At 60.9% G+C, this 53,218-nt stretch carries 42 protein-coding genes, 3 tRNA genes and 1 riboswitch; of the genes, 39 read left to right on the forward strand and 6 right to left on the reverse strand.

Going from position 1 to position 53,218, the window contains the following annotated elements; all coding sequences use genetic code 11:
* Positions 1 to 103: 103 nt before the first annotated feature.
* Positions 104 to 805, forward strand: a complete 702-nt coding sequence (locus ABG996_RS08040) for a DUF4013 domain-containing protein (protein WP_347479550.1) — start codon at positions 104 to 106, stop codon at positions 803 to 805.
* A 131-nt stretch (positions 806 to 936) separates the two neighbouring features.
* On the opposite strand, the gene ABG996_RS08045 is transcribed toward ABG996_RS08040, so the two are convergent.
* Positions 937 to 2,400: a M20 family metallopeptidase gene (locus ABG996_RS08045; RefSeq protein WP_117640272.1), complete on the reverse strand. Its 1,464-nt coding sequence runs from the start codon at positions 2,398 to 2,400 to the stop codon at positions 937 to 939.
* Positions 2,401 to 2,562: 162 nt separating this feature from the next.
* Between ABG996_RS08045 and ABG996_RS08050 the strand changes: the two genes are divergently transcribed.
* From ABG996_RS08050 to ABG996_RS08105, 12 genes are all read left to right on the forward strand, one after another.
* Positions 2,563 to 4,206, forward strand: a complete 1,644-nt coding sequence (locus ABG996_RS08050) for an amidohydrolase (protein ID WP_347479499.1) — start codon at positions 2,563 to 2,565, stop codon at positions 4,204 to 4,206.
* Positions 4,207 to 5,124: 918 nt separating this feature from the next.
* On the forward strand, positions 5,125 to 5,418 hold the full coding sequence (gene groES / locus ABG996_RS08055; RefSeq protein WP_022094351.1) for a co-chaperone GroES: 294 nt from the start codon (positions 5,125 to 5,127) through the stop codon (positions 5,416 to 5,418).
* A gap of 96 nt (positions 5,419 to 5,514) precedes the next feature.
* On the forward strand, positions 5,515 to 7,152 hold the full coding sequence (groL, locus tag ABG996_RS08060) for a chaperonin GroEL (RefSeq protein ID WP_347479502.1): 1,638 nt from the start codon (positions 5,515 to 5,517) through the stop codon (positions 7,150 to 7,152).
* Between the two features lie 369 nt (positions 7,153 to 7,521).
* Positions 7,522 to 7,714, forward strand: a riboswitch (FMN riboswitch).
* A gap of 6 nt (positions 7,715 to 7,720) precedes the next feature.
* Positions 7,721 to 8,311, forward strand: a complete 591-nt coding sequence (locus tag ABG996_RS08065; protein WP_347479504.1) for an ECF transporter S component — start codon at positions 7,721 to 7,723, stop codon at positions 8,309 to 8,311.
* Positions 8,308 to 10,212: an energy-coupling factor transporter ATPase gene (locus ABG996_RS08070; protein WP_347479505.1), complete on the forward strand. Its 1,905-nt coding sequence runs from the start codon at positions 8,308 to 8,310 to the stop codon at positions 10,210 to 10,212. The genes ABG996_RS08065 and ABG996_RS08070 overlap by 4 nt, the downstream gene beginning before the upstream one ends.
* Positions 10,212 to 11,012, forward strand: coding sequence for an energy-coupling factor transporter transmembrane component T family protein (locus tag ABG996_RS08075; RefSeq protein WP_347479507.1), 801 nt, complete (start codon positions 10,212 to 10,214; stop codon positions 11,010 to 11,012). The genes ABG996_RS08070 and ABG996_RS08075 overlap by 1 nt, the downstream gene beginning before the upstream one ends.
* A 30-nt stretch (positions 11,013 to 11,042) precedes the next feature.
* Positions 11,043 to 11,489 (forward strand): pyridoxamine 5'-phosphate oxidase family protein, encoded by a 447-nt coding sequence (locus ABG996_RS08080; RefSeq protein WP_347479509.1) that lies wholly within the window; start codon positions 11,043 to 11,045, stop codon positions 11,487 to 11,489.
* A gap of 44 nt (positions 11,490 to 11,533) precedes the next feature.
* Positions 11,534 to 11,944 carry a pyridoxamine 5'-phosphate oxidase family protein gene (locus ABG996_RS08085; RefSeq protein ID WP_347479511.1) on the forward strand — a complete coding sequence of 137 codons (411 nt, stop codon included), beginning with the start codon at positions 11,534 to 11,536 and terminating at the stop codon, positions 11,942 to 11,944.
* A 266-nt stretch (positions 11,945 to 12,210) separates the two neighbouring features.
* The gene (gene argC, locus ABG996_RS08090) at positions 12,211 to 13,281 is read left to right on the forward strand and encodes an N-acetyl-gamma-glutamyl-phosphate reductase (RefSeq protein ID WP_347479513.1); all 1,071 of its coding nucleotides are present in this window, start codon (positions 12,211 to 12,213) and stop codon (positions 13,279 to 13,281) included.
* A gap of 135 nt (positions 13,282 to 13,416) precedes the next feature.
* Positions 13,417 to 14,685 (forward strand): bifunctional glutamate N-acetyltransferase/amino-acid acetyltransferase ArgJ, encoded by a 1,269-nt coding sequence (gene argJ, locus ABG996_RS08095; RefSeq protein ID WP_347479515.1) that lies wholly within the window; start codon positions 13,417 to 13,419, stop codon positions 14,683 to 14,685.
* Positions 14,686 to 14,766: 81 nt separating this feature from the next.
* The gene (gene argB / locus ABG996_RS08100) at positions 14,767 to 15,747 is read left to right on the forward strand and encodes an acetylglutamate kinase (RefSeq protein ID WP_055252306.1); all 981 of its coding nucleotides are present in this window, start codon (positions 14,767 to 14,769) and stop codon (positions 15,745 to 15,747) included.
* A 69-nt stretch (positions 15,748 to 15,816) separates the two neighbouring features.
* A complete protein-coding gene (locus ABG996_RS08105) occupies positions 15,817 to 17,100 on the forward strand; it encodes an aminotransferase class III-fold pyridoxal phosphate-dependent enzyme (RefSeq protein WP_347479516.1) in 1,284 nt (427 codons plus the stop codon).
* A gap of 613 nt (positions 17,101 to 17,713) precedes the next feature.
* Here the strand turns inward: ABG996_RS08105 and ABG996_RS08110 are convergent.
* Positions 17,714 to 17,789, reverse strand: a tRNA-Val gene (locus ABG996_RS08110).
* Positions 17,790 to 17,976: 187 nt separating this feature from the next.
* Here ABG996_RS08110 and asnB point away from each other — a divergent pair.
* The 19 genes from asnB to ABG996_RS08205 all read left to right on the forward strand — a co-directional run bounded on the left by asnB (position 17,977) and on the right by ABG996_RS08205 (position 42,774).
* On the forward strand, positions 17,977 to 19,857 hold the full coding sequence (gene asnB, locus ABG996_RS08115; RefSeq protein WP_347479518.1) for an asparagine synthase (glutamine-hydrolyzing): 1,881 nt from the start codon (positions 17,977 to 17,979) through the stop codon (positions 19,855 to 19,857).
* A gap of 111 nt (positions 19,858 to 19,968) precedes the next feature.
* Entirely contained in the window at positions 19,969 to 21,531 is a 1,563-nt protein-coding gene (locus ABG996_RS08120) for a Mur ligase family protein (RefSeq protein WP_347479520.1), read from the forward strand.
* Between the two features lie 107 nt (positions 21,532 to 21,638).
* Positions 21,639 to 22,550: an HAD family hydrolase gene (locus ABG996_RS08125; RefSeq protein ID WP_346976717.1), complete on the forward strand. Its 912-nt coding sequence runs from the start codon at positions 21,639 to 21,641 to the stop codon at positions 22,548 to 22,550.
* A gap of 51 nt (positions 22,551 to 22,601) precedes the next feature.
* Entirely contained in the window at positions 22,602 to 23,486 is an 885-nt protein-coding gene (gene murI, locus ABG996_RS08130) for a glutamate racemase (protein ID WP_195920122.1), read from the forward strand.
* Positions 23,487 to 23,539: 53 nt separating this feature from the next.
* Positions 23,540 to 24,265, forward strand: a complete 726-nt coding sequence (rph, locus tag ABG996_RS08135; RefSeq protein ID WP_347479523.1) for a ribonuclease PH — start codon at positions 23,540 to 23,542, stop codon at positions 24,263 to 24,265.
* A gap of 140 nt (positions 24,266 to 24,405) precedes the next feature.
* Entirely contained in the window at positions 24,406 to 25,047 is a 642-nt protein-coding gene (rdgB, locus tag ABG996_RS08140) for an RdgB/HAM1 family non-canonical purine NTP pyrophosphatase (protein ID WP_347479525.1), read from the forward strand.
* 3 nt (positions 25,048 to 25,050) lie between these two features.
* Positions 25,051 to 25,497: a D-aminoacyl-tRNA deacylase gene (gene dtd, locus ABG996_RS08145; RefSeq protein WP_347479527.1), complete on the forward strand. Its 447-nt coding sequence runs from the start codon at positions 25,051 to 25,053 to the stop codon at positions 25,495 to 25,497.
* A gap of 183 nt (positions 25,498 to 25,680) precedes the next feature.
* The gene (locus ABG996_RS08150) at positions 25,681 to 25,977 is read left to right on the forward strand and encodes a Veg family protein (protein ID WP_006234957.1); all 297 of its coding nucleotides are present in this window, start codon (positions 25,681 to 25,683) and stop codon (positions 25,975 to 25,977) included.
* Between the two features lie 2 nt (positions 25,978 to 25,979).
* Complete coding sequence (ispE, locus tag ABG996_RS08155; protein ID WP_347479529.1) at positions 25,980 to 26,888, forward strand: 4-(cytidine 5'-diphospho)-2-C-methyl-D-erythritol kinase; 909 nt, start codon at positions 25,980 to 25,982, stop codon at positions 26,886 to 26,888.
* A gap of 37 nt (positions 26,889 to 26,925) precedes the next feature.
* A tRNA-Pro gene (locus ABG996_RS08160) sits at positions 26,926 to 27,002 on the forward strand.
* 112 nt (positions 27,003 to 27,114) lie between these two features.
* Positions 27,115 to 27,390: a twin-arginine translocase TatA/TatE family subunit gene (tatA, locus tag ABG996_RS08165; protein WP_022094895.1), complete on the forward strand. Its 276-nt coding sequence runs from the start codon at positions 27,115 to 27,117 to the stop codon at positions 27,388 to 27,390.
* Positions 27,391 to 27,498: 108 nt separating this feature from the next.
* A complete protein-coding gene (gene greA / locus ABG996_RS08170) occupies positions 27,499 to 27,969 on the forward strand; it encodes a transcription elongation factor GreA (protein WP_006234960.1) in 471 nt (156 codons plus the stop codon).
* Between the two features lie 79 nt (positions 27,970 to 28,048).
* Positions 28,049 to 30,013, forward strand: coding sequence for a lysine--tRNA ligase (gene lysS / locus ABG996_RS08175; RefSeq protein ID WP_347500978.1), 1,965 nt, complete (start codon positions 28,049 to 28,051; stop codon positions 30,011 to 30,013).
* Between the two features lie 429 nt (positions 30,014 to 30,442).
* Positions 30,443 to 32,011 carry a threonine/serine exporter family protein gene (locus tag ABG996_RS08180; RefSeq protein ID WP_238057639.1) on the forward strand — a complete coding sequence of 523 codons (1,569 nt, stop codon included), beginning with the start codon at positions 30,443 to 30,445 and terminating at the stop codon, positions 32,009 to 32,011.
* A gap of 313 nt (positions 32,012 to 32,324) precedes the next feature.
* Positions 32,325 to 32,873, forward strand: coding sequence for a DUF2798 domain-containing protein (locus ABG996_RS08185; RefSeq protein ID WP_347479534.1), 549 nt, complete (start codon positions 32,325 to 32,327; stop codon positions 32,871 to 32,873).
* 281 nt (positions 32,874 to 33,154) lie between these two features.
* Positions 33,155 to 37,594 carry an acyl-CoA dehydratase activase gene (locus ABG996_RS08190; RefSeq protein WP_347479536.1) on the forward strand — a complete coding sequence of 1,480 codons (4,440 nt, stop codon included), beginning with the start codon at positions 33,155 to 33,157 and terminating at the stop codon, positions 37,592 to 37,594.
* On the forward strand, positions 37,578 to 38,267 hold the full coding sequence (locus tag ABG996_RS08195) for a TetR/AcrR family transcriptional regulator (protein WP_347479538.1): 690 nt from the start codon (positions 37,578 to 37,580) through the stop codon (positions 38,265 to 38,267). Before ABG996_RS08190 ends, ABG996_RS08195 begins: the two co-directional genes overlap by 17 nt.
* Positions 38,268 to 38,459: 192 nt before the next feature.
* Positions 38,460 to 41,102 carry an ATP-dependent Clp protease ATP-binding subunit gene (locus tag ABG996_RS08200; protein WP_117745782.1) on the forward strand — a complete coding sequence of 881 codons (2,643 nt, stop codon included), beginning with the start codon at positions 38,460 to 38,462 and terminating at the stop codon, positions 41,100 to 41,102.
* 214 nt (positions 41,103 to 41,316) lie between these two features.
* Positions 41,317 to 42,774 carry an aminoacyl-histidine dipeptidase gene (locus tag ABG996_RS08205; RefSeq protein WP_347479540.1) on the forward strand — a complete coding sequence of 486 codons (1,458 nt, stop codon included), beginning with the start codon at positions 41,317 to 41,319 and terminating at the stop codon, positions 42,772 to 42,774.
* A gap of 127 nt (positions 42,775 to 42,901) precedes the next feature.
* Here ABG996_RS08205 and ABG996_RS08210 read toward each other — a convergent pair whose 3' ends face one another.
* From ABG996_RS08210 to ABG996_RS08220, 3 genes are all read right to left on the reverse strand, one after another.
* Positions 42,902 to 44,206: a type II toxin-antitoxin system HipA family toxin gene (locus tag ABG996_RS08210; RefSeq protein ID WP_347479542.1), complete on the reverse strand. Its 1,305-nt coding sequence runs from the start codon at positions 44,204 to 44,206 to the stop codon at positions 42,902 to 42,904.
* Positions 44,207 to 44,638, reverse strand: a complete 432-nt coding sequence (locus ABG996_RS08215; protein WP_347479544.1) for a helix-turn-helix domain-containing protein — start codon at positions 44,636 to 44,638, stop codon at positions 44,207 to 44,209. It abuts the gene before it with no gap.
* Positions 44,639 to 44,766: 128 nt separating this feature from the next.
* Positions 44,767 to 45,345 carry a manganese efflux pump MntP gene (locus tag ABG996_RS08220; RefSeq protein WP_347479546.1) on the reverse strand — a complete coding sequence of 193 codons (579 nt, stop codon included), beginning with the start codon at positions 45,343 to 45,345 and terminating at the stop codon, positions 44,767 to 44,769.
* 373 nt (positions 45,346 to 45,718) lie between these two features.
* Between ABG996_RS08220 and disA the strand changes: the two genes are divergently transcribed.
* From disA to ABG996_RS08250, 6 genes are all read left to right on the forward strand, one after another.
* Positions 45,719 to 46,759, forward strand: coding sequence for a DNA integrity scanning diadenylate cyclase DisA (gene disA, locus ABG996_RS08225; RefSeq protein WP_006234973.1), 1,041 nt, complete (start codon positions 45,719 to 45,721; stop codon positions 46,757 to 46,759).
* Positions 46,759 to 47,487, forward strand: a complete 729-nt coding sequence (ispD, locus tag ABG996_RS08230) for a 2-C-methyl-D-erythritol 4-phosphate cytidylyltransferase (RefSeq protein ID WP_138339592.1) — start codon at positions 46,759 to 46,761, stop codon at positions 47,485 to 47,487. Before disA ends, ispD begins: the two co-directional genes overlap by 1 nt.
* Positions 47,477 to 47,971 (forward strand): 2-C-methyl-D-erythritol 2,4-cyclodiphosphate synthase, encoded by a 495-nt coding sequence (gene ispF / locus ABG996_RS08235; RefSeq protein ID WP_006234975.1) that lies wholly within the window; start codon positions 47,477 to 47,479, stop codon positions 47,969 to 47,971. The genes ispD and ispF overlap by 11 nt, the downstream gene beginning before the upstream one ends.
* A 3-nt stretch (positions 47,972 to 47,974) precedes the next feature.
* Complete coding sequence (cysS, locus tag ABG996_RS08240; RefSeq protein WP_138339593.1) at positions 47,975 to 49,441, forward strand: cysteine--tRNA ligase; 1,467 nt, start codon at positions 47,975 to 47,977, stop codon at positions 49,439 to 49,441.
* 186 nt (positions 49,442 to 49,627) lie between these two features.
* Positions 49,628 to 50,542, forward strand: coding sequence for a 23S rRNA (guanosine(2251)-2'-O)-methyltransferase RlmB (gene rlmB, locus ABG996_RS08245; RefSeq protein WP_138339594.1), 915 nt, complete (start codon positions 49,628 to 49,630; stop codon positions 50,540 to 50,542).
* Between the two features lie 3 nt (positions 50,543 to 50,545).
* Positions 50,546 to 51,223, forward strand: a complete 678-nt coding sequence (locus ABG996_RS08250) for an NYN domain-containing protein (RefSeq protein ID WP_055285223.1) — start codon at positions 50,546 to 50,548, stop codon at positions 51,221 to 51,223.
* 27 nt (positions 51,224 to 51,250) lie between these two features.
* On the opposite strand, the gene ABG996_RS08255 is transcribed toward ABG996_RS08250, so the two are convergent.
* Positions 51,251 to 52,591 (reverse strand): DNA-binding protein, encoded by a 1,341-nt coding sequence (locus ABG996_RS08255; RefSeq protein WP_138339595.1) that lies wholly within the window; start codon positions 52,589 to 52,591, stop codon positions 51,251 to 51,253.
* 223 nt (positions 52,592 to 52,814) lie between these two features.
* Between ABG996_RS08255 and ABG996_RS08260 the strand changes: the two genes are divergently transcribed.
* A tRNA-Thr gene (locus ABG996_RS08260) sits at positions 52,815 to 52,889 on the forward strand.
* Positions 52,890 to 53,218: the final 329 nt, after the last annotated feature.

A 53,218-nucleotide genomic window follows, 5' to 3' on the forward strand; every position in this document is an offset into this window, starting at 1 on the left:
GCGCCTTTAGACGCGAGCCCGGGGCCCGTGGGTTATACCCTAAGAGCAAACCACCCTTTTTAAGGGTGGTTCTGATTACGGCTCTTATGCGCTCGAGGCTGCGCTGTTTGGCTCGCTTGGCCTGCTTGTCCTGGCGCTAATTGCCTCGGCGATTCTGGGTGTCTTCTTTAAGATGTTCGCCGACATCGCCGTGATGCACTTTGCGGTGACCGGGCGTGTCGAGAGCGCGTTTTCGCTCGATAAGGTCTGGGCGGCGTTTAAGCACAACAAGACCAAGCTGTTCTGTGCTTCGTTCCTTCCCGAGTTTTTGACGGGCCTGGTCGCCAACGTTGTCACATGGATCTTGACGGTCGTCTTTGGCGCCATTGCCTCTGTCGGTATGTATAGCTACTACTATCGTCCTACGGGTATTGAGGCAATCGTTACCGGCGGTGGCGTCACGCTCGCGCTGTTCTTGGTGCTGGTCGCTTTCGTCACCGTATTTCTTACGGTCTTTGGCAAGATGCTCAAGCACCGTGCCGTTGGCTATTGGGCCGCACGCTATGCAAGCGAGTGGGCCGATGAGGATAAGGACGACGTCCTGACTTTTGTGTTGCCCTTCGAGAAGAAGTCCACCCCTTCGGGTTACGGTGCTCCGGATGCTTCGCCGGCACCTGCACCCGCTCCCGCGACCGAGCCTGAGCCGGCGCCCGAGCCTGAGACGGCATCTGAGTCCGAGCCTGCACCTGAGCCTGCGCCTGAGCCGGCACCTGCACCTGAGCCGGCGTCCGAGCCAAGCTCCGACGAGGAGCCTCAGGACGAGTAGCCACGCCGCCTGCTATTTGGGGACGGGGTAGAAATGGTAGAAATAGCGCTTGAAGAATGAGCGGGGGCGGACGTTTCGATACGTCCGCCCCCGCTCTGCTTTAGCCAGGCTGTTATGGATGGGTGTGACGACTACTCGTCGTGCTTCTCCTCGCGGCGTGCAGCAGCGCGTGCGTCGTGGATGCCCTTGATCGCGGCATGGCGAGCCGTGCGGGCATCATGGATGGCGTCGCGAGCCTCGGCGCTCGTCGCCTTGGCAGAGCGCAACTTGGCGGCCAGATCGGGGTTGGTTTCGGCGACCGCGGTAATCGCGGGGCCGTCGAGCTCCTCTTGCGTGGGCTCGGCCAAAAAGTCGATAGCATACTGGGCGGCCACCATGGAGCCCTTTGCCAGCACGGTCTCGTCGATCTTGTAGAAGCAGGAATGTTGGGCGTACGTGGCGCCAATCTTGGGGTTGCGCGTACCTACAAAGGCGAGCACGCCCGGTACGCGACGCAGGTACTCCGAAAAATCCTCGCCCGAAAGCGTGCCGCGATAATGGCCTTGGCCGGTGGGGCCCAGGCACTTGATTACAGCCTGACGGCAGCGCTCGCTCGAGGCGGCGTCGTTTTCGACCTTGTAGTTGGCGATGGTGTAGTCGGTGAGCTCTGCCTCGGCGCCCAAGGCGGCCGCGGTATGCTCCACGATGCGGCGCATAAGCTCCGGCATTTCCTCGTGGGTCGAATCGCCGTAGGTGCGCACCGTGCCGGCGAGGTAGGCCGTGCCGGCGATAACGTTGCGCGCGGTGCCGCCGTGCAGCTCGCCGACGGTGATGACGGCCGGCTCGTAGGGGCTGATTTCGCGCGAGACGATGGTCTGCAGGGCGTTGACGATCTCTGCGGCCACCATGACGGCGTCGTGACCGCGCTGGGGCATGGCGCCGTGGCACGAGGTGCCGCGTACATCGATACGGAACCAGTCGGTATTGGCCATGCGCGGTCCGGGCTCGCAGCTCACGGTGCCGGCGTCGACCTCACTCCAGATGTGCGCGGCGTAGGCGCCATCGACGCCGTCGAGCACACCCGTGCCGATCATGAGCTTAGCGCCCTGGCCGTTTTCCTCGCTGGGCTGGAATACGATGCGGACTTCGCCGTGGATGTCGTCGGTCATATGGCGCAGGATTTGCAGCGTTCCGAGCATCATGGCGATATGGCAGTCGTGGCCGCAGGCGTGCATGCAGCCCTCGTTGACGCTGGCGAACTCCTCGCCGGTCTGCTCGGTGACGGGCAGGGCATCGATGTCGGCGCGCAGCAGGATGCGGCGGCGTGGCGTGCCGTCCTCGCGGTAGGCATCCGGCGCGGTGCCGCGAAGGGTCGCCACAAGGCCCGTCTTAAGGGGACGCTCGTAGGGGATATTCATGGCGTCAAGCTGGTTGGCGATGTCGGAGGTCGTGCGCTCCTCGGCGAGGCTCAGCTCCGGGTGCTTATGGAAGTGGCGGCGCTGCTTGATGATATAGGGCTCAAACTCGGTAGCGATATCTTTGATGGCTGCGGTGACGTCGTCAGCCGCGCGAGCCTCGGTCGCCGCCATAATCTGCTGTGCCTTGGTCTTCGTCATGGTCGATTTGCTCCTTGCTGGGTTGATCGCAAAATCGTACAGGCTCTCTCCAGTATGCCACCTGCCGCTAGGGCTGGTAAAGTTGCCGTTTGCCGCTTGGGGTTTTGTTACAAGGGCGGGGGAGTACACTCGGGGGTGTTGAATTTCCTGCCAGAGATGGGGATGCCCATGCAACATATCGATCGGATTATCCGCTCCAAGAACGTCTTTACCGCGCAAGACGGCATCGATACCGCCCGCGAGCTGGCGATTGCCATCGCAGGCGACCGTATCGTCGCAGTCGGTGCGCCCGATGACGTGATCGCCGCCGCTCCCGCCGCCACGTCGGTTATCGACTACGGCGAGCAGTTTGTCTGCCCCGGTTTCCATGACGCTCATCTGCACTTCTTCCATACCTCGGTCGGTTCCTCGCCGTACATGCTTATGGATATGGGCACGTCCGAGGCGGCGCTGGTGCAACATGCGCTCGAGTTTTCCCAGGACCTGCCCGACGACGCTTGGGTTGTGACGCAGGGCTGGCGCGACTACCGTTGGGACCCGCCCGAGCATCCTACCAAGGCGTCGCTCGATGCGGCATTCCCCGATCGTCCCTGTGTTATGTATTCGGGCGACGGGCACACGCTTTGGCTCAACAGCCGCGCACTCGAGGCGCTCGGCGTCACACGCGACAGCGAGCCGCCAGCGGGCGGCAGCTACGACAAGGATGCAAACGGCGAGCTCACGGGCATTGCTCACGAGGCGGCTGCCATGCAGCTGCTACCGCGCTGCCTTGAGTGGCTGGGCGAGGATCGCATCGCAAGCGCTTACGCCGATCAAATGAGGCGGATGGCCGAGCAGGGCATCACCTCGATATGCGATATGTCGCTCATGCCCATGCCGGGCTGCGATTTTATCCGCGACGACGTCTACGACAAACTGCAGGCAGCCGGCAAGCTGGGCATCCGAGCCCATCTGTTCCCCACGCTGCTGGATGACCAGTCGCGCTTGGAAGAGCTGCAGGCCCGCTACGCGAACAACGCGCTGCTCTCGGCACCGGGCTTTAAGCAGTTCTTCGATGGCGTGTCGAGCGAACACACGGCCTATCTCACCGAGCCCTATACCAATCCGCGCTTCCCGGGCGACCAGGGCCGTCTGACAGTTCCTGCCGAGCGCATGCGTAAGCTGGTTCTGGCGGCTGCGGAGCGTGGCCACACTGTGCGTATTCACGTCATCGGCGACGGTGCCATCCATGCTGCGCTCGATATCTTTGAGGAGGCCGCCGAATTGTACGGCCTGCCCCAGCACGGCCATAATACGCTCGAGCATCTGGAGAACCTCTTGCCCGAGGACATCGATCGTCTACGCAAGCTTAACGTCGTTGCCTCGAGCCAGCCCTGCCACATTACACTCGACCCGGGCGGCCCCGAGCGCGATCTGGGCCTGGAACGCAGCCGCATCATGTGGCCGTTTGCGACCTATAAGCAGCGCGGCATCCGCCAAGCCTTCGGTACCGACAGCCCTATCACGCCCGTTACCAGCATGAACGTGCTCTACACGGCTATTACGCGCCAGGACCCCAAAAGCCACTGGCCCGAGGACGGCTGGTTACCGAGCGAGCGCATCGATGCAGCAACAGCCCTGCGCAACTACACCCTGGGCAGCGCCTATGCAGCGGGCGACGAGCAAAACCTCGGCAGCTTGGAGCCCGGCAAGTATGCCGACCTGGTAGTCCTGGACCAAAACCCGCTCACCATCGACCCCCAAGAGCTCCAGGCTACCAAGGTTCAGACCACCTACCTGGCAGGTAACTTGATTTACGAGCGCTAAGTATTCATGCCGTACCGTTAAGCGCGGCTCGGGCAGCCTTTTTGGGATAGCGCTCGAGCCGCGTTTGCGTTTTGGTGGGGATCCGCCATGAGCGTCCCTGCTCTGTTGGATTTGGGTGCGGGGCGGAGGTGCTGCTGCCCCGCGCTCAATTTGGACACCAGCAATGCTATCTCTTGGTGTTTTGCATACTTCCCATTACAGATTGCATAAAAAGGCTGGGATGTCCTTCCTGATCCTGATGTACCCCCGCCCGTGCCGTGCAAAAAACGGAGTATTCAGCACCGCGAGCTCTGCCGGTGCCGCTGCGGCTGAGTAACGTTGCGGAGATTGACGTCATTTTGGGCTCCGGTACGGCGCGAAGCATGCCTTTTTGTCCTGGCGGGGTTTGCCTGCCGACTCAAATCGCCGGTCGAAGGCGTCCTTGGGACCAATATGGTGTGTCCGGCGTGTATGCAGCCGTCCTGGCTTGCTGAATACTCCCAAAAATGCACGGTGCTCCCCAGGGGACCCGTGCGCGCAACGAAAACCATGCCCATGTCGCTATCCGCATCGCCATTTTGCTGCACTGACTTTTCTGAATGCCGGGCTCGAATTAGTTAACCTGCCTCCCGTGTGGCTCCGGAGGGGCGGGGCATAAGGTTTATCGCGAGTTCCGCACGAGCCGAAGGCCACTTAATGTGGCCTTCGTGCGAGCAGGACTGCCCGAGCAGGAAACCTTACGCCCCGCCCCTCCGGAGCCACACGGGAGGCATCGCTAAGTTATCCCCCGGCATTCAGAAAATCTAAGTGCCAAAAAATAAGATTTTTTGACTCCGTGTTGTATAACCCGCCATTCGTGGGTACCATTCAACGCGTACGCAAACAAAAAGGGTTAATTCGCGTGGTATAACCGCGCGGCCCAAAAAGGAGGAGACAAGCATGTCGTCTTTGAAGCCGCTTGCAGATCGTGTTCTGGTCAAGCCCGACGAGGCCGAGCAGAAGACCGCTTCTGGTCTGTACATCGCCAGCAACGCCCAGGAGAAGCCGCAGCGCGGCACCATCGTTGCCGTGGGCGCCGGCAAGGTCAACGACAAGGGTGAGCGCATCCCCATGGACGTCAAGGTCGGTGACGTTGTCATCTACGGTAAGTTCGGTGGCAACGAGGTCAAGGTCGACGGCGAGAAGTATCTGCTGATGCGCGCCGACGACATCTACGCTGTCGTCGAGGCCTAGTCTCGTCAGAATCTCTGATTCGTCTTTGAACGCGCCCGCCGCATAGGACTCGGAAGCGGCGACGCGAGTCACATTTCTTTTGGAGGATTACCTACCATGGCAAAGAACATTACGTTCAACACCGATGCCCGCGCTAAGCTTGCCAAGGGCGTCAACACTCTGGCCGACGCCGTTACCGTCACCATGGGCCCCAAGGGCCGCTACGTTGCGCTGCAGCGCACGTTCGGTGCTCCGACCATCACCAACGACGGCGTTTCCGTCGCCAAGGAGATCGAGCTCGAGGACAACATCGAGAACATGGGCGCTCAGCTGGTGAAGGAGGTCGCCACCAAGACCAACGACACCGTGGGTGACGGCACCACCACCGCAACCCTGCTCGCTCAGGCCATCGTCAACGACGGTCTGCGCAACGTCGCCGCTGGCGCCAACCCGCTGGCCATCCGTCGCGGCATCGATAAGGCCGTCAACGCCGCCGTCGCCGAGATGAAGAAGCAGGCCAAGCCGGTCGAGACCAAGGAGCAGATCGCTTCCGTCGGTACCATCTCCGCCGGTGACCCCGAGGTCGGCGAGAAGATCGCCGAGGCTATGGAGGTCGTGGGCAAGGACGGCGTCATCACCGTCGAGGATTCCCAGACGTTCGACATCACCATCGACACCGTCGAGGGCATGCAGTTTGATAAGGGCTATGTCTCCGCTTACTTCGTCACGGACAACGACCGCATGGAGGCCGTGATGAAGGATCCGTACATCCTCATCACCGACCAGAAGATCTCCAGCGTTCAGGACATCATGCCCGTTCTCGAGGCTGTCCAGCGCGCTGGCCGTGGCCTGCTCATCATCGCTGAGGACATCGACGGCGAGGCTCTGCCGACCCTGGTCCTCAACAAGATCCGTGGCGCCCTCAACGTCTGCGCCGTCAAGGCCCCGGGCTACGGCGATCGCCGCAAGCGCATCCTCGAGGACATCGCCGTCCTCACCGGTGGCCAGGCTGCCCTGGACGAGCTGGGCGTGAAGGTCGCTGACATCACCGCCGATATGCTCGGTACCGCTAAGTCCGTCACCATCTCCAAGGACAACACCGTCATCGTCGGCGGCGCTGGCTCCAAGGAGGCCATCGACGCTCGTATCGCTCAGATCAAGGGTGAGATGGAGAACACCACCTCTGACTTCGACCGCGAGAAGCTCCAGGAGCGCCTGGCCAAGCTCTCCGGTGGCGTTGCCGTCATCAAGGTCGGCGCTGCTACCGAGTCTGAGCTCAAGGAGATCAAGCATCGCGTCGAGGACGCCCTGCAGGCTACCCGCGCTGCTGTCGAGGAGGGCATTGTCGCTGGCGGCGGCGTCGCCTTCATGGACGCTGCTCCTGCGCTCGACGCTGTTGAGATCGACGACCCCGAGGAGAAGATTGGCGTCGATATCGTCAAGAAGGCTCTGACCGCTCCGGTCGCTACCATCGCCAAGAACGCTGGCTTTGAGGGCGCTGTCGTGGTCGACAAGGTTGCCGAGCTGCCCGCCGGCCAGGGTCTCAACTCTGCCAACGGCGAGTGGGGCGATATGATCGAGATGGGCGTCCTCGACCCCGTCAAGGTCAGCCGCGTCACCCTGCAGAACGCTGCTTCTGTCGCCAGCCTGATTCTCATCACCGAGGCTACCGTCTCCGATGTCCCCAAGAACACTCAGCTTGAGGACGCAATCGCTGCTGCTACCGCTGGTCAGCAGGGCGGCGGTATGTACTAAGGCCGACAAGGTCTAGAACTCCCACCGGGAATCCGGGGGCGGGACGGGGGCTTCTCTCCGGAACGTCCTCGGACATGCAAAGAGGCTCCGCATCGCGCTTCGCGCTGCGGAGCCTCTTTGCGTCCTGCGGAATATTCCGGAGAGAAGCCCCCGTCCCGCCCCCGGATTCCCTGCGTTTACGGCCTTGAGGTCGGCGGGCGTAGAAGGACGTGGTCGATAGGAGTACGTGTCCCTTCGCTGTTTCGCGCTTTGCGCGAAAGGCGCGCTACTTTGGGATGGGTGGGGAACGTGGTTGTTGCGGCAACTGATCCCCGCCACAAATTACCCTCGGCATACTTGCGCGAGCGATTGCTCGTGCTACACTTGCAATTGCTGTTTCAGGGCGGGGTGGAATTCCCCACTGGCGGTAAATCGGGCGGTGTCAAAGGGACGCCGTGGCGCAGGTGAGATGCCTGCGACCGAGCCGATGAGTCCGCGACCCGTGTGTGCGTTGGTTCGCATGCCGGCTGAACTGGTGAGATCCCAGTACCAACGGTTAGAGTCCGGATGAAAGAGGCAGGTGATCTTAATGTCTGAACAGTCGCAGCATATCCATTTTGAGAACACGAATAGGTGGAGCACCAAACAGCTCGTTACCATGGCGTTGATGTGCGCCTTGGGCGCCCTGTTTATGTACGTGCAGCTGCCCATCCTTCCTTCGGCGCCGTTTTTGACCTATGATCCGTCGCTGGTGCCGGCGATGGTGTGTGGGTTTGCGTATGGCCCTGGTGCCGGCACAGCTGTTGCCGCCATGGCTATCGTTATCCATGCGCTTACCACGGGCGATTGGGTCGGTGCGCTTATGAACTTGGTTGCCACGCTGGGCTACATTCTGCCCGCGGCTATCGTCTACCAGAAGATGCACACCTATAAGGGTGCCGTGATTGGTCTGGTGCTCGGCGTCATTGCCGCTACGGCGCTGTCTATGGTCGCAAACCTTACCATTGGCGTATGGTTCTGGTATGGCTCGGTCGATGTGATCGCACCGCTCATGATTCCTGCCGTGCTGCCGTTCAACCTTATCAAGACCGTGCTTAATTCGGTATTGACGCTTGCGGTGTACAAGGCGGTCTCCAACCTCATCACGCCTAAAAAGGGCCAGGTCAAAGGCCGCGCATGATTGAGTGTCGGGGCATCTCATTTAGCTACGACGGCGTTGCGAAAGCACTCGACGGTGTCGATCTGAACATCGAGGACGGTGAGTTTTTCTGCATCCTCGGTGGCAATGGGTCGGGCAAGTCGACGTTTGCCAAGCACCTGAATGCGCTGCTGCAGCCCGATGCGGGCACGGTACGTATCAACGGCATGGATACGTCCGACCCCGAGCTGGTCTACGACATTCGCTCGACCGCGGGCATGGTGTTCCAGAATCCCGACGACCAGCTGGTGGCAACGCTTGTCGAAGATGACGTTGCGTTCGGTCCCGAAAACCTTGGCGTGCCATCGGCGCAAATTGCGCAGCGCGTACGCGAGGCGCTGAAGGGCGTGGGCCTGGTGGGCTTTGAGCGCCACGAGACCCATGCGCTCTCGGGCGGACAAAAGCAGCGCGTGGCGCTTGCCGGCGTACTTGCCATGGAACCGCGCGTGCTCATCTTGGATGAGGCTTCCTCGATGCTCGATCCGCGTGGGCGCAAGGGCCTCATGAAGGCTTGCCGTGCGCTCCACGATCGTGGCATGACCATCGTGATGATTACGCACTTTATGGAAGAGGCTGCCGAGGCCGATCGCGTTGCTGTCTTCCAAGCGGGCCGCGTTGCCATGTTGGGCACGCCCGAGGAGATCTTGACGCAGGCGGACGAACTCGCGCAGCTCAACCTTGATATGCCGGAGTCGTGCCGTTTGGGCGTGGCGCTTCGTGCGAAGGGCGTGCCCGTTTATGCGCAGGTGCGCGAGGCGGATATGGTCGCCGGTATAGCGCAGGCTTATGCCGAGCGGAGTAGGACAGGCATCGCCGGGCGGCCTTTCGCATTCGATCCTCGTATTCCCGACAACGTTTCCTCTGCGCTCGATGGCGCAGACGCGCTGGAGCCCGTTATCGAGATTTCGCACCTTTCGTTTAGCTATTCGCTCAGTCCGCGCGAGCGCCGCCGCTGGCATAAGCGCTCGGCCACTGCGGGCAAATCGAGCAAACAGGCTCTCTGGGGAAACGACCCAAGCAGCCCGTGGGCGCTGCGCGATGTATCGCTGACGGTGCGTCGCGGCGAGTTCCTGGGCTTGGCAGGTCATACCGGTTCGGGTAAGTCGACGCTGGTCCAGCATCTCAACGGTTTGATTCGCCCCCAGGAGGGATCCGTTCGCGCGCTGGGGCTCGATCTGTCAAACAAGAAAGACGCCGCCGCGGTTAAGGCCAAGGTCGGCGTGGTGTTTCAATATCCTGAGCGTCAGCTGTTTGCCGAAACCGTGGCGCAGGACGTGGCGTTTGGTCCGCATAACCTTGGCTTGCCGCAAGATGAAGTCGACCGTCGTGTCGAGTCATCGCTCTTGCGCGTGGGCCTCGACCTTTCCACGGTCGGCGACAAGAGTCCCTTTGAGCTTTCGGGCGGTCAGCAACGGCGCGTGGCATTCGCCGGCGTGCTCGCCATGGAGCCCGAAGTCCTGGTGCTCGATGAACCCATGGCGGGGCTCGATCCGGCTGCGCGCAGGGATTTCCTAGGGCTCATCGATCGACTTCACCGCGATGGCCTGACCGTTGTCATGGTTTCGCACAGCATGGATGACCTGGCCAATTGCTGCGACCGTATTGTCGTGATGAACGAGGGCGCGGTGTTTGCCGAGGGCACGCCCACTCAGGTTTTTGCGCATGCGGATGAGCTTAAATCAATCGGCTTGGGTGTTCCCGCTGCCCAGCGCATGGCGCTGACGCTTGCGAAGGCAGGCGTGCCGCTGCGCTTTGACGGCCTCTATACGGTTGAGTCGCTGGCAGATGAGTTGGTGGACCTGCTAATCGGTCGCTCGGGCGGTCCTTCTAACGTCGCGGACATTGCTAAATCCAAGACGGTCGCGCGAGAGGAGGGCTGCTGATGGAGGCGTTTTCGTTTGGTAGTTACTATCCCAGCGATAGTGCAATTCACCGCCTGGACCCGCGAACCAAGTTGCTCTTGGGCTTTGTGTTTCTGATCACGACGCTCACAGTCAGCAGCTTCCGCGGACTGGCCCCTGTCACAATTTTCGTCGTGCTGATCTATGCCGTGTCTCGGGTGCCGGTTCGTCGCGTTCTGTCGTCGATGGCGCCGCTGCTGGCAATCGTCGTCGTGGTCGCGGTGCTCAACTTGTTTACCGATCAGAATGGGCGCATCCTGTGGCAGCTCGGATTTTTGCAGATAAGCGAGGGCTCGCTGCGTTCTGCCGTCTTTATGGCGTGCCGCCTGACGTTGATGATGGCCGGCATGAGCGCCATTACACTCACCACGCCGACGCTCGATCTCACCGCGGGCTTTGAGCGCCTGCTCGCGCCGTTTGCGCGTGTGGGACTTCCTGCGCACGAGCTCGGCATGATCATGGGTATCGCGCTACGCTTTATGCCGCAGTTTGCCACTGAGATGAAGCAGACGGCCGATGCACAAGCAAGCCGCGGCGCGCGCGTGACGGGCGGTCCGCTCGGTGGCGTACGCATGCTCGGCAGTGTGGCGATTCCGCTGTTCACCGGCGTGTTCCGCCATGCCGAGACGCTGTCTGCTGCCATGGATGCACGCTGCTATCATGGCGAGCAGGGCCGCACGCGCCTGCATGCGCTTGCATTTGGCCGCGGCGATGCGTTCGCGGCGGTGGTGACGGCGTTGCTGCTCATCTGCGTCATCGTCATCAATCTTCAACTTGTTTAGGCGCGATTCGAGCGCAAGAAAGAGGTCCCTATGACCGACAACGACCGCACGGCTCAGCTTGAGCGCGCCTGTTCGTATCTCAGGCGCATTCCGGCGTGGTATCTGGCCACGACCGATGTGGCCGATGGACATCAGCCCCGCGTGAGACCGTTTTCGTTTGCCATGGTCGATGACGGTAAACTGTGGTTTTGCACGTCGCGCGACAAGGATGTGTGGGCCGAGCTCAGCGCGAATTCCAAGTTTGAGCTCTCGGGCTGGAAGCCGGGGGAATGTTGGATCGTGTTGACCGGCGAGGCCGCACTTGAGGACGACGCAGTTGCGAGCGACAAGGTGCGTCAAGCGGGTTTTAAGCACATGGTGGGCATCGGCGAGGAACACGAGAGCGCCAACGACGGCCGCCTTGCTTTCTTTTCGGTCCGCAACATTGCCGCCCGCTTCTGTGATATCGACGGCAGCGAGGAGCGCCTGGAGCTCTAGCTCACACAAACCAGGCTCTCAAACTGGCTAATACAGGAGGACACATGGACGGATTGAATACGGTGTTGGAGTATCTGACGTCGGTGCCGGCGTGGTACTTGGCGACGAGCGTGGACGGGCAGCCGCATGTGCGTCCGTTTTCGTTTGCGCAGATCCAGGACGGCAAGCTGTGGTTTGTGACGGCGCGCACCAAGGATGTGTGGCAGGAGCTGCTGCAAAACCAACGCTTTGAGGCCACGAGTTGGTGGCCGGGCCATGGCTGGCTTATCTTGCGCGGGCATGCGGGTCTGGATGACCAGGCCGCTCCCGATATGCGCGAGGCAGGCTGGAGGCACCTGGAGCGCCTAGGCGAGCACTACGAGGGCGCAGGCGATCCCACGCTCGTCTTCTTTAGCGTCGAGGATCCCGAGGCTTTTATCTGCAACCATGACGAATGGGTGCCGGTCAAGCTCTAAACGAGTCTCCCAGCAAGCTTCGACAATTCAAATTCTCGCATGTAGCGGGTCCCACATTGCAACGTCACCGTAAGGCGCACTGGGTAATATGGGGCCCGCATTTATTTGTCAATTCTTTCAAGCGAATGTGTCGGGATTGTTTCAATGCATGAATATGCAAGCCATTTACGTGTTCATGCATCTTTTGGTGCTAAAGTTTCAACCCACTTCATAACGACCACTGCGAAATGCGCATCGGTGCATAAATCGCAGACAAGGAGTCTGATATGTCATTGAAGGTTGGAATCGTCGGCGCGGCTGGATATGCCGGAGCCGAGCTCATTCGCCTCGTGCTCGGCCATCCCGAGTTTGAACTTGTTGCCATTACGTCCAACGCCGATGCCGGCCAGCCGCTGTCCGCGGTGTATCCGAGCTTTGCTGGCGTGAGCGATCTGGTTTTCACCACGCATGACGCCCCCGAGCTTAAGAGCTGCGATGCGGTTTTTCTTGCCGTGCCGCACACGGCTGCCATGGCACAGGTGCCCGCGCTGCTTGCCGCAGGCGTTTCCTGCTTCGATTTGTCTGCCGACTACCGTCTGAGCGATCCGGCCGTGTTCGAGGCGTGGTATGCCGCCGCGCATACGAGCCCCGAGCTGCTCAAGACGCGTGCTTTCGGCCTCCCCGAGCTGTTCTGCCAGGACTTAGAGACCGCTGCTTCCAGCCATGCCGACGGCAAACCCGTGCTGGTCGCCTGCGCCGGTTGCTATCCCACCGCAACGAGCCTTGCTGCCGCTCCTGCCGTGCGTGCGGGCTGGGTGGCCGAGAACGGTCCCGTGATTGTCGATGCCATCAGCGGTGTAACGGGTGCCGGCAAGTCCTGCAACGCTCGTACGCATTTTTGCAGCGCCGACGAGAACTTGGAGGCCTATGGCGTAGGCAAGCATCGTCATACGCCCGAGATTGAGCAAATCCTTGGCCTGACCGATCGCATCGTCTTTACCCCGCATCTGGCACCGCTCAAGCGTGGCCTGCTCTCCACGGTGACGCTGCCGCTCACGCCGCAGGCCATCGACTCCCTGGCTCTTGAGGACGTTGTCGACTATTACAAGCAGTTCTATGCCGGTCGCACCTTTGTGCGCGTGCTCGACGCCGACCAGCAGCCCAAGACGGCTTCGGTCGTCGGCACCAACGCCGCCCAGATTGGCCTCGCGCTCAACAAGCGCGCAGGCGTGCTGGTGGCGACGGGCGCCATCGACAATTTGTGCAAGGGTGCTGCGGGCCAGGCGGTCCAGTGCGCCAACATCGTTTTTGGCTTTGACGAGCGACGAGGCTTGCTCACAGTGGCGTGCCCGGTGTAGCACATTCGATTGTTAGCGATTTGGTAGTCGGGTATCGAGTTGGGCGCCACTTTTAAGCTGGTCTAGTAGTTGCGACCGGTATGGCGTGCCAGCCGATGCCCGCTTTTTTGTTTGATATAAGGAGTCGTAGGGACGATGAACACCGACCTGATTGATATCAAGATTCGCGCCGTCGAGGGCGGCGTTACGGCTGCGGCTGGTTTTAAGGCTGCAGGCATCCACGCTGGGTTCCGCAAGAACCCCGAGCGTCTGGATTACGCGCTCGTCGTGCCTGATAAACCCTGTCCCGGCGCCGGCGTGTTTACGACCAACCGCTTTTGTGCGGCGCCCGTGCAGGTGAGCCGTGCCAACCTGGGCGGTGCGGACAAGGGCTATGGCATTATCGCCGGTGTTTCAATCAACTCTGGCAATGCCAACGCCGCCACGGGTGAGACCGGCCTTGCATGCGCGCGCGAGACATGCAACATCGCATCGCAGGTCATCGGCTGCGAGCCCCAGCAGATTCTGGTTGCCTCCACGGGTGTGATTGGCCAGATTCTGCCGATCGACACGTTTGAGACCGCCATTCCTGCTGCCTACGAGGTACTTTCCGCCCACGGTGGCGCCGATGCCGCTCGCGCCATCATGACGACCGACACGCACTCCAAGGAGTACGCCGTGTCCTACGTCAGCGAGGCTGCGGGACACACAGGCAATGCCTATACGGTGGGCGGTATGTGCAAGGGCTCGGGCATGATCATGCCCAACATGGCCACCATGATCGCGGTCATCACTACCGATGCCCCCGTCGAGCCGGCGGCGCTCCACGCCCTGCTGCTCTCGACCGTCAAGCAGACCTTTAACAAGGTAACGGTCGATTCCGACACCTCGACCAACGACACCTGCATCATGCTTGCCTCCGGCGCCGCTGCCGCAGATGCCGAGCCTATCGTCGAGGGCTCCGATGCCTTCGACGAGTTGGCATTTGCCGTGCACGAGGTGTGCGAGAGCCTGGCGCGCAATATCGCCGCCGATGGTGAGGGCGCATCCAAGCTTGTTACGGTCAACGTTACCGGCGCCGTGAACGACGAGGAGGCCGATATCGCCGCCCGTGCCGTTGCCAACTCGCCGCTCGTTAAGACCTGCATCGCCGGCCACGACTGCAACTGGGGCCGTGTTGCTATGGCACTCGGTAAGTGCGGCGTGAAGTTTAATCAGGAAGACGTTTCCATTGACATGATGGGCATGCCTGTCTGTCACGACGGTCTGACTGTTCCCTTTGACGAGGACGAGGCTCTGCGACGTTTCGAGGCGCCCGAGATCGTGATCTCGGCCGACCTGGGCGCAGGCGACGCGGCAACGACTGTGTGGACCTGCGACCTCACGCATGAGTACATCTCCATCAACGGCGACTACCGTTCCTAGATTCCGGGCACGCTGCGCATCTTGCCGCGATTGCGGACAGCGGAGCACGGCGCGATAACGATACGAAAGACGAGGCAGATTATGAAATTCGCACGCGATTGTCGTTCGAGCGAATCCAACGAAGCAACCGCGCAGCTGCTGTTCGAAGCGCTGCCGTGGATTAAGAACCTGACCGGCAAGACGGTTGTTATCAAATATGGCGGAGCCGCCATGGTTGATGAGCAGCTGCGCCGCGACGTGATGAGCGACATCGTTTTGCTCAAGATCATCGGCATGCGCCCCGTTATCGTGCACGGCGGCGGCAAGGCTATCAACGAGGCGCTGAGCCATTACGATATTCCCGTCGAGTTTAAGAACGGCCAGCGCGTGACCACGCCGGCGACTATGGATATCGTGCGCGAGGTGCTGGGCGGCAAGGTTAACCAGGAGCTGGTTGCTGCCATCAACCACCACGGCAACCTGGCCGTGGGCGTGTCGGGCAGCGATGCCGGCACGCTCATCGCCGAGCCGCTCGACCCCGAGCTCGGTCGCGTGGGCAAAGTGACGCACGTCAACACCGACTATATCGAGCGCTTACTCGATAGCGAGTACATCCCCGTCATCGCTACCGTCGCGGCGGGGGAGGACGGCGGTTTCTTCAACATCAACGCCGATACCGCCGCCGGTGCCGTTGCCGCGGCGCTCCACGCGCATAAGGCAATCTTTTTGACCGATGTCGATGGTCTGTACAAGGACTTTAGCGACAAGGACTCGCTTATCTCCAACCTAACGCTCGACGAGGTTAACGAAATGCTCTACGGCGGCGAGGTCGATAAGGGCATGATTCCCAAGCTGCGTGCGGCCGTCGATGCGCTTACTGGCGGCGTATTTCGTGCCCACATCATCAATGGCACGACGCCGCATTCGCTGCTCCTGGAGCTGCTGACCGATGCCGGCGTCGGCACCGTGATCCATTCCACCGAGACGGCTTACGAGTTCGATACGCATCCGCATCCGCTTTCGACGTTTGCTGCGCGTCTGACCGAGAACCTTGACGAGGTCGAGAAGCTTCAGACGGTCTAGCTGACCCGCAGCCGCCCCATTCCTGCACCCATAGCCCCGCGCCGTCTGGCGCCCAACGAAAGGCATCCCATGTCACTTGCAGCTCAGCAATCGCTTGAATCCCATTACGTTATGCATACCTTTGGCCGCTCTCCGGTCGAGTTTGTCGAGGGTCACGGCATGAAGCTCACCGGCGACGATGGCCGTGAGTACCTCGACTTTCTTGCCGGCATCGGCGTGTGCAGCCTAGGTCATGGCAACCTGGCTGTGCTCTCGGCGCTCGAGGCACAGACCAAAAAGCTCATGCATGTCTCCAATTACTTCTACATCGAGCAGCGCGGACAGGTCGCGGCGCTGCTGTCCAAGCTTGCTAACGACGACGTAGATGGTGCGCGCGTGCTTGCCGATGCCATTGTCGCCGGCGATGAGACCACGGCAGCTGCTCTTGGTGCCCCGGCTGCGGATGAGCAGGTTTGGGAGACCTTCTTTGCCAACTCTGGCGCCGAGGCCAACGAAGGCTCGATGAAGCTCGCGCGCCTGTACGCCAAGCGTGCCGGTAATGGCGGCAACACCATCGTGTGCATGCGCGGCGGGTTCCACGGCCGTACGCTCGAGACCATTGCCGCCACCATGCAGGATTGGCTGCAGGACAGCTTCCGCCCACTGCCGGGTGGCTTTGTGGCCTGCACGCCCAACGATGTTGATGAACTGCGTGCGATCTTTAAGCAGCTGGGCAGTGAAATTTGCGCCGTGATGCTCGAGCCGATCCAGGGTGAGAGTGGCGTGCACCCCATGACCGAGGAGTTTATGGCGGCGGCGCGCGACCTGGCACACGAAGTGGGCGCCGTGCTTATCGCCGACGAGGTCCAGTGCGGCATCTTCCGCACGGGTAAGCCGTTTGCATTCCAAACCTATGGCGTGGAGCCTGACATCATGAGCCTTGCCAAGGGCATTGCCGACGGCGTGCCCATGGGTGCCGTGGTGGCAAAGAAGGAAATCGCCGACGTCTTTAAGCCCGGCGATCATGGTTCGACCTTTGGCGGTAGCTGCCTGGCCATCACGGCGTGTGCCGCGACGCTCTCCGCGCTCGTGCGCGGCGATTATGCCGACCATGCTGCCAAGGTAGGCGCCTATATGGAGGCAAAGCTCGCTAAGCTGCCGCACGTGACCGAGGTGCGTGGCCGCGGCTTGATGCTCGGCTGTGATTTGGATGATGCTGCGGGCGATGCGCATGATATTGTTGCCCGCGCGCTGGCCGCCGGTGCCGTGATTAACGCTACGGGTGCCCATACGCTGCGTTTCCTGCCGCCGCTCGTCTGCGAGGAAGCCGACGTGGATAGTCTGATTGAGATCCTGTCGGGTGTCTTGGGCTAACGCGGTGCAATAACTCAATTTGGACCGGGTTCCGGACTGCTGACGTGCCCTATGCGGCATGATTCAGCGGTCTGGAGCCCGTTTTGCCTTAGATTTGCTAAGGCAGGGGGACCTGCTGACCAAAAAACAGTAAATATGAGTACTGCTACCGATTTGGTAGCAGCAGTTTTGGACTAATAAGGCCAGATATCAAGTCGAAATGGCGATGAATACACGATTTTGATCTAACTGTTAGTCCTTATAATGGACATATGTTGCGTAACTTAAGCAAATACTGTCTTTTTATATGTTGCAAACAAAGTAGCAGTACTCATTTTTGCCATTTTTTGACCACGGCCTTTGTGACAGACGTGCTGGCGGGTTCGAATCCCATGCGCTGGGCATGAAAAAGGAAAGGCCTCCATCGCTGGAGGCCTATCAAATCAGTGGTGGGCGATGAGGGATGTCCGCGTGCGGCTCCGCCGCCCGCTCTCGCTTCGGGCCTACGGCCCTCGCGTGCTGCGCTGGAAAACGCTTGCGCGTTTTCTCAGCTCCGCACCCTGTCGGGTTCGAATCCCTCTGCGATGGGCCCAAAAAAAGAAAGGCTCCCATTGCTGGGAGCCTATCAAATCAGTGGTGGGCGATGAGGGATTCGAACCCCCAGCCTTGTGCGTGTAAAGCACCTGCGCTAACCGTTGCGCCAATCGCCCGTGCGGAGAGAGTATAGCAAAACAATCGCCCCATTCACCTCATATCCATTAAAGGTAACCGGCGCGTGTCACAGCGGAGCTGATTCAGTTGAGATTGCCTGAACATTCCGCCCCTCTTTACGCCCTCGGGTATACTCAAAAGCTACTGATTCGATTTGATGCCCAGCAACAGCAGAGGGGATAGTATATGTGCGGTTTTGTCGGTTTTGTCGGTGGGACGGATAACCAATCCGAGGTGCTCACCAAGATGATGGACCGCATCGTCCATCGCGGTCCCGACATGGGCGGTCAGTTTATCGACGGCCGCGTTGCCCTCGGCTTCCGCCGCCTGTCGATCCTCGACCTGACCGAGGCTGGCGCCCAACCCATGGCCAACGAGGACGGTAGCGTCGTCATTGTCTTCAACGGCGAGATCTACAACTTCCAAGAACTCCGTTCTGAGCTCGAGGCCAAGGGCTACAAGTTCCACTGCGGCGCCGACACCGAGAGCCTCCTGCACGGCTACGAGGAGTGGGGCGAGGCCGTTCTCGATCGCCTGCGCGGTATGTACGCCTTCGTCATCTGGGACAAAAAGAAGAACAAGCTTTTTGGCGCCCGCGACATCTTTGGCATCAAGCCGCTCTACTACTATCCCATGGCCGATGCGGGCGACGGCGCTCCGGGCGTGCTCTTTGGTTCCGAGATCAAGAGCTTCCTGGACTACCCGCACTTCCACAAGGCGGTCAACAAAAAGGCTCTGCGTCCGTACATGACGCTGCAGTATTCGGCAACCGAGGAGACCTTCTTCGAGGGTGTCTACAAGCTGCCGCCGGCGCACTACTTTACCGTCGATATCCCGACCGGCAAGATGAACATCGAGCGCTACTGGGATTGCGATTACTCTGCCGTCGAGAAGCCGTTCGAAGAGTATGTCGATGAGCTGGACGAGGTCGTGCACGAGAGCGTCGAGGCCCATCGCATCGCCGACGTCAAGGTCGCGTCGTTCCTCTCCGGTGGCGTCGACTCTAGCTACATCGCCGCTTGCCTCATGCCCGACAAGACCTTCTCGGTGGGCTTTGACTACAAGAACTTTAACGAGACCAACTACGCCAAGGAGCTTTCCGATAAGCTCGGCGTCGAGAACGTTCGCAAGATGATTACCGCCGACGAGTTCTTCGGTGCGCTCGAGGACATCCAGTATCACATGGACGAACCGCAGTCCAACCTGTCTTCCGTGCCGCTGTGGTTCTTGGCCGAGATGGCCCGCAAGGACGTTACCGTCGTGCTTTCGGGCGAAGGCGCCGACGAGCTCTTTGGCGGCTACGCCTACTACGAGGATACGGTCCCGGTGCGCAAGTACAAAAAGATGGTGCCGCTGCCCGTCCGTCGCGCGCTCGGTAACCTGGCGCTGCATATGCCGTACTTCAAGGGACATAACTTCCTGGTCAAGGGTGCCGAGATCCCCGAGAAGTCGTTCCTGGGACAGGCTCTGGTATGGCCGGAGCGCGAGGTCGACGGCGTGCTCAAGCCCGAGTACAACACCGGCGACGGCGCCTTCGAGCTCGCTGCACCCATCTACGCACGCGTGAAGGGTCAGCCCGAACTGGTCAAGAAGCAGTACCTGGACATGAACATGTGGCTCCCGGGCGACATTCTGCTCAAGGCCGACAAGATGTGCATGGCACACTCGCTGGAGCTGCGCGTGCCCTTCCTGGACCGCAAAGTCATGGAGTTCGCCGAGCACATTCCCGACCGCTACCGCATCAACGAGAACGGCAACAAACAGGTACTCCGCCACGCTGCCAACAAGTCGCTGCCCGATGAGTGGGCCACCCGTCCCAAGGTGGGCTTCCCGGTGCCGATTGTCTACTGGCTGCGCGAGCAAAAGTGGTACGACTACGTCAAGGAGTACTTCACCGCGCCGTGGGCAAGTGAGTTCTTCGATACCGACGAGCTCATGCACCTGCTCGACCTGCACTTTGCGGGCAAGGGCGATTTCCAGCGTAAGATCTATACGCCGCTCGTGTTCTTGGTGTGGTACAAGCGCTTCTTTATCGACGAGGACCAGCCCGCTGTTCAGGCTGCCTAGCCTCGGCTGACGAACGCCTGCGCGTAACGGCTCCTCCGGGAGCCGTTTTTGCGTGGGTGCGTTTCAGTTACTATAAAACCGTCCCTGCCAAATGGCTGAGAAAGGTGAAAGATGCACCATTCGGATTCCGCGACCGTGACCACGGTCGATACGCTTGCCAAGCTGCTCGATGTGTGCGGCGAGTTGCGCGCATCAGAGCAGGTTGACGAGCGTGCCGTGACCGGCTGCTCGTTTGATTCGCGCGTGGTCTCGGCAGGTGACGTGTTCTTCTGCAAAGGTGCTGCCTTTAAGCCCGCGTTTTTGAGCATGGCGCTCGATGCGGGCGCCGTCGCATTTGTGTGCGAGGAGTCGCTGGTCGAGTCTCTGGAGCCGCTGGCGCAGGAGAGCGGTGCTGCGATGCTGGTTGTTGATAGCGTTCGCACGGCCATGGCCCTGTTGCCGCCGGAGGTCTACGACCGTCCCGACCACGACGTCAAGATCGTGGGCATCACCGGCACCAAGGGAAAGACCACGGCCGCTTTTATGCTCCAGTCCATCATCAAGGCGGCGGGCGAGTCCTGCGGCATGATCGGCTCGGTGAGTACCGACGATGGTATCGAGTGCTACGAGAGCACCAATACTACGCCCGAGGCCCCCGAGGTCTGGCGCCATATCGCCAACTGCCGCACGTCCGGTCGCCAGTCCATGGTCATGGAGGTCTCGAGCCAGGCGCTCAAGTACCAACGCGTCGAGAATCTGCCGTTTGACGTGGCGTGCTTCCTCAACATCGGCCGCGACCACATCTCGCCGATCGAACACCCCACGTTTGAGGATTATTTTGAGAGCAAACTCAGGATCTTTGACCAGGCAAAGACCGCCGTGGTGAATCTGGGCACCGAAGAGGTTGACCGTGTGCTGGGGGCAGCGTCGACGGCCGAGCGCTTGGTGACCGTTGGCGTCGAGCATCCCGAGGCAAGCCTGTGGGCGAGCGATGCCCGCATGCTCGGCTTTAACATCGAGTTTAACCTGCACGGCATGAGCGCCGACGAGCCCGAGGCGGGGGAGAAGGTCCTGCTGGGTATCGCGGGCGACTTTAACGTGGAGAACGCGCTGGTCGCTATCGCCGCTGCGCGCGAGATCGGCATCGGTATCGAGGCCATCAAGAAGGGCCTCTCCAAACTGCGTGTGCCGGGCCGTATGGAGGTCGTGGAGTCGAAGGACGGCCGCGTGATCTGCGTCGTCGACTATGCGCACAACCAGCTTTCGTTCCGTTCGCTTTTCTCGTCGGTCAAGCGCGCGTTTCCCGCCAGCCCCGTCATTGCGGTGTTTGGCGCTGCCGGCGGCAAGGCGCAGGAGCGCCGTGAGCAGCTTCCGCGCGAGGCCGCACCATATTCCGACCTGATGATCTTTGCCAACGAGGACCCGGCTCACGAGGACCCGATGAAGGTCTGTCGCGAGCTTGCCGAGCATGTTCCCGACGATACGCCGAACAAGATCATCCTCGACCGCGAAGCCGCTGTGCATGCGGCGTTCAAGGCGGCGCGCGAGGAGTACGTCAACCCCGATGCTCCCACCATTGTCTTGCTGCTGGCAAAGGGTGACGAGGAGCTCATGCACGTGGGCGACGAGTTCGTGCCCATCGAGAGCGACCTTTCGCTGGCCAATCGCCTGATCGATGTTACCCAGTTTGACTAATGAACCATGATGGCGGCGGCGCCCTGAGTGCGCTGTCGCCATAAGCGTGTTCCCTCAATCAAAACATGCCGTCCAAGTCCAAACCCTTCTACGTAAACGGAGTAACCATGTCCCACAACACCCTGCCGACCGTTGCCGAGCTTTCGGGCGAGATGCGCGAGCGCTTGGCCAAGGTCAAGTACGTCTTTACCGACCTGGATGCCACGATGCTCGCGCCCGGCTCGTGCGTGCTGCGCGACAACGACGGCAACCCCTCGACCAAACTCGTCGAGGCCGTCGTGGCGCTCGCTCGCGCTGGTATTCAGGTGGTTCCCACCTCGGGCCGCAATCGTACCATGATCCACGAGGACGCGCGCGTGCTCGGCCTCAACTCCTACATCGGCGAGATGGGCGGCCTGGTCATGTACGACCTCAAAGCCAACGATTGGGAGTATCTGACCGGCGACATGCCTTACGACCCCGCCTGCGGCCTTACTCCGCACCAGGTGATCGAGCAGACCGGCGTGTGCGAGAAGATCCTTGCCCGCTGGCCGCACAAGATCGAGTACCACAACGACATGTCGACCGGCTACAAGTACCGTGAGGTCACCGTCGGCATGCGCGGCGATGTGCCCGACGATGAGGTCCAGGCCATCCTGGACGAGGCCGGCTGCGGTCTGATCTGGGCTTGCAACGGCCATCTGACTCACCTGTCCAAGCCGACGACGCTCGAGCTCGATCGCGTCGAGGACGGTCGCGCCTTCAACATCAATCCGGCGGGTCTTAACAAAGGCGTTGCCATTGCGCGCTTCTGCGAGCACCTGGGGATCGAGCGCGAGGAGACGCTTGCGCTCGGCGACTCCGAGTCCGACTTCTACATGGCCGACCATGTTGGCATGTTCTGCCTGGTCGAGAACGGTCTGACGAGCGCCGGTGCCCCGGAGTTCTTGGACGCCTGCGACAATGCCTATATTACGCGCGGCAAGATTGTCGACGGTTGGGTGGCAACGGCCGAGCTGCTGGTCGCAGCCCGTTCGTAGCGCGACGCATCACGATTGGTCGCATTTTTCGAGAGAGAATCTGGTGAGGTAATGTCCGATATCGATAATATGGCCGGGGACACGCGTCCGATCGGCGTGTTCGACTCGGGCCTGGGCGGCTTGACGGTCGCGCGCGCGATCGCAACGGCACTTCCGCACGAGTCCGTTTACTATTTCGGTGACACTAAGCGCTGCCCTTATGGCACGCGCACCGAGGATGAAGTGCGCTCGTTTGCGTTGCAGGCGGGTCGTTGGCTTTCGAAGCACGACGTCAAGATTATGGTCATCGCCTGCAACACGGCGACCGCTGCGGCCTTGCGTCTGGCCCAGCAGGTGCTCGACGTTCCCGTGATCGGTGTGATCGCGCCGGGTGCCCGTGCGGCAATCAACAGCACGCGTACGCGTCGCGTGGGCGTGCTCGCCACCAACCTCACTATTCGCTCGGGCGCCTACACGCGCGCCATTCAGGATCTAGATGCCGGCGTCGATGTATACGGCTGTCCTGCCTCGAGCTTTGTCGAGGTTGTCGAACACGAGCTCGCCTCGGGTGCACACCTGCAGGAACAGTGGCTTGAGAACGAGGACATCTTCGATACGCCTGCCGTGCGTGCGCTGGTGGGTGCCACGGTTGAGCCGCTGCGCGACCACGGTATCGATACCGTGGTGCTTGGCTGTACGCATTTCCCGCTGTTGGTGGGACCTATCCGCCATGCACTGGGGCCTGGGGTGCGCGTCGTGAGTTCCGCCGAGGAGACCACGCGCGAGCTGACCGATATCCTCACGCGCCGCGAGCAGCTGGCGGGCGACGCAGCCGAGCCGCAACATCGTTTTGCAACGACGGCCGATAATATTGCCGAGTTTGCGGTGGCGGGCAGCTTTATCTTTGGTCAGCCGCTCAAGAGCATCGAACATATCGATATCGATGAGCTGAAATAGATGTAAGGCAGCCGCCAAGCCTTCGCCACATCTTTTGCCGAAAGGATATTTCTATGGAGTACATGCAGGTCAACCGCGCCAACGGCCGCGCCGCCAACGAGTTGCGCCCCGTTAAGCTCACCCGTGGCGTCATGAAGCACGCCCACGGCTCGTGTTTGGCCGAGTTCGGTGACACGCGCGTGCTGTGCGCCGCCACTATCGAGGAGGGCGTGCCGGGCTGGCGAAAGGGAGCTAAGGCCGGCTGGGTGACCGCGGAATACGCCATGCTGCCGGCGTCGACCGGCAAGCGCTGCAAGCGCGAGCACGCCAACCGCAAGGGTCGCTCCATGGAGATCGAGCGCCTCATTGGCCGCAGCCTGCGTACCGTCGTCAACATGAAGGCGCTCGGCGAGTACACCGTCACCGTCGACTGCGATGTGATTCAGGCCGATGGCGGCACGCGTACAGCGAGCATCACCGGCGCCTGGGTGGCGCTGCACGACGCCCTCGCCATGTGGGTCGAGGCGGGCAAGATCGAGCGCATCCCGCTTACCGGCCAGGTGGCTGCCATCTCTATGGGCGTTGTCGACGGCAATACGCTGCTTGACCTCGATTATTCCGAGGACAGTCATGCCGAGGTCGACATGAACCTCGTCGCCACCGACACTGGCGAGATGATCGAGCTCCAGGGCACCGGCGAGCGGGCGCCCTTTGACCGCAAGCGCCTCAACGCCCTGCTCGACCTGGGCGACAAGGGTATCGCCGAGCTCATCGAGCTTCAGCGCCAAGCCATCGCCTAACCTGCCAAAAGGGACAGGTTTATTTTGGTAGGTTTTATCTGCTGAAATGCTGCGTTGAAAGGTCCGATCGCCTGAGAGGGGAGAGGTCAAGTGCCCAAACGCCCCTCACGCGGCTTGCTATAGAGACAAGGAGGCCAGTCATGGCACTTGAGAAGATTGACATCGACACCCTCGACCCGGCGGCGATCATCGTCGTGGCAACGGGCAACGCCCATAAGCTCACCGAGATCGAGGCCATTTTGGGCAAGGTCATGCCCGAGGTGCGCTTTGTGGCGCTCGGCCAGCTGGGTGATTTTGAGGATCCCGAGGAAAACGGCACGACGTTTTTGGAGAACGCCATCATCAAGGCCCAAGCCGCGGTTGAGGAGACGGGCCTTATGGCCATTGCCGACGATTCGGGCCTGGTCGTCGACGCGCTGGACGGCGAGCCCGGTGTGTATAGCGCGCGCTATGCGGGCGTGCATGGCGACGATGCCGCCAACAATGCAAAGCTGCTCGTTAACCTGGAAGGCGTGGCGGACGAGGATCGCACCGCACGCTTTATGAGCGTCGTTGCGCTCATCGACACGGATGGTCTGGTTACCTATGGCGAGGGCGCCTGCGAGGGCGTTATCGCGCACGAGGGCCGCGGCGATCACGGCTTTGGCTACGACCCGCTGTTCCTGCCGGTCGATACGCCGGGCAAGACCATGGCCGAGCTCACGGCGGACGAGAAGAACGCCATCAGCCATCGATTCCATGCACTCGAGCATCTGTCCGCCAAACTGACGGGCGAGGAGTAGACCGTGCGTGCGGTGGTGCAGCGCGTGCTCAACGCCGGCGTGACGGTCGACGGCGAGTGCGTGGGTCGCATTGGACGCGGCTACCTAGTGCTGCTTGGCGTGGGTCACGGTGACTCGCGTGCCGAGGCCGACAAGCTGTGGGGCAAGCTCCGCGGCCTGCGCATCAACGAGGATGAGAACGGCAAGACCAATCTGGCGCTTGCCGATGTCGACGGCGAGGTTCTCGTGGTGTCGCAGTTCACGCTGTTCGCCGACTGCCGCCACGGTCGCCGTCCGTCGTTTACGGATGCCGGCGCCCCCGATGTCGCCAACGAGCTCTACGAGTACTTCCTGACGCTTGTGCACGAGGACGTTGAGCATGTGGCGCACGGCATCTTTGGCGCCGATATGAAAGTCGACTTGGTCAACGACGGCCCATTCACCATCGTCTTGGACACCGACAACCTTTAGGTTACGCGGTTTTACCAAACCGCGTAACAACTGGTCATGCGAGATTGTCGTCTGGTACGTATTCGAGACCGGGCTTTTTTAGCTACTTGCGTATGGCCACAACAGGGTGCTATAGTATTAGAGTTTTGTCTATCTTAGGGGTATTATCCCCTTGTTGAATTGCACCTTCTGGAGGCCCTGTTCATGGAAGAGATGGAAGTCAATCACGTCGACGACATCCACGAGAAGCTGACCGATATGGTGGGCGATCGCGTCAAGGTGAAGGCCAACATGGGCCGCACCCGCGTTGTCGAGCGCATGGGCACCATCAAGAGCGTCCACCCGGCCGTCTTCATTGTCGAGGTTGACGAGCGTCGCGGCCGCAAGTCGCGGCAGTCCTACCAGTACATCGATGTCCTCACCGGCCAGGTCGAGCTGTTCGACCCCGAGAGCGGCGAGCATATCTTTACCCCGCTCGGCAATCAGCTCGAGGAGCATTAACGGTGACCGATTGGTCCCTGACCCTTTCCGCGCCGGCAAAGATTAACCTCTACCTGGGGGTTCATACCGAGCGCGATGACCGCGGCTACCACAGGGTCGATTCCCTGATGGCAGCCGTCGGTCTTTCCGATACCGTGACGGTCACGCCGGCGCAGGCGCTGACCGTCCAGACGGTTCCGGCATCAGATTTTCCCATGCAAAAGAATACGGCGTATCGGGCTGCGGTTGCTATGGCCGAGCATTATGGTCGCGAGGCAAACATCTGCGTGACGATTGAGAAGCGCATTCCATTGTGCGCCGGCTTGGGCGGCCCCTCGACGGATGCGGCCGCGGTCATTGTCGCCTTGGCGGAGCTCTGGGGCATTGATCGCACCGACCCAGCGCTCGACGATATTGCGCGGGGCATTGGTGCTGACGTCCCGTTCTTTTTGCACGCGAGTCCTGCGTTCTACGTAGGTGGGGGAGACGTGCTGGCAACTGAGTACCCCGCGCTGCCCGCGACGCCCGTCGTGCTGGTCAAGCCGCGCGAGGCAAGCGTTTCGACAATTGAAGCCTATCGACGTTTTGACGAGGCCCCGGTGCCTGCGGACAAGCCCGGCGCGATAGCTTCTGCCTTGCGTGCTGGTGATGCCGAGACGGCATATGCACTCATCCATAACAACCTTGGTGTCATTTCCGCACAGATGGAGTCGCAGATTCAAACGGTCCTCGACTGGCTGCGTAAACAGGACGGAACCGTTGCTGTAGATGTGTGCGGATCGGGTGCCTGCTCGTTTGCCATTTGCGACACCGCTGCCACGGCCGAAAGGCTTGCCGATGCTGCCCAGCAAAATGGCTGGTGGGCCTGCGCGACTGAGCTTATTCCCAACACGGTTCAAATCGACGCGCCAAAGAAATTAAAATTTCTCTAGCACGCGGCGAAAATCTTTGTTACTATAGTCGAGCTAACGGGTTGTGGCTCAGTTTGGTAGAGCACTGCGTTCGGGACGCAGGGGTCGCTGGTTCAAATCCAGTCAACCCGACCAGAGCATGAGGAGGGACCGCTTCTTGCGGTCCCTTTTTTTAGCTAGTGTTGTGATACCGCGATACCCGCGGTATACTCATTCGAGCTTGTCTCGCTGTATTGTGGAGGTCTACATGTTTGGACTGAGGGCTCCTGAGCTCATCATTATTCTCGTCGTTGTCCTGATTATCTTCGGGCCCAAGAACCTGCCGAAGCTCGGCAAGTCCCTCGGCTCTACCGTCAAGAATATCCGCGAGGGTATGGAAGGCGACGATAAGGCCGAGACCAAGCAGGCCGAGGAGGTCGTGGTCGAGCAGTCCGAGGAGGACAAGGAGATCGCTGAGCTCGAGGCCAAGCTCGCTGCTGCCAAGAAGAAGCAGGCAGAGGACAGCGACGCGGACGCAGAGTAGTCCCATCCCTTTGGGGTGAGCACCTGACCGGCTTGCCCGCAGGCTAGCCGGTCTTTTTTTCGTTTTGTTGACAGTTGATTGTTTGATCAGAGTTGGGGAGATATCCGTATGGACGCAAGCCAGATCGTACTGACCGCTGAGGGCCGCCAGAAGCTCGTCGAGGAGCTCGCTTGGCGTGAGGGCGATTATGCCAAGGAGATCGTCGAGGACATCAAGGAAGCCCGCGCGTTCGGCGACCTTTCGGAGAACTCCGAGTACGACGCCGCTAAGGACAAGCAGGCCCAGAACGCCGCTCGTATTGCCGAGATCCAGGCCATCCTCGCCAACGCTCAGGTTGCTGCCACCACGGGCGACCTGACCGTCTCCATCGGTTCCACCGTTTCGCTGATTGATCCCAACGGCGAGGTCATGGAAGTCACGCTCGTCGGTACCACCGAGACCAACTCGCTCGAGCACAAGATTTCCAACGAGTCTCCGGTCGGTCACGCCATCATTGGTCACGGCGAGGGCGATTCCGTCGAGGTCGTTACGCCTTCCGGCAAGACTCGCGTCTACACCATCGCCAAGATCGCACGCTAGACCACGGTCCCGCGTAAAGGTATGTTTTCGCTCCCTGGGACCGAATCCTGGGGAGCGTTTTAGTTTGAGGAGCTAACTTATGGCAGAGAACCAGAACGCCGCCGATCAGGCATCGACGCTCAACGACGAGCGCGCCACCCGCCTGGCCAAGCGCGCCGCCCTGTTCGAGGCGGGCCAGAACCCCTATCCTGAGCACTCTGAGCTTGAGGACTACGTCGTCGATATCGAGGCTAAGTACGCCGAGCTTGCCGATGGCGAGGACACCGAGGACGTCGTGAAGATCGCCGGCCGAGTGGTCGCCAAGCGCGGTCAGGGCAAGATCATGTTCATCGTCGTGCGCGATGCGACTGCCGAGATTCAGCTGTTCTGCCGCATCAACGACATGGACGAGACTGCCTGGAATACGCTCAAGGCCCTCGACCTGGGCGACATCCTGGGCGTGACCGGCGTGGTCGTGCGCACCCAGCGCGGCCAGCTTTCCGTTGCTCCTAAGAGCCCGACCCTGCTTGCCAAGGCCGTTCGTCCGCTGCCCGAGAAGTTCCACGGTCTTTCCGACAAGGAGACCCGCTATCGCCAGCGCTATGTCGACCTGATCGCCAACGACGACGTTCGCGAGACCTTCCGTAAGCGTTCGCAGATTCTCTCCACCTTCCGTCGCTTTATGGAGTCCGACGGCTACATGGAGGTCGAGACCCCCATCCTGCAGACCATCCAGGGCGGCGCTACTGCCAAGCCGTTCATTACCCACTTCAACGCGCTCGATCAGGAGTGCTACCTGCGTATTGCCACCGAGCTCCACCTCAAGCGCTGCATCGTCGGTGGTTTTGAGCGCGTGTTCGAGATCGGCCGCATCTTCCGTAACGAGGGCATGGACCTTACCCACAACCCCGAGTTCACCACGATGGAGGCCTACCGTGCCTTCTCCGACCTCGAGGGCATGAAGGCGCTCGCCCAGGGTGTCATTAAGGCAGCTAACAAGGCCATCGGCAACCCCGAGGTCATCGAGTACCAGGGCCAGACCATCGACCTTTCTGGTGAGTGGGCCAGCCGTCCCATGACCGACATCGTCTCCGACGTGCTCGGCAAGCAGGTCACCATCGACACGCCGGTCGAGGAGCTTGCTGCCGCCGCGCGCGAGAAGGGCCTGGAGATCAAGCCCGAGTGGACTGCTGGCAAGATCATCGCCGAGATTTACGATGAGCTGGGCGAGGACACCATCGTCAACCCGACGTTCGTGTGCGATTACCCCATCGAGGTCAGCCCGCTTGCCAAGCGTTTTGAGGACGACCCGCGCCTGACGCACCGCTTTGAGCTGGTTATTGCCGGTCACGAGTACGCCAACGCGTTCTCCGAGCTCAACGACCCGGTCGACCAGGCCGAGCGCTTTGCCGCTCAGATGGCCGAGAAGGCCGGCGGTGACGACGAGGCCATGGAGTACGACGAGGACTACGTGCGCGCCCTCGAGTACGGTATGCCTCCCGCGGGCGGCATTGGCATTGGTATCGACCGCGTGGTCATGCTGCTTACCAACCAGGCTTCTATCCGCGACGTGCTGCTGTTCCCGCACATGAAGCCCGAGAAGGGTTTCCAGTCCGGTGCCGCTGCCGCCAAGGCTGCCGAGGCCGGCAACGCCGCGAGCCCGTTCGTTAAGTCGCTTAAGCCCACGCTCGATTACTCCAAGATCGCCGTTGAGCCGCTGTTTGAGGAGTTCGTCGACTTTGATACCTTCTCCAAGAGCGACTTCCGCGCTGTGAAGGTCAAGGCATGCGAGGCCGTCAAGAAGTCCAAGAAGCTGCTGAACTTTACGCTCGACGACGGTACCGGTACCGACCGCACCATCCTCTCCGGTATTCACGCTTATTACGAGCCCGAGGACCTGGTCGGCAAGACCTTGCTCGCCATCACCAACCTGCCTCCGCGCAAGATGATGGGCATCCCCAGCTGCGGCATGCTCATCAGTGCCATCCACGAGGAGGATGGTGAGGAGCGCCTCAACCTGATCCAGCTCGACGCCTCCATCCCCGCCGGCGCAAAGATGTACTAACTTGTTACGCGGTTCTACGAACCGCGTAACGGCTCGACGCTGCACGGGCCGCATTTGGACAATCTGACGTTCAACTTCAAGGGCGCGACCTAGGTGGTTACGCGGGTTTACCAACCCGCGTAACCAGTTGACGCTGCGCGCCGCCCAGGGCGACAATTTGTCATTCAAAAGGCAAGGCATGACCAGAAGGTCTATGCCTTGCCTTTTTCATGCCAACTTGTTCGCCCTGGACGTCGCTCGCTGTCCGTCCTCTACCTGCGGCGTTGACTTGGTTGACACTTAGAACATCGATGTAGTCATTGGGGACGTTCTTAAACGACTACCCAACGGATATTGCGCACATGGCTCGCATGACAGCCGTCTCTTTTATGTTTCCTTTAGCCGTTGCTGCCTAGGATGGGGGTTAGTCGGTAGGAAGGGAGCGTCTATATGGACGACGCGAGCGAGCGTTCAATCGAAGAGGACATGCTCGATCAGTTCAATTACTTTGATGATGAGGACGAGGAGCTGATCGACCGTCGCGAGCCAGCGCCGCTTGATTCCTTTGATCTGGTCGATGAAGAGCCCGACGAGGACGAGGGCGAATCGGCGGAGCCCTCACAGCCTTCGCGCCTTGACTCGCTGCTTTCGAGAGCCCCCATGCACCACGGTGTCCGTGCCGGCGCGCTCCATATGAAAACTGACTGGCACCAGATCGTGACGGCAGGCGATGAACTTGCCGTCGATGCGCCGCTCACCGATAAATCATCCATCATCTGCCGCACCGGTATGCTTATGCTCGCGAGCGGAACGGGTGCCTGGCGTGTTCGCGATACCATGAATCGTGTCGCCGCCGTACTCGGTGTGACCATCCACGTTGACTTAAGTCTCCTGTCGTTTGAGTGTACTTGCATCGAAGATGGTCACTGCTTTAATGAGGTCGTCAGCTTGCCCACAACGGGCGTCAATACCCATCGCATTTGGATGATGGAGAGTTTCCTCAAGGAAATCGAGACCTATGGTCGTCGCTTCACGGTGCACGAGTATCACGAGATGCTCAAGACCGTTGAGAGTTCAAAACCTGATTACGCGCCTTGGCAACAGGGCCTTGCGGCGGCCTGCGCCTGTGGCGCCTTCGTTTTTTTGCTCGGCGGCGGCCCTATCGAGATGGCCTGCGCGTTCGTGGGCGCGGGTGTCGGCAACTTTGCCCGCTCCCATATTCTCAAGCAAGGCCTTGGTCAGTTCAGCGCGCTGACGACCGGCGTTGCGCTCGCTTGCGTTTCGTATCTGCTGGCATTGCTCGGTCTTGGCCAGGTCATACCGGGGGCAATGTCGCACCAAGAAGGCTATATCGGCGCCATGCTCTTTGTGATTCCCGGCTTTCCGCTCATTACGGCGGGCCTCGACATCGCCAAGCTCGACATGCGAAGCGGTATCGAGCGCCTTTCATATGCCGTATCGATTATTGTGATGGCGACGCTCGTAGGTTGGATGGTTGCCGAGTGTGTTGGCCTGGCGCCGGACGACTTTGCCCCACTGGGCCTTTCGCCGCTTGCCCTTACGCTCCTGCGCGTGGTGATGAGCTTCGTTGGCGTATTCGGCTTCTCGGTGATGTTCAACAGCCCGGTAAAGATGGCCGCGGCAGCTGGGTTGATCGGCGCCGTGTCCAATACCCTGCGTCTGACCCTTGTCGATGCGCCGACGATGATTCCCTTCCTGGGCCTCAGCACGGGAATGCCTCCCGAGGCAGCAGCGTTTATCGGCGCGCTGGTATCGGGTCTGCTGGCAAGCTTGGCCGAAGTCAAGCTCACCTACCCGCGTATCGCCCTCACGGTGCCTTCGATTGTCATTATGGTGCCGGGTTTGTATCTGTATCGCTCGATGTATTACATGTGCACCTTCGACACAGTCAATATGCTCGGCTGGTTTGTGCGCGCAGTGCTCATCGTGGCGTTTTTGCCCGTTGGCCTGGGTGTGGCGCGTACGCTCACCGACCCTCGCTGGCGCCACACCAGCTAATTGGTGCAAGGGAGACAGGTTACTTTGCACCAAATGAGTTGCGTTGAAATAGGGACTGAATTGTTGCTTAAAGGGTCAAAACAGTCCGTATTCCACCGCAACTTATGGGGTCGGGGGATTATCGGTGCCCTGCATCTTCATCAACTCAACGCTTACGAAGCGCATGCGTTTCGTGCTAGGCTGGTTCCACCACATAAGTAGTCGCAGACGCGCGTAACACGGGCGGGCGAGATGAAGTCCCAACAGCTCCATCTTGCCCGCCCGTTTTTGTTGCGTGGTGCCGCGGCGTAACACAGAAAGGAATCTGCCCTTCATGCCTATCAACAAACGAGAGAGCCTGCTGTTCACCTTTATCATGTGCTTTTGCATGGTGCTCTGGATGAGCATCTACAACGTTGCCCTGCAGCACGGGGCCATCAACGGCGAGGTCGTTGCCGCTGCGTGGCTCGGCTTCCCCGTTGCCTACATTTTTGCCATGTGCTGCGACTGGTTCGTCGCCAGCCCGCTCGCCAAGGGTTTCGCCTTTAAGTACTTGGTCACGCCGGGCAAGAGCTCGCCGCTTGCCATGACGCTCGCCGTCAGCTCCTGCATGGTCGTTCCCATGGTTATCATCATGTCGCTGTACGGTGCCTGCGAGGGTCTGACGCACATGCCCGGCGGCATCCTTGCGAACCTGTATTCCGTGCTCGCGATCTGGATGATCAACATCCCGCATAATTTTGTGATGGCGCTGCCGTGGAACCTTTTGGTAGCCGGTCCGATTTCCCACTTCGTCTTCCGTCGCGCCTTCCCTGTGGGGACGGTTTTCGAGGAGGAGCATGCCGAGCTCTTGGAGCAGGCTATGGCTCCTGAGTGCGAGTAGCTTGCTTAGGGATCTGCTGAGCGCGGGCGACTTGCTTGGTTGGAGCCCTAAGCGTGGATAGCTCTCTCGGCGACATCGCGGGCGTGAGCGGTGCGCATGACCGGAGGGCCCGTGCTGCTCCGTTGCCCGACGTGCTAGCGCGCAGAACAATCTGTTGGTGCATTCGGCGGCTGCTGAAGCGTTTCGGCAGCCGCTTTTTATACGGAGTTTAAATACAACAGTCTGTTGTATTACGTAGAGTGGTATATCTCTAGCAGGAAAAATGCGAGAGACGGAGCATTATGGCGTTGCTAGTAGGACTGGACGTAGGGTCGACGACGACCAAAGTTTACGCGATGCACGAGGATATGACCGAGGCGTGGTGGGGATATCGCCGCCACGGGGCGTGTCAGACAGCGAGCGTGCGCGCCATGCTCGGCGAGCTCGCCGAGCGCTTTCCTCATGAGTCGCTGCGCGTTGCGGTGACCGGCTCGGGTGCGCGCGATATCGCGACCGCGCTGGGCGCCTCGTACGTTCAGGAGGTGGTCGCCAACGCGCTCGCGATCAGCAGGTTCTATCCGCAGACGCGCTGCGCCATCGAGCTGGGCGGCCAAGACGCCAAGATGATCTTCTTCCGCACCAACGATAAGGGAGACATCGAGGTTGCCGACATGCGCATGAACGGCTCGTGCGCAGGCGGTACCGGTGCATTTATCGACGAGATGGCAAAGCTCATGGGGGTCGGCACCGAATCGGGCGAGTTCGAGCAGCTCGCAAGCCGGGGAACGACCGTCCACGAGGTCTCGGGCCGCTGCGGCGTGTACGCAAAGACCGATATCCAGCCGCTGCTCAACGAGGGCATTCCTACCACCGACCTGGCGCTTTCGGCGCTTCACGCGGTCGCCCGCCAAACGATCGGCGGTCTGGCCCAGGGTATCGACATCGAGCCGCCGGTAATCTTCGAGGGCGGTACGCTCGCCTACAACCCTACACTGGTCCGCGTGTTCCGGGAGCAACTGAATCTATCGGACGATCAGGTTATCGTCCCGCGCGATCCGCAGATCATGGTCGCGCGCGGTGCCGCCCTGTCGCTGACCGACATGTTCGCATCGTCCCAACCGATCGACCTTCCCGACGCTTTTGTCCGGCTGGATAAGCTCGAGACGGTCGCGCCCGCAAGCGGGGAGGGACGTCTTGCCCAGCCCTTTTTTGCCACACCTGCCGAGCAGGCGGATTTTACGGCACGCCATGGCAAAGAGACGCCGGCAAAGGGTCCGGATGCGTATGCGCCCGGAGAGACGGTGCGTGTGGCGCTCGGTATCGATTCGGGGAGCACGACGACCAAGTTCGCCCTGGTCGATGAGGCGGGTGAGCTTGTCGATTCGTTCTACGCGTCTAATAACGGCAGACCGCTCGACGTCGCCCAACAGGGTCTTGTCAGCTTGAAGAACCGCTGGGAGACAGCGGGAGTCACGCTTGCGATCGATGCCGTGGGCACCACGGGATACGGCGAGGAGCTTTTCGCGCGCGCGTTCCACGCCGACTACCATACGGTCGAGACGGTCGCGCACACCCGCGCCGCGTGCGCATGCGTTCCCGATGCGACCTTCGTGCTCGACATCGGCGGACAGGATATGAAGGCCATCTGGCTCAACCACGGCGTGCTGACCGATATCGTCGTCAACGAGGCGTGCTCTGCGGGCTGCGGCTCGTTCCTCGAGGGTTTTGCCAAAAACCTCGGAATAGCCGTTGAGGATATCGCGACCGAGGCATTTTCGTCCAAAGCCCCCGCCGTTCTCGGCAGCCGCTGCACGGTGTTCATGAACAGCAGCGTCGTTTCCGAGCAGCGGCGCGGTAAGGGTCCGGGCGACATCATGGCCGGTCTCTGCCGTTCGATTATCGAGAACGTGTTCACCAAGGTCATTCGCGTTTCAAATCTCAACCGTCTGGGCGACAAAGTCGTCGTCCAGGGCGGCACGTTCCGAAACGACGCGGTGCTGCGCGCATTCGAGCAGTATCTGGGCAAACCCGTCACGCGTGCGCCCCACCCGGGGCTGATGGGCGCTATCGGTATCGCCCTGCTCGCGCGCGAGGAATGCCGCAAGGGCGACGCCGGCACGTCGTTTATCGGGCTCGATGCCGTGGAGCGCTTCGAGCATCGCGAGTTCGGCGGCGTTACCTGCCGTCGGTGCAACAACCGCTGCCAGCGCGCGGTCGTGGCATTTGGCGACGGCTCGCTTTACGTCACGGGCAATCGCTGCCCGCGCGGCGGCGCCATCTCATGGGATGAGCTCGTGCGCGAGGTTCCCGCGGCGGAGGAGCTGCGTCCGCAGGGTGCTTGCGAGGCACAGGCACCCGGCACGGGGCGCGACCGGACCGCGGCTGCCCCCAATCTCTTTGTCGACCGCGAGAAGCTGCTGTTCGAGCCGTACCCCACGGTTCCCGTCTGCGGGGGGCGCGATGTCACGATCGGCATTCCCCGTGTGCTCGAGTTCTGGGACACCATGCCGTTCTGGTCGACGTTCTTCAGCACGCTCGGCTTTAAGGTGCGCGTCTCGGGACGCAGCACCAAGGCGATGTACGAGCGCGGTCTGGCGCACGTCACATCCGACACCGTGTGCTTCCCGGCCAAGCTCGTCCACGGGCACATCCGCAATCTCGTCGACGCCGGCGTCGACCGCATCTTCATGCCCATCATCACGACGGTGCCCACCGAAAACACCGCCTCTACCAGCGAGTGGATGTGCGCCGTCGTAAAGGGATACCCCTACGTGATGCGCAATTCCGATAACCCGGAGGAGCGTTTCGGCGTTCCGTTCGATACGCCGCTGTTCCACTGGTACGACGAGGGCGACCGAAACCGCCAGTTCAAGGCGTGGTGCAAGGAGACCTTCGATATCGATGCCGACCTGGTTGCCAAGGCGACCGAGCAGGCGGACCGCGCGCAGCAGACGTTTGAGAACCAGCTGCAGCTGCGCGGCAGGCAGGTGCTCGAGAACGTGCGCGAGGACGGCGGCTACGCGGTGGTGATCGCTTCGCGCCCGTACCACAACGACCCGCTGGTCAACCACGGGCTGCCCAAGCTCTTCTCTGAGCGCGGCATCCCCGTGCTGACGCCCGATGCGGTGCCGGGGGTCTGCAACGTCGATCTTTCCAACAGCCGCATCGACATCGTGAACAACTACCATGCGCGCATGCTGTCGTGCGCGGTCATCGTCGCATCGACGCCCGAGCTCGAGCTCGTGCAGATGGGCAGCTTCGGCTGCGGCCACGATGCGTATCTCACCGACGAGATCGCGCGCATGATGGGCGAGATGGGCTCCAAGGTTCCGATGATGATCAAGCTCGATGAGAGCGACGTCGCCGGTCCCATGGGCATTCGCGTGCGTTCGTTTATCGAGTCGGTCAACCGTCGTCGCGCGGAGGAGCGTGCCGAGGGCGCCCGGGTGCACGCGGTCCATCCGCTCGACGACCCGTATAAGGTCAAGTACACCAAGCGCGACCGGCACGACAAGATCGCGCTGGTCCCCAACACCTCCCATGCGTTCTGCAGGCTCATGACCGCGGCGATGCGCAATCAGGGCGTGCGCGCCGAGGCCCTTGATATCGGGCGCGAGGATGCCATCCGCCTGGGCAAACGCTATGTGCACAACGACATCTGCTTCCCCGCGCAAATCGTGATCGGCGAGGCGCTCGCGGCACTCGAGAGCGGTAAGTACGACCCGCACGACGTCGCCGTGGTGACTGGCAAGTATATCGGCGACTGCCGCCTGACGCACTACATGCCCCTGCTGCGCCGCGCGCTCGACGACGCGGGATACGACTATGTCCCGGTGCTCACCAACGACGACGTCGATGCCCACAATGCGCATCCGGGCTTCAAGCTCGGCCTTGGCCCGAGCATCCAGATCGCCTACGGTCTTCCCATAATCGATGCCCTCGAGGCCATGCTTAGGCGCATCCGTCCCTACGAGCTCGAGAAGGGCGCGGCGGACGCTGCGTTCGACCGCGCGCTCGATGAGGTTATCGAGGGCATGGAGCGCTCCGGGCTGAGAGGCCAGGCGACGGGCTTCAAACGCGCGCTTGCGATCATGGACGCCGTTCCGTACGACCGCTCGAACCCGCATCCGACCGTTCTCATCGTGGGCGAGTACCTGCTCAATTTCCATCTCGGCGCCAACCACGAGATCGAGCGCTACCTCGAGGACAACGGGCTCGAGGTCATCGAGGCGCGCATGACCGACGTGATCCGCAAGACCTATTTCTACAAGCATGCGCAGTCGCGCGAGTTCCACGTCGACCTGTCGCTGCCCGAAAAGGCCTGGTACGCCACGGCGGACAACCTGTTCGAGCTCGCGCACGACCGTTGCGACCGCCTGGGCGCGGCGAGCCCGCTCTACGAGCCGCCGACGCGCATGCCCGAGCTCGTGCGCGCGAGCGATAAGATCCTGCACCATACGTTCGATGCGGGCGAGGGCGTGCTGATTCCGGCGGAGATCCTCGAGCACGCCAAGCGCGGCTGCCGCAACTTCGTGATCCTGCAGCCGTTCGGGTGTCTGCCCAACCATGTCGTGGGGCGCGGGCTCATCCATGCGCTCAAGGAGCAGTATCCCACGGCGCAGTTCCTGCCGCTCGACTACGATCCCGACGTGAGCTTCGCCAACGTGGAGAACCGTCTTCAGATGCTCATCATGAACGCCAAGGCGCAGGGGTGCGGTGAGGCGCATGGCGAGACCGCGTAAGGACGCCGATGCGCCCGATGCACGCACCCGTATCATCGAGGCGTTTTGGGAGCTCATCGAGAACAACAGCATCTTCGAGCTGTCGGTTGGCGAGGTGACCCGCACCGCCCAGTGCAATCGCGGAACGTTTTACTACTATTTTCACGATTTCGATGAACTCGTCGCCATCGCCATAGCCCAGCTGCTGCAGGATAACGAGCTCATCACCGATGCCCTCTGGCATTTTTCGAGCGAGGGCGACCTTTCGGCGTTCGACCGGCGCGACGTCCGCTGCCTGCTGCGGCGCATCGTCATCACCATGAGGGCGGGTGCCGCCGAGCAGGTCGTGCAGGGCATCCATACGATCATCATCGACCGCGTGAGAGAGATCGTCCACCCCGACGGAGAAGAGCTCAAGGCAGATTCGAGCTTTGCGGTGGGCTTTCTGGTCTCGGGCATCATGGGCTTTGTGATGGCGGTCGGCTTTGCCCGGGAGGGCGGCGAGGAGATAGACCTCGAGCAGCTGGGGGACAGCGCGTGCGCGTACCTGAGGGCGGTCGCCATGCAGACGGTGGAAACGGTCGCGCAAGTCGAGGGCGTCGATACATCCGAGCTGCTCGAACGCGTCTCCAAGGAGGCCGATGCCTATCGCGCATCGCGTGCGACGAGTCCCGACGTGGTGAAAGACGCCTAGGGTTTCTCTTGCGGGGCGCCTGTCGCGCATCGCGCGGTGAGTCCCGCGATGCGGTCATAACCTGCATTCATGTGAGCCGGGTTTATAGATATTCCTCCAGCTGTTAACATAGACAACCTGTGGGTAAAGAGACAAAAGCGCCGCCGACGGGCGGGCGTTTTGATTTCGATGAACTCATGTAAGGAAACGAGCATGTTAGATAGATTTACCGATCGCGCGCGTAAGGTCATGTCCATGGCCAAGCAAGAGGCGCTCGATCTTCATTCAAATAAGGTGGGCACCGAGCACCTGCTGCTCGCGCTTGCCAAGGAGGACGAGGGCATTGCCGCCGAGGCGCTGCGTTCGCTCGACATCTCCTACGATGACATCATGGATACCCTCAAAGAGGTCCAGACCACGGTTCCCGAGCCCAGTGAGGAGACCGAGGCGGCCAAGCTCGCCTTTACGCCGCTCGTCATTAGCGTGATGGAGCGTTCATTCCGCGTGGCGCGCGAGAACAACCAGACCTACGTGTCGACCGAGCACTTGCTGATCGGCATCGTCGAAGAGGGCAACGGCATGGCCATGGACATCCTCATGCGCCTGGGTGTGTCGTCCGCCTCTATCAAAAAGGCTATCGAGAAACTCACCGCCAAGGACCAGGACAAGAAGCGTCCGCTCGCCGGCGCCGGTGCTGGTCGTCCCGGTGCGGGCCTGCCGTTCTTTAGCGGCTCGGATGCCTCTCAGCAAAAGGGGAGTGGCACCGATACGCTTAAGCAGTTCGCCACCAACCTCACGCAGAAGGCGCGCGATGGCGAGCTCGATCCCGTGATTGGCCGCGAAAAGGAAGTCCAGCGCATGATGGAGATCCTTTCGCGCCGCACCAAGAACAACCCGCTTATCCTGGGTGACCCCGGCGTGGGCAAGACGGCCATCGTCGAGGGTCTGGCACAGCAGATCGCTGCCGGCAACGTGCCCGAGAACCTTATGAACCAGAACATCTGGACGCTCGACCTGCCGGGCCTCGTTGCGGGCGCCAAGTATCGCGGTGAGTTCGAGGAGCGCCTCAAGAACGTGATCCAGGAGGCTACCGAAGCTGACGACGTCATCCTGTTTATTGACGAGATGCACACCATCATCGGTGCCGGTTCTGCCGAGGGCTCCATCGACGCGAGCTCCATGCTCAAGCCCGTGCTCGCGCGCGGTGCCTTCCAGATTATTGGCGCCACCACGGCCGAGGAATTCCGCAAGTACCTCACCAAGGATCCGGCCTTCGAGCGTCGCTTCCAGACCATCGATGTCGAGGAGCCGAGCGTCGAGGACACGGTCAAGATCCTGACCGCGCTCAAGCCGCGCTACGAGGAGCACCACCATGTGCGCTATACGCAGGGTGCTATCGAGGCCGCCGCGAACCTTTCCAACCGCTACATCCAGGATCGGTTCCTGCCCGATAAGGCCATCGACCTCATTGACGAGGCCGGCGCCCGCGCTCGCATCGCCGCGAATCGCGCGCCCGAGCCGGTGCGCGAGGCCGAGCATCGCATAGAGGAGCTCAAGGCCGCCGCGCAGGAGGCCACCGAGAGCGACGACATGAACAAGGCCGCCGAGATCACCGAGCAGCAGAAGGCCGCCGAGATTGAACTCGCCGAGGCCAAGGCCGCCTGGACCGCCGAGCTCGACGCCAGCCCGCTCACCATCGATGTCTCTCAGATCGCCGACATCGTGTCCGTGACTTCGGGCGTGCCGGTGTCCTCGCTTACCGAGAGCGAGAGCCGTCGCCTGCTGCAAGCCGAAAGCGTGCTCAAGACGCGCATCATCGGTCAGGATGAGGCTGTCGAGGCAGTTGCCAAGGCCGTGCGCCGCAGCCGCTCGCCGCTCAAGGACCCGCGCCGCCCCGGCGGCAGCTTTATCTTCCTGGGTCCCACCGGCACGGGCAAGACCGAGCTCGCCAAGACGCTCGCCGAGTACCTCTTTGGCAGCAAGGATGCACTCATCAGCTTCGACATGTCCGAGTTCGGTAGCGAGTTCGAGGTCTCCAAGCTCATCGGTAGCCCTCCGGGTTACGTCGGTCACGACGAGGGCGGCCAGCTCACCAAGGCCGTTCGTCGCCACCCGTACTCGGTCGTGCTGTTCGACGAGATCGAGAAGGCGCACCCCGATATCTTCAACATCTTGCTGCAGGTGCTGGAGGAGGGCCGCCTGACCGATAGCCAGGGCAAGACGGTCGACTTCCGCAACACCGTGATCATCATGACGTCCAACGTGGGCGCTCGCGAGATTGCGCAGGATGCGAGCGTGGGCTTTGGCACCACCGGCGAGCAGGGCCTCACGTCGAGTGAGATTCGCGGCCGCGCGATGGGCGAGCTCAAGCGCCTGTTCCGCCCCGAGCTGCTCAACCGTATCGACGACATTGTGGTGTTCCAGAAGCTCTCGGGCGAGAATCTCACCAAGATCGCGCACCTGCTGGTGGACGACCTGCGTCAGCGTTTGATTGCCAACGGCATGAACATCAAGCTCACCGATGCGGCCTATGACAAGATCGTGGCCGAGGGCACCGACCTCACCAACGGTGCGCGTCCGCTGCGCCGTGCCATCCAAAAGCTCATCGAGGACCCGCTGTCCGAGGAGCTTCTGGCCGGCGAGTGGGGCGAGGGCGATACCGTCCTGTGCGACGTGGCCGATGGCAAGTTTGTCTTTAGCCACGGCACGGGCGAGATCCCGGCACCGCGTCCGGCGGGCACGCTCGGTGGCGATACCGCCCCGGCGGCACCGCACACCGGCAACGCCGCGCCCGTGAGCGGCGGCGTGACCTCGGGCCCCGGCGGCATGATGCAAGCCGGTTCCGGCGCGCTGTAGGGCGTGGCGACAATTTGATACGCGCAATCGAGGCGCTCCGGAAAGGGCGCCTCGATTTGTAGAGCTGCGGAAGCTGTGACCGTTACGCTATACGGTCCACCGTTAGCCGATGATGCGAGGGCGCTCGGCGTTTTCGACTGGTTTATGCACGCAAAGTCTGGGAATATACAAGTCGCATGTCTTACTGTCTAACCAGTTGCGCCAAGGAGGCACCATGGACTACAAGATTACCGGCTACGAGCCCGCCCAGCTGTTCCATTTCTTTGAGGAGGTCAGCGCGATCCCCCGTGGGTCTGGCAACGAGAAAGGCATCAGCGATTTCCTGGTCGCGTTTGCCAAGGAGCGCGGTCTCGATGTGTATCAGGACGAGGTCTACAACGTTATCATTCGCAAGCCCGCATCTGCCGGCGCCGAGAATGCCCCGACCGTAATGCTGCAGGGCCACATCGATATGGTGTGCGACAAGTTGGGCTCCGTTGAGCACGACTTTACGACTGATGGTATCGACCTGGTCGTCAAGGACGGCGTCCTCACCGCTAACGGCACCACTCTGGGCGCCGACAACGGTATCGCCGTCGCTCTGATGCTCACTGTTCTCGATGACGATTCGATTGTTCACCCCGCCCTCGAGTGCGTGTTCACCACCGACGAGGAGACCGGCCTGGTCGGCGCCGAGACGCTCGACAAGTCCCAGATTAGCGCCCGCACCATGATTAACCTTGACTCCGAGGAAGAGGGCGTTGCTACCGTCAGCTGCGCCGGCGGTGTCGTCGTTACCTACACCTGCCCGATCGCGCGCGAGCACAAGACCGGTAGCACCCTCACGCTCGACATCTCCGGCCTGCTGGGCGGCCACTCCGGCAGCGATATCAACCTGGAGCGCGGCAACGGCAACCTCATCATGGCCCGCATCATCGACCGCCTGATGGTCGCCGGCGAGCCCGCCATCGTTAGCTTTAACGGCGGCACCAAGGACAACGCCATCAACCGTGAGTGCAAGGCTGTTCTGGTCTACGCCGACCACGCTGCCGCCGAGGCCGCGGCCCAGATCGCAAAGGGCATCATCGCCGACGTTACTGCCGAGCTCGAGGTCTTCGACCCCGGCTTTACCTGCGCGGTTGAGATTGCCGACAACGCTGAGGTCGAGGCCATGGACGAGAAGTCCGCACTTGCCCTTATTCGCGCTCTGCGTCTTGCCCCCAACGGTGTGATCCGCCGCAACGTCGCCACCGACGGCTCCGTCGAGGTTTCCTCCAACATCGGCGTGGTTGCCACCTCTGACGACCAAGTCAAGATCATGCTGTCCCCGCGCTCCTCGATCACCTCGCTGCAGAACGAGTTCAAGGACCGCCTGCAGACGCTGGCCGATGTCCTGGGCTTCGACGCCAAGTTTGAGTTTGAGTATCCCGGCTGGAGCTATGCCGAGCATTCGCCGGTCCGCGACGTCTTTGTCGAGAGCTATCGCGAGCTCTTTGGCTCCGAGCTGCGCATCGAGTCCATTCACGCCGGCCTTGAGTGCGGCCTGTTTGCCGAGGCCCTGCACGGCCTGGACGCCATCGCCGTGGGCCCGACGCTCTCCGATGTCCACACCCCGGACGAGAGCATGGAGCTCGCTTCTGCCGAGCGCTTCTACGAGCTGCTCATCGACGTCCTCAAGCGCCTCGCTGCGTAAAGGTCGCGCTGGCAGCAGTCCGAGCCACGTGCTAGCAGATTGCAAATGACATTACGAGAGGGGGCACCCGGTCTTTTGCGACGGGTGCCCCTCTTTTTTGTTTGAAAAATGGGAAATAGTCTGGTGTCTAGTCCATTTCTGCCCTGATGAGGTCGAGGGTGCGCTGGCAGTTTTCGCGGACGGGGCCGAGCATATGCTCGCGCAGGTCCGCCATGCCGGGCAGGTCGGCGTATTCGTCCATGACCTCTTCCATGCAAATGGGCACCTCGTAGGCGAGGTCCATCATGGTCGCAAAGCAAAACTTCTCGGATAGCCCGGCATCGGTGAGCGTCGCCTCCAGCGCGGGGTCTTCCATACCGTGGTATCGGCGGATAGCGCCTGGACCGATGCGCCCCACACGATTTTCGCCGCCAACGCTCATGGCAAGGCGCGCTTTTCGCCGCATACGTTCGTATGCTAAGCCCGATGCGACATCGTACATGGGTGCGAGCGCCGCGTTTGTGCCTTTGCCTAGGATGAGCGAGTAGTTTTTAGCGTGTGCGTCAGGCGCTCCGATAATGGCGTTATAGAACAACATATAGGTAAAAAGCACAAGATTCATGTGGTGGGGGACTGTGTTAATCAGTCGTTCTTGGATGTCTCGTGTAGTTGGTCCTCCGTCGGCGGTGTATTTCTGGGTTGGCAATACACCGAGTGCCTGGCAAAAGTCCTCCTGATGCAGCCTTTCGATATTTCCGCTGCTATTGACCATTCTGTCGTACCGTTCAACGACGAGCGCAGCTTCGTCTTCAAATGTGCAATAGGAGACGTTGGCAGTTGGAATGCCAACACGCCGAGCTGTTTTCATGCAGACGAATTCGTTTAAGGCCTGATGTTTGAACCCAACGACACCATTTTTGAAGATATGGGTAGTGGGGGATGACCCTAGACATTCGCACCATTGTCCATCATGCCAAGCTAGTGCAAATTTGCCTTGGTTGCCGCCCAGGGACCAGCTTTCGTTGGAGCCCATCCATGTCTCTCTTTCGTCATCGCGAATTGCTTTGAGCTTGTGAGCGATTTGAGAATTGGTAAGCGGGCGGTATGCCGAGACCCTGCCGCGGGCGGCGTCTAATTGATCGGCTCGACAAAACTGAACGGCCCCCGCGCAGTCAAGACCGATATGGCACAAGAGGGCGACGGGGTTGTTGGATGCAACATCATGCTCGGTGGCAATAGCGCGACGCTGCTCTTGACTGTCGGGCAAAAGGCCAAATAGGAACGGGCGGACGATGTTATGGCCATACGTGCGATTGGAAAGCGGCATTGTTAGCGATAACGGTGCTCCGCGATAGGTTGGGGCGTATGCAAAGCTGCAGAGTCCATGCTCGTCTTGCCGGAGAATGCCGGCGATTTCGCCACAAATGAGGGTCGCGAGCTCCATCTCTGCCATTTATTTCACAACCTTGCAGCCAAAGGAGAGGTTTGAAGTGCCGGAAAGGCCTTGCTCGGCTGCGATTTGGGCCAGCAAGGCACCATAGGAAGATGGCGTTCCTTGTCGAGTGGGTCGTCTGCCTACGCTTGGCTTTGGCAGGGTATTCGAGTTCGCGATAGGGAGGTTCACTATCGTCGTCGGATGTTCGGAGGGCGATGCGATGGAATCGTTATCGCTTTGCGCGAAGAGGCCTATGCCGAGTGCGTTAAAGACGGTCAGCAACTTGTCGAGTCGAATGCCGGTGGCGTCTCCTAGCTCGAGCGATGCGAGCAGGCGCTCCGAAACACCGGCCTTTTTAGCGAGGGTCGCACGGGTGATTCCCTGCGACTCGCGTGACTGGCGCACGTAGATGCCAGCTTGGCGCGGTGTGGTGATGGGAAGGGTATCCACGGCGATCTCCTAACGTGCAGACTTTTGCATATCAGTATGACATGCAAAAGTCTGCACGAAAAGACCTCATGCAAAACTCTGCATGAGGTCTTGTACGAGCGTTGAGTTTTGAGCGATTGTGTTTGGCGTTACAGCACCAAAATCCCCAGATGCTCAAGCAAGATCTTAAGCCCGATGAGGATGAGCACGACGCCACCCACGATGGTGGCGGGTTTTTCGTAGCGCGCGCCAAAGGTGTGGCCGATCGCCACGCCGGCGACGGAGAAGATAAACGTTGTGATGCCTATAAGCGATACAGCGGGCACGATGTCGACCGAGAGTGCCGCAAACGAGATGCCCACGGCTAGGGCGTCGATTGAGGTGGCAATGGCGAGGAGCAGGTACTCGACCAGGTCAATCTTTTCGGCATCCTTGCCGTCGCCTTCATCCTCGTCCTCGGTAAAGGCTTCCCACAGCATTTTGCCGCCGATGAAGGCGAGCAGGATAAAGGCGATCCAGTGGTCGATGGGGCCGATGATGCCCATAAACTGACTGCCAAGCGCCCATCCGATTACGGGCATGCCGGCCTGGAAGCCGCCAAAGAACAGGCCGAGCACCACGGCGACCTTAAGGTTGATCTTTTTCATGCCGAGACCCTTGCAGATGGAAACGGCAAAGGCGTCCATCGAAAGGCCAACGGCGAGCAACACGAGCTCTGCGAGTCCCATAGCCTGGCTCCCTCTCTGCGGGCGAGCCCGCGTGTACCTCTTGGGGGAATAACAAAAAAGACCCGTGGCGTACGCGCTGCGCGCACAACCACGAGTCTCGTTCATTAAGGCAAGCCAGACCGTTTCGGCCAGTATGTTGACTTGCCGCGCCACCGGAGGCGAACCCGGCCACGCGACTACTCCCTCATTCATGTGAACCCCGATGCTACCACATAAGCAGCCCATTTGGGTTGGGCTCTCAGCTGTGTTCGCTCATTCTGTAAGCATCGGATTTCGCAAGCGCCGCGGGGACAAACCGTGAGAAACTATTTAGCGTTTATGGAGCGTATACGATGGGAGCGATGCCTTGGATAAGAACGAGCTGCAAAAGCGTATGGAACAGGCCATCCGCCTGACGGCACCTGGTCAGCCGATCCGCACCGCCCTCGACATGATCATCGCCGGTCACCTGGGCGCCCTTATCTGCGTCGGCGACACCGAAAACGTGCTCGCTGCCGGTAACGACGGCTTCCCGCTCAACATTTCGTTCACCTCGAACCGTCTGTTCGAGCTCTCCAAGATGGACGGTGCCATCGTCATCGACGGCGACCTCACCCAGATCCTGCGCGCCAACTTCCACCTCAATCCCGATCCCTCGCTTGCCACGAGCGAGACGGGCATGCGTCACCGCACCGCCGCTCGCATGTCGGTGCTCACCGATGCCATCGTGATCTCGGTCTCGGCCCGTCGTGCCGTCGTTAACGTGTACGTTCACGGCAAGAGCTACGAGATCCAGCCCGTCACCACCATCATGAGCTCGGTCAACCAGCTCGTCGCCACGCTTCAGACTACTCGTCAGTCGCTCGACCGCTCCCTGCTGCGCCTGACGGCCCTCGAGCTCGACGACTACGTTACGCTCGCCGACATTACCGGTATTTTCTCGAGCTTCGAGATCATGCAGCAAGCAAAGACCGAGCTTAAGGATTGCATCGTCAAGCTGGGCAACCAGGGCAAGCTCGTGCAGATGCAGCTCGAGCAGCTCGCCGGTTCCAGCATGGATACCGAATACGACCTGATGATCCGCGACTACGCGAGCGATTCCTCCGAGGCAAACGCCGAGAAGATTCGTGCAGAGCTCGCTCGCATGACGCCTAAGGACCTGTCCGACCCGCAGCACGTGGCGGCAGTTCTGGGCTATGACGACCTGGACGAGGACTCCGTCATGACGCCGCTGGGCCTGCGCACGCTTTCGCGCGTGTCCGTCGTGCGCGACGGCGTGGCCGAGAAGATCGTCGACGAGTACGGCTCGCTGCAGGAGCTCATGGACGACATCAGCGAGGATCCGGAGCGCCTGGGCGACTTTGGCGTCAACAACCCTGCCATTCTTGCGGACTCGCTGTACCGCATGAAGGGCACCAAACAGGGGAACGCATAATGGCGCCCGTATGCGCCGTGGTCGTTGCCGGCGGCAGCGGTCAGCGCTTTGGAAATCCCGGCGGCAAGCAGCTCGTTAACGTGGCGGGCCGTCCGCTCATGAGCTGGTCCATCCGCGCGTTTGATCGTAGCGACAAGGTCGGCCATATCGTGGTGGTGTGTCCTGCCGAGCGCCGTGCCGAGATGCGCCGCCTTGCCATCGACCCGTTTGACTATGACACGCCCATCAGCTTTGCCGATGCCGGCGATACCCGTCAGGATTCCACCCGTGCCGGCGTGCATGCGGTTCCGGCGGGTTTCGAATATGTCGCCATCCACGATGGCGCTCGTCCGCTCATTACGACCGAGGCCATCGACCACGCTATCGACGTGCTCATGGGTGACCGCTCGCTCGACGGTGTCGTGTGCGGTCAGCCCGCGATCGACACGCTCAAGATCGTCGACGGCGATAATATCGTCGAGACGCCGCCGCGCGAGCTCTATTGGGCCGCGCAGACGCCGCAGATCTTTAGCGTCGACGCGATGAAGCGTGCCCATGCCGCGGCGATTGCCGAGGGCTTTATCGGTACCGACGACTCATCGCTGGTCGAGCGCATGGGCGGGCGCGTCCGCTGTGTCCAGAGCCCGCGCGACAACCTTAAGGTGACGGTGCCCGAGGATCTGCGTCCCGTAACCGCGATTCTGCTTGGCCGCATGGCCGAGGGAGAGGACCTTCCCTATGTTCAGTAACCTGCGCATTGGCCACGGCTACGACGTCCACCGTTTGGTGGAGGGGCGTCGATGTATCATCGGCGGGGTCGACATTCCCTACGAGCGCGGCCTGCTGGGCCACTCGGATGCCGATGTGCTCGCGCACGCCTTGGCCGACGCCATTCTGGGCGCCTGCCGCGGGGGAGACATCGGCAAGCTATTCCCCGACACCGATCCTGCCTACGAGGGTGCTGATTCGATGGTGCTGCTCGCTCGCGTGATGGACTATGCGCGCGAGCTGGGCTTTGAGTTTGTCGATGCCGATTGCACCATTGCCTGTCAGCAACCCAAGATCACCCCGCACCGCGATGCCATGCGCGCCAACCTTGCCCATGCCCTGGGCGTTGACGTCGAAAATGTAGGCGTCGCCGCCACTACGACCGAAAAGCTCGGTTGGGAAGGCCAGGGCGAGGGAATCGGCGCCTGGGCCGTCTGCCTGTTACAGAAAACCGTTAAGGAGTAACGAATGCGTATCTACAACAGCGCTACCCATAAAAAGGAAGAGTTCCAGCCCATCGAGTCCGGCAAGGTTCGCATGTACGTGTGCGGCCCCACGGTCTACGACAACATCCACATCGGCAATGCCCGCACGTTCATCAGCTTCGATGTGATTCGACGCTGGCTCATCGCGAGCGGCTACGAGGTCACGTTCGCCCAGAACCTCACCGATGTCGACGACAAGATCATCAAGCGCGCCAACGAGCAGGGCCGTACGGCTGCCGAGGTCGCGACGGAGTTCTCCGACAAGTTCATCGGCGTCATGCGCGCCGCCAACGTGCTCGATCCCGATGTGCGCCCCCGCGCCACCAAGGAGATCGGCCCCATGATCGCCATGATCAAGACGCTTATCGAGCAGGGCCACGCTTACGCAGCCGATAACGGCGATGTGTACTTTGCCGTGCGCAGCGATCCCAACTATGGTCAGGTCTCGGGCCGCAACATCGACGACCTTATGGTTGGTGCGCGCATCGAGGAGAACGAGGACAAGATCGACCCGCTCGACTTTGCCCTGTGGAAGGCCGCCAAGCCCGGCGAGCCCAGCTGGCCGAGCCCCTGGGGCGAGGGCCGTCCCGGTTGGCACACCGAGTGCGCCGCCATGGTGCATCGCTACCTGGGTACCCCGATCGATATCCACGGCGGTGGCTCCGATCTTGCTTTCCCGCATCACGAGAACGAGTGCGCCCAGGCCACCTGCGCCTGGCACCAGGGCTTCTCCAACACCTGGATGCACACGGGCATGCTGCTGGTTGACGGCGAGAAGATGTCCAAGTCACTCGGCAACTTCTTTACGCTGGCCGAGGTCCTCGAACAGCACTCCGCTGCCGCCCTGCGCCTGCTGATGCTGCAGACGAGCTATCGCTCGCCGCTCGACTTTTCTTGGGAGCGCCTGGAGGGTGCCGAGAACTCGCTCACGCGTATCGCCGGTACGGTCGAGAACCTGCGCTGGGCCGCGAACCATGCGACGGCCGATGCCGATGCGGCTGCCGCCGAGGCGTTTGCCGCCAAGGCCGCCGAGACTCGTGCCACCTTTAAGGAGTGCATGGACGACGACTTTAACACCGCTGGTGCCATGGGTGCCGTCTTTGGCTTTGTGACCGAGTGCAACCAGTACCTGGAGCAGGCGGGCGATGCTGCCGACAAGGCCGCCGCGCTTGCCGCCGCCGACACGCTGGCCGAGCTGCTCGATACGCTTGGCGTTGAGCTCCCCGAGCCCAAGGTCGAGTTGCCGCTGGGCCTGCTGGGCGTTGCCGCCGGTTTGGTTGCCTACACGGGTGACGACGTGGACGAGGCCGCTGCCAAGATTCTCGAGGCCCGCGCCGAGGCCCGCGCCGCCAAGAACTGGGATCTGGCCGACGCCATCCGCGACCAGCTCAAGGACCTGGGCCTGACGATTGAAGATACCGCCGCCGGCACTCGTATCAAATCTCTCTAATCCCCGCGGGTTTCCCAAGCACCCGACCTTGCCGTTCAAACCGTCGCTCGCGTACTCAAGTACGCGTCGCTCCTCTTTCACGGCAATCTCGGGCACTTGGAAAACCCGTACCGACCGCCCGAATTAATATTCATGGACGGTCGTTTATTTTGTTTCGTTTGATAGTTGTATTTAGGAGGTCGCTTTATGGCCGACAATCGCAAGCGTGCGCCTCGTGGCGGCAAGCAGGCTGCTTCTGGCTCGCGTCCGATTCGCCGCAATGACCGCGCTGCCGCTCCCAAGGGCCAGCGCGATCGCGCCCAGGCCGCACGTCCGCAGCGCGATCGCAACCGCGACGCTGTCCAGGCTCCCAAGGGCGAGTTTATCGAAGGTCGTCGTGCTGCCGCCGAGGCGCTACGCACTGGTTTTCCCATCAAGTGCGCGCTCATTGTCGAGGGTGGAGAGCGCGATGCCGCCTTGTCGCGCCTGGTCGACGACCTCAATGCCGCGGGCGTCCGCATTAAGTATGTGCCGCGTGCGCAGCTCGACGCACTGTCGAGCCATGGCGCTCATCAGGGCATCGCACTCGAGGTTGGCAACTTCCCCTATGCTGATGTCGCCGATATTCTCGACCGCGCAGGCGACGGTCCGGCGCTTGTCGTCGTGCTCGACCATGTGACCGACGACGGCAACTTTGGCGCCATTGTGCGCTCCGCCGAGGTCGTGGGCGCGGCCGGCGTCGTCATCGCCAACAAGCGTGCCGCCGGCGTGACCGTGGGCAGCTACAAGACCTCGGCCGGTGCTGTCATGCATCTGCCTATCGCGCAGGTTCCCAATATTGCCCGTGCACTCGATGACCTCAAGGCCGCTGGTTTTTGGGTGGGCGGCGCCTCCGAGCACGCCGAGGGCAGCTGCTGGGATGCTCCCTTCGAGGGCCGCGTGGCGCTCGTCATGGGCTCCGAGGGCGACGGCATCTCGCGCCTGGTGCTCGAGAAATGCGACTTTATGACCAAGCTTCCCCAGCGCGGCATGACCGAGAGCCTCAATGTTGCCCAGGCGACCACGGCGCTGTGCTTTGAGTGGCTGCGCCGCAACGTCGGCGAGCTCATGGGGGAGGAGTAGCGCATGTCCAAAAAGAACCGTGCCAAGTCCAAGGCCAAGCGCTTTGGCGAGGGCTCGGCCAAGCCGATTGTTTCGGCCGCGACCTACGGCGTGGGCGGCAATGCGTTTGCGCAGGCCATCGCCGACCCGGTCTCGACGGTGCACTCCAATAAGCCCGAGCTGCTGGTGGTCGACGGCTACAACGTGATCCACTGCACGCCGCGCTACGAAAAGCTCGTGTACGACCATTCAGACGATCCGTATTCCAGCGACGTTCACGATATGGCACGCACCGCCCTCATCAACGACGTCGCCGCCTTTGCCCAGGGCCGCTACGAGGCCGTGATCGTGTTCGACGGCGCGGGCAATATCTCCAGCGAGCGCCCCAACCTGCCGGCCCGCGGCGTGCGCATCGAGTTTTCGCCGACGGGCGTTTCTGCCGATACCGTGGTGCAAAAGCTCTGCATCGAGGCGCGCGAGGAAGGCCGCGCGTGCTCCGTGGTATCGAGCGACGGCACGATCCAGGCCGTCGTCATGGGCAAGGGCGTCACGCGCATCTCGAGCCGTATGCTGGTGGACGAGATCAAACAGATCGACAACGACGTGCACGAGGCCGAGGAGGCCCCGCAGATCAAGATGACCCTGGGCAGCCGTCTAAGCCCCGAGGCCCTGGCCAAGCTCAAAGCTCTGCGCGGGAGGTAGGGGAGTTGGCGGGGCGATGCTGTCTCGCTAACTCCATTCAGCGATGTCGATCATTCTTTCGAGGCGCCATGTTAGCGCCTCTTTTAGATAAGGCAGTCTCGCTGTAAGAGCGTCGTTTTTGGATAGGATTTCGATTGCCTCGTCAACGAAACCCTCGAGTTTGTCGCCGTCAAACCAGCCCATGTCCTCGACGAGCAACATTTGTTTGGCGGGGCTTGAATGAAATTGTGCGCTGGTAAAACTGTGCTCTCCCGCCCTAAGCTCCTCTAGTGATATGTTGCACCAGAGTGATGAGCCCGAATCGAAGATAGGGGCAGGTCTGCAGGCTAGCGTGTTTACGTTTCGCACAAGGCCAAAGTTGCGCCAATGGCGATCATAGTTGGCAATGATGTCATCGCATACGATCATGCGGTCAAGGGCGTCTTTTATATCCGTCGCTCCAAGCTCCTCGCAGTTTGCTACATACCGTTCGTAATCGGTTAGTCGCTCGTCTGCATTTGCATGCTGGTTTACATAGAACGCAGGGACATACTCTTCTTCATCAGTTAAGAAGACATCGCATATGCTCAGGGCGGAAGTGCCCGTGCCCTCGAGCGAGTAAGGCACATAATCGCAAGCGTTTAGGATGCGACGGTGAAGTGCAGTCGCCACCAGCTCGTTATAAGGTTCCTGGTTTAGATGTGCACCTGCCTTGTGGAGGATTCGACGGTCATCCTCGCATGTCCAGTACTTTTGAAGATTGCCGTCCGAGGTGTTATCGGGCTTTGCGGCAGCTGCCTTGCCCTCTGGGGCGAAGGGCGCGATGCTGAGAGAGACGTCGTCAAAAGCATTATTGAAGAAATTGATATCTTCCCACGCGAGACCGGAGTCTTGGGGCCTAATCCAATACTGGTCGGATAAGGAGAGGCCAAGATTTCGCTGGACGAGTTCATCGGGAACATCGACTGCGGCTTCTGCAAGCAGGGAGGCTAGTCCAATGCGTGCGAGCGGGATACCGCGGCCGCGCCACCAGATGCGGAAGGAGTCGAGCGATATGGGGCTATTAGGGCCAAATACTCCAATAGGGGCGTGGGCGTAATCGACGTCGGCGCCGATGTGGGTGAAGTCTTTTCGCGATGTGCTGTAGACCAGTTGGGCTACTTCGTGCGTGCGGTTCATGAGGGTAAATGCGACTTCGCTTTTCCCATGCCCACGACGAGGTCGTCCCCCTCTTTTGGTTGCGGAGCGGAGTCGCGCGTCTACGCTGTCTTTGTCGATGAGCCACACGCCAGAAGCCTTGCGGGCGGTCAGCGCGCCGTTCTTAATGAGCTCCTGCACCCTGCGCGGGCTGATGCCGAGCAGCTCGGCTGCTTCCTTGGTAGTCAACATCGCGAAACCCTTCGCCAGAACGAATAGTTTTATATAGCCAATTGTAATTAAAACTATTCGTTCTGGCGAATGGTTTTAAGATTGAGGGCGCACTGACAGAAATGAACGGGCCTGGTACGCGCTGTTGCTGGATTTTGCATATTTATATAACGCCGTGCGGCCTGTTGCGCCCCGTCCGCAATTCCATTATTCTTAACAGGCTTCGCGCGAAAGCGCCAAGTGTGCCAGTGTGGCGCAACGGTAGCGCAACTGATTTGTAATCAGTGGGTTGCAGGTTCGATTCCTGTCACTGGCTCCATGAGAGTTTCGGGCTCTGTTCCCTTGTGGGACAGGGCCCGTTTCTATTTATGTCGATAAGTCAGCGGGTTTGGCACCGGCCAAGCTTCAGATTTGTCTCGATCTGTAACACGAAGGGGCGGAAAACCGTTCGTACTGTTACAGAATGAGACGTAAGCTGGGGTCTCTGCGTAATATCTCAACCTGTAACAGATAGGGGAGAAAATGTTCTCTATATGTTACAGATCGAGACAAAAGCCGTGTCGAGCTCGGTTGCCCATTACAGTCTGAAGTGGGCCACCGATAAATTTCGATGGCGAGCATTCGGCGCATTGCCTACGATACGGGCAA

Origin of the sequence: Collinsella aerofaciens (genome assembly GCF_039836695.1) — a bacterium.
Lineage (GTDB): Bacteria > Actinomycetota > Coriobacteriia > Coriobacteriales > Coriobacteriaceae > Collinsella > Collinsella aerofaciens_BD.

Excerpts from the sequence above, each read along its gene's own strand:
- ABG996_RS08045 (WP_117640272.1), bottom strand. The coding sequence starts at position 2,400 with ATGACGAAGACCAAGGCACAGCAGATTATGGCGGCGACCGAGGCTCGC.
- ABG996_RS08050 (WP_347479499.1), top strand. The coding sequence starts at position 2,563 with ATGCCCATGCAACATATCGATCGGATTATCCGCTCCAAGAACGTCTTT.
- groES (WP_022094351.1), top strand. The coding sequence starts at position 5,125 with ATGTCGTCTTTGAAGCCGCTTGCAGATCGTGTTCTGGTCAAGCCCGAC.
- groL (WP_347479502.1), top strand. The coding sequence starts at position 5,515 with ATGGCAAAGAACATTACGTTCAACACCGATGCCCGCGCTAAGCTTGCC.
- ABG996_RS08065 (WP_347479504.1), top strand. The coding sequence starts at position 7,721 with ATGTCTGAACAGTCGCAGCATATCCATTTTGAGAACACGAATAGGTGG.
- ABG996_RS08070 (WP_347479505.1), top strand. The coding sequence starts at position 8,308 with ATGATTGAGTGTCGGGGCATCTCATTTAGCTACGACGGCGTTGCGAAA.
- ABG996_RS08075 (WP_347479507.1), top strand. The coding sequence starts at position 10,212 with ATGGAGGCGTTTTCGTTTGGTAGTTACTATCCCAGCGATAGTGCAATT.
- ABG996_RS08080 (WP_347479509.1), top strand. The coding sequence starts at position 11,043 with ATGACCGACAACGACCGCACGGCTCAGCTTGAGCGCGCCTGTTCGTAT.
- ABG996_RS08085 (WP_347479511.1), top strand. The coding sequence starts at position 11,534 with ATGGACGGATTGAATACGGTGTTGGAGTATCTGACGTCGGTGCCGGCG.
- argC (WP_347479513.1), top strand. The coding sequence starts at position 12,211 with ATGTCATTGAAGGTTGGAATCGTCGGCGCGGCTGGATATGCCGGAGCC.
- argJ (WP_347479515.1), top strand. The coding sequence starts at position 13,417 with ATGAACACCGACCTGATTGATATCAAGATTCGCGCCGTCGAGGGCGGC.
- argB (WP_055252306.1), top strand. The coding sequence starts at position 14,767 with ATGAAATTCGCACGCGATTGTCGTTCGAGCGAATCCAACGAAGCAACC.
- ABG996_RS08105 (WP_347479516.1), top strand. The coding sequence starts at position 15,817 with ATGTCACTTGCAGCTCAGCAATCGCTTGAATCCCATTACGTTATGCAT.
- asnB (WP_347479518.1), top strand. The coding sequence starts at position 17,977 with ATGTGCGGTTTTGTCGGTTTTGTCGGTGGGACGGATAACCAATCCGAG.
- ABG996_RS08120 (WP_347479520.1), top strand. The coding sequence starts at position 19,969 with ATGCACCATTCGGATTCCGCGACCGTGACCACGGTCGATACGCTTGCC.
- ABG996_RS08125 (WP_346976717.1), top strand. The coding sequence starts at position 21,639 with ATGTCCCACAACACCCTGCCGACCGTTGCCGAGCTTTCGGGCGAGATG.
- murI (WP_195920122.1), top strand. The coding sequence starts at position 22,602 with ATGTCCGATATCGATAATATGGCCGGGGACACGCGTCCGATCGGCGTG.
- rph (WP_347479523.1), top strand. The coding sequence starts at position 23,540 with ATGGAGTACATGCAGGTCAACCGCGCCAACGGCCGCGCCGCCAACGAG.
- rdgB (WP_347479525.1), top strand. The coding sequence starts at position 24,406 with ATGGCACTTGAGAAGATTGACATCGACACCCTCGACCCGGCGGCGATC.
- ABG996_RS08150 (WP_006234957.1), top strand. The coding sequence starts at position 25,681 with ATGGAAGAGATGGAAGTCAATCACGTCGACGACATCCACGAGAAGCTG.
- tatA (WP_022094895.1), top strand. The coding sequence starts at position 27,115 with ATGTTTGGACTGAGGGCTCCTGAGCTCATCATTATTCTCGTCGTTGTC.
- greA (WP_006234960.1), top strand. The coding sequence starts at position 27,499 with ATGGACGCAAGCCAGATCGTACTGACCGCTGAGGGCCGCCAGAAGCTC.
- lysS (WP_347500978.1), top strand. The coding sequence starts at position 28,049 with ATGGCAGAGAACCAGAACGCCGCCGATCAGGCATCGACGCTCAACGAC.
- ABG996_RS08180 (WP_238057639.1), top strand. The coding sequence starts at position 30,443 with ATGGACGACGCGAGCGAGCGTTCAATCGAAGAGGACATGCTCGATCAG.
- ABG996_RS08185 (WP_347479534.1), top strand. The coding sequence starts at position 32,325 with ATGCCTATCAACAAACGAGAGAGCCTGCTGTTCACCTTTATCATGTGC.
- ABG996_RS08190 (WP_347479536.1), top strand. The coding sequence starts at position 33,155 with ATGGCGTTGCTAGTAGGACTGGACGTAGGGTCGACGACGACCAAAGTT.
- ABG996_RS08195 (WP_347479538.1), top strand. The coding sequence starts at position 37,578 with ATGGCGAGACCGCGTAAGGACGCCGATGCGCCCGATGCACGCACCCGT.
- ABG996_RS08200 (WP_117745782.1), top strand. The coding sequence starts at position 38,460 with ATGTTAGATAGATTTACCGATCGCGCGCGTAAGGTCATGTCCATGGCC.
- ABG996_RS08205 (WP_347479540.1), top strand. The coding sequence starts at position 41,317 with ATGGACTACAAGATTACCGGCTACGAGCCCGCCCAGCTGTTCCATTTC.
- ABG996_RS08210 (WP_347479542.1), bottom strand. The coding sequence starts at position 44,206 with ATGGCAGAGATGGAGCTCGCGACCCTCATTTGTGGCGAAATCGCCGGC.
- ABG996_RS08220 (WP_347479546.1), bottom strand. The coding sequence starts at position 45,345 with ATGGGACTCGCAGAGCTCGTGTTGCTCGCCGTTGGCCTTTCGATGGAC.
- disA (WP_006234973.1), top strand. The coding sequence starts at position 45,719 with ATGGAACAGGCCATCCGCCTGACGGCACCTGGTCAGCCGATCCGCACC.
- ispD (WP_138339592.1), top strand. The coding sequence starts at position 46,759 with ATGGCGCCCGTATGCGCCGTGGTCGTTGCCGGCGGCAGCGGTCAGCGC.
- ispF (WP_006234975.1), top strand. The coding sequence starts at position 47,477 with ATGTTCAGTAACCTGCGCATTGGCCACGGCTACGACGTCCACCGTTTG.
- cysS (WP_138339593.1), top strand. The coding sequence starts at position 47,975 with ATGCGTATCTACAACAGCGCTACCCATAAAAAGGAAGAGTTCCAGCCC.
- rlmB (WP_138339594.1), top strand. The coding sequence starts at position 49,628 with ATGGCCGACAATCGCAAGCGTGCGCCTCGTGGCGGCAAGCAGGCTGCT.
- ABG996_RS08250 (WP_055285223.1), top strand. The coding sequence starts at position 50,546 with ATGTCCAAAAAGAACCGTGCCAAGTCCAAGGCCAAGCGCTTTGGCGAG.
- ABG996_RS08255 (WP_138339595.1), bottom strand. The coding sequence starts at position 52,591 with ATGTTGACTACCAAGGAAGCAGCCGAGCTGCTCGGCATCAGCCCGCGC.